40 protein-coding genes and 6 pseudogenes are annotated in these 57,671 nt (G+C 41.7%); 27 read left to right on the plus strand and 19 right to left on the minus strand.

The genetic code is table 11. From position 1 onward, the window contains the following. The 8 genes from EII41_RS02305 to EII41_RS02340 form a co-directional block, all read left to right on the plus strand. A partial coding sequence (locus EII41_RS02305) for a transposase (protein WP_148091735.1) occupies positions 1 to 355 on the plus strand: 355 nt, incomplete at its 5' end. 1,202 nt (positions 356 to 1,557) lie between these two features. Continuing rightward, a complete protein-coding gene (locus EII41_RS02310) occupies positions 1,558 to 2,031 on the plus strand; it encodes a DUF4440 domain-containing protein (protein ID WP_221620692.1) in 474 nt (157 codons plus the stop codon). A gap of 33 nt (positions 2,032 to 2,064) precedes the next feature. Further along, positions 2,065 to 3,126, plus strand: a complete 1,062-nt coding sequence (locus EII41_RS02315; RefSeq protein ID WP_124789270.1) for a carboxymuconolactone decarboxylase family protein — start codon at positions 2,065 to 2,067, stop codon at positions 3,124 to 3,126. A gap of 23 nt (positions 3,127 to 3,149) precedes the next feature. After that, positions 3,150 to 4,235: an alpha/beta hydrolase gene (locus EII41_RS02320; protein WP_260425445.1), complete on the plus strand. Its 1,086-nt coding sequence runs from the start codon at positions 3,150 to 3,152 to the stop codon at positions 4,233 to 4,235. Between the two features lie 35 nt (positions 4,236 to 4,270). Continuing rightward, on the plus strand, positions 4,271 to 5,284 hold the full coding sequence (locus tag EII41_RS02325) for an alpha/beta hydrolase (protein ID WP_124789271.1): 1,014 nt from the start codon (positions 4,271 to 4,273) through the stop codon (positions 5,282 to 5,284). A 32-nt stretch (positions 5,285 to 5,316) separates the two neighbouring features. Beyond that, positions 5,317 to 6,345 (plus strand): alpha/beta hydrolase, encoded by a 1,029-nt coding sequence (locus EII41_RS02330; protein WP_260425446.1) that lies wholly within the window; start codon positions 5,317 to 5,319, stop codon positions 6,343 to 6,345. A 22-nt stretch (positions 6,346 to 6,367) separates the two neighbouring features. Continuing rightward, positions 6,368 to 6,907 (plus strand): flavodoxin, encoded by a 540-nt coding sequence (locus EII41_RS02335; protein WP_124789273.1) that lies wholly within the window; start codon positions 6,368 to 6,370, stop codon positions 6,905 to 6,907. A 17-nt stretch (positions 6,908 to 6,924) separates the two neighbouring features. Beyond that, the gene (locus EII41_RS02340; RefSeq protein WP_124789274.1) at positions 6,925 to 8,538 is read left to right on the plus strand and encodes a carboxylesterase/lipase family protein; all 1,614 of its coding nucleotides are present in this window, start codon (positions 6,925 to 6,927) and stop codon (positions 8,536 to 8,538) included. A 241-nt stretch (positions 8,539 to 8,779) separates the two neighbouring features. Here EII41_RS02340 and EII41_RS02345 read toward each other — a convergent pair whose 3' ends face one another. Further along, the gene (locus tag EII41_RS02345) at positions 8,780 to 9,679 is read right to left on the minus strand and encodes a helix-turn-helix domain-containing protein (protein ID WP_097559661.1); all 900 of its coding nucleotides are present in this window, start codon (positions 9,677 to 9,679) and stop codon (positions 8,780 to 8,782) included. A gap of 458 nt (positions 9,680 to 10,137) precedes the next feature. On the opposite strand from EII41_RS02345, the pseudogene EII41_RS02350 reads away from it, so the two are divergent. From EII41_RS02350 to EII41_RS02365, 5 genes and pseudogenes are all read left to right on the plus strand, one after another. Then, a pseudogene (locus EII41_RS02350) lies at positions 10,138 to 10,827 on the plus strand (RteC domain-containing protein). A 182-nt stretch (positions 10,828 to 11,009) separates the two neighbouring features. Then, positions 11,010 to 11,369 carry a helix-turn-helix domain-containing protein gene (locus EII41_RS02355; protein WP_021680126.1) on the plus strand — a complete coding sequence of 120 codons (360 nt, stop codon included), beginning with the start codon at positions 11,010 to 11,012 and terminating at the stop codon, positions 11,367 to 11,369. After that, a pseudogene (locus tag EII41_RS14720) lies at positions 11,332 to 11,632 on the plus strand (bifunctional DNA primase/helicase); the annotation flags it as partial. The gene EII41_RS02355 and the pseudogene EII41_RS14720, both read left to right, overlap by 38 nt. Before the next feature lie 86 nt (positions 11,633 to 11,718). Next, a pseudogene (locus tag EII41_RS02360) lies at positions 11,719 to 13,380 on the plus strand (AAA family ATPase); the annotation flags it as partial. A gap of 14 nt (positions 13,381 to 13,394) precedes the next feature. Beyond that, entirely contained in the window at positions 13,395 to 13,706 is a 312-nt protein-coding gene (locus EII41_RS02365) for a helix-turn-helix domain-containing protein (protein WP_068340903.1), read from the plus strand. Between the two features lie 176 nt (positions 13,707 to 13,882). Here EII41_RS02365 and EII41_RS02375 read toward each other — a convergent pair. Next, a pseudogene (locus EII41_RS02375) lies at positions 13,883 to 15,676 on the minus strand (helicase-related protein); the annotation flags it as partial. A gap of 256 nt (positions 15,677 to 15,932) precedes the next feature. Here EII41_RS02375 and EII41_RS02380 point away from each other — a divergent pair. The 3 genes from EII41_RS02380 (at position 15,933) to EII41_RS02390 (ending at position 24,217) form a co-directional block, all read left to right on the plus strand. Continuing rightward, positions 15,933 to 16,262 carry a DUF1016 N-terminal domain-containing protein gene (locus tag EII41_RS02380; RefSeq protein ID WP_124789276.1) on the plus strand — a complete coding sequence of 110 codons (330 nt, stop codon included), beginning with the start codon at positions 15,933 to 15,935 and terminating at the stop codon, positions 16,260 to 16,262. 77 nt (positions 16,263 to 16,339) lie between these two features. Further along, positions 16,340 to 21,922 (plus strand): S1 RNA-binding domain-containing protein, encoded by a 5,583-nt coding sequence (locus tag EII41_RS02385; RefSeq protein ID WP_124789277.1) that lies wholly within the window; start codon positions 16,340 to 16,342, stop codon positions 21,920 to 21,922. Positions 21,923 to 21,928: 6 nt separating this feature from the next. Next, a complete protein-coding gene (locus EII41_RS02390) occupies positions 21,929 to 24,217 on the plus strand; it encodes a PIN domain-containing protein (protein WP_124789278.1) in 2,289 nt (762 codons plus the stop codon). Between the two features lie 26 nt (positions 24,218 to 24,243). Here the strand turns inward: EII41_RS02390 and EII41_RS02395 are convergent, their stop codons facing one another. The 10 genes and pseudogenes from EII41_RS02395 to EII41_RS14475 all read right to left on the minus strand — a co-directional run bounded on the left by EII41_RS02395 (position 24,244) and on the right by EII41_RS14475 (position 37,070). Next, positions 24,244 to 24,666: a hypothetical protein gene (locus EII41_RS02395; RefSeq protein WP_124789279.1), complete on the minus strand. Its 423-nt coding sequence runs from the start codon at positions 24,664 to 24,666 to the stop codon at positions 24,244 to 24,246. Positions 24,667 to 25,019: 353 nt separating this feature from the next. After that, positions 25,020 to 25,328 (minus strand): helix-turn-helix domain-containing protein, encoded by a 309-nt coding sequence (locus tag EII41_RS02400; protein ID WP_124789280.1) that lies wholly within the window; start codon positions 25,326 to 25,328, stop codon positions 25,020 to 25,022. Between the two features lie 7 nt (positions 25,329 to 25,335). Then, positions 25,336 to 25,605 carry a helix-turn-helix domain-containing protein gene (locus tag EII41_RS02405; RefSeq protein WP_124789281.1) on the minus strand — a complete coding sequence of 90 codons (270 nt, stop codon included), beginning with the start codon at positions 25,603 to 25,605 and terminating at the stop codon, positions 25,336 to 25,338. 498 nt (positions 25,606 to 26,103) lie between these two features. Further along, positions 26,104 to 27,393: a site-specific integrase gene (locus EII41_RS02410; protein WP_124789282.1), complete on the minus strand. Its 1,290-nt coding sequence runs from the start codon at positions 27,391 to 27,393 to the stop codon at positions 26,104 to 26,106. Between the two features lie 10 nt (positions 27,394 to 27,403). Continuing rightward, entirely contained in the window at positions 27,404 to 28,657 is a 1,254-nt protein-coding gene (locus tag EII41_RS02415) for a site-specific integrase (protein WP_124789283.1), read from the minus strand. A 265-nt stretch (positions 28,658 to 28,922) separates the two neighbouring features. Then, positions 28,923 to 32,834 (minus strand): N-6 DNA methylase, encoded by a 3,912-nt coding sequence (locus EII41_RS02420; protein WP_260425447.1) that lies wholly within the window; start codon positions 32,832 to 32,834, stop codon positions 28,923 to 28,925. Next, positions 32,821 to 33,267: a DUF1896 family protein gene (locus EII41_RS02425; RefSeq protein ID WP_124789284.1), complete on the minus strand. Its 447-nt coding sequence runs from the start codon at positions 33,265 to 33,267 to the stop codon at positions 32,821 to 32,823. The genes EII41_RS02420 and EII41_RS02425 overlap by 14 nt, the downstream gene beginning before the upstream one ends. A 164-nt stretch (positions 33,268 to 33,431) precedes the next feature. Beyond that, the gene (topB, locus tag EII41_RS02430) at positions 33,432 to 35,534 is read right to left on the minus strand and encodes a type IA DNA topoisomerase (RefSeq protein WP_124789285.1); all 2,103 of its coding nucleotides are present in this window, start codon (positions 35,532 to 35,534) and stop codon (positions 33,432 to 33,434) included. 29 nt (positions 35,535 to 35,563) lie between these two features. After that, positions 35,564 to 36,661: pseudogene (locus EII41_RS02435) on the minus strand (DUF3945 domain-containing protein); the annotation flags it as partial. A gap of 64 nt (positions 36,662 to 36,725) precedes the next feature. Then, positions 36,726 to 37,070: a hypothetical protein gene (locus EII41_RS14475; RefSeq protein WP_260425448.1), complete on the minus strand. Its 345-nt coding sequence runs from the start codon at positions 37,068 to 37,070 to the stop codon at positions 36,726 to 36,728. A 302-nt stretch (positions 37,071 to 37,372) separates the two neighbouring features. Between EII41_RS14475 and EII41_RS02440 the strand changes: the two genes are divergently transcribed. The 7 genes from EII41_RS02440 to EII41_RS02470 are packed head-to-tail and all read left to right on the plus strand — an operon-like array spanning position 37,373 to position 46,678. Then, positions 37,373 to 38,248: a DUF4007 family protein gene (locus EII41_RS02440; protein ID WP_124789286.1), complete on the plus strand. Its 876-nt coding sequence runs from the start codon at positions 37,373 to 37,375 to the stop codon at positions 38,246 to 38,248. Further along, the gene (locus EII41_RS02445; RefSeq protein WP_124789287.1) at positions 38,235 to 39,446 is read left to right on the plus strand and encodes a hypothetical protein; all 1,212 of its coding nucleotides are present in this window, start codon (positions 38,235 to 38,237) and stop codon (positions 39,444 to 39,446) included. Before EII41_RS02440 ends, EII41_RS02445 begins: the two co-directional genes overlap by 14 nt. Next, a complete protein-coding gene (locus EII41_RS02450) occupies positions 39,397 to 41,454 on the plus strand; it encodes a hypothetical protein (protein ID WP_124789288.1) in 2,058 nt (685 codons plus the stop codon). Before EII41_RS02445 ends, EII41_RS02450 begins: the two co-directional genes overlap by 50 nt. After that, entirely contained in the window at positions 41,444 to 42,562 is a 1,119-nt protein-coding gene (locus EII41_RS02455; RefSeq protein WP_036830503.1) for a phosphoadenosine phosphosulfate reductase family protein, read from the plus strand. Before EII41_RS02450 ends, EII41_RS02455 begins: the two co-directional genes overlap by 11 nt. A 16-nt stretch (positions 42,563 to 42,578) precedes the next feature. Beyond that, the gene (locus EII41_RS02460) at positions 42,579 to 44,831 is read left to right on the plus strand and encodes a sensor histidine kinase (RefSeq protein WP_036830501.1); all 2,253 of its coding nucleotides are present in this window, start codon (positions 42,579 to 42,581) and stop codon (positions 44,829 to 44,831) included. Positions 44,832 to 44,836: 5 nt separating this feature from the next. Then, positions 44,837 to 45,967 carry a hypothetical protein gene (locus tag EII41_RS02465; RefSeq protein WP_124789289.1) on the plus strand — a complete coding sequence of 377 codons (1,131 nt, stop codon included), beginning with the start codon at positions 44,837 to 44,839 and terminating at the stop codon, positions 45,965 to 45,967. Between the two features lie 3 nt (positions 45,968 to 45,970). Then, entirely contained in the window at positions 45,971 to 46,678 is a 708-nt protein-coding gene (locus tag EII41_RS02470; protein ID WP_124789290.1) for a hypothetical protein, read from the plus strand. 45 nt (positions 46,679 to 46,723) lie between these two features. Here the strand turns inward: EII41_RS02470 and mobC are convergent, their stop codons facing one another. The 5 genes from mobC to EII41_RS02495 form a co-directional block, all read right to left on the minus strand. Next, the gene (gene mobC, locus EII41_RS02475) at positions 46,724 to 48,736 is read right to left on the minus strand and encodes a conjugal transfer protein MobC (protein ID WP_124789291.1); all 2,013 of its coding nucleotides are present in this window, start codon (positions 48,734 to 48,736) and stop codon (positions 46,724 to 46,726) included. A 42-nt stretch (positions 48,737 to 48,778) separates the two neighbouring features. Next, the gene (gene mobB / locus EII41_RS02480) at positions 48,779 to 50,002 is read right to left on the minus strand and encodes a conjugal transfer protein MobB (protein ID WP_124789292.1); all 1,224 of its coding nucleotides are present in this window, start codon (positions 50,000 to 50,002) and stop codon (positions 48,779 to 48,781) included. Continuing rightward, a complete protein-coding gene (gene mobA / locus EII41_RS02485; protein ID WP_021680144.1) occupies positions 49,987 to 50,424 on the minus strand; it encodes a conjugal transfer protein MobA in 438 nt (145 codons plus the stop codon). The genes mobB and mobA overlap by 16 nt, the downstream gene beginning before the upstream one ends. Positions 50,425 to 50,879: 455 nt before the next feature. Further along, complete coding sequence (locus tag EII41_RS02490) at positions 50,880 to 51,218, minus strand: hypothetical protein (RefSeq protein ID WP_124789293.1); 339 nt, start codon at positions 51,216 to 51,218, stop codon at positions 50,880 to 50,882. After that, on the minus strand, positions 51,205 to 51,885 hold the full coding sequence (locus EII41_RS02495; RefSeq protein WP_124789294.1) for a hypothetical protein: 681 nt from the start codon (positions 51,883 to 51,885) through the stop codon (positions 51,205 to 51,207). Before EII41_RS02495 ends, EII41_RS02490 begins: the two co-directional genes overlap by 14 nt. A gap of 540 nt (positions 51,886 to 52,425) precedes the next feature. Between EII41_RS02495 and EII41_RS02500 the strand changes: the two genes are divergently transcribed. The 4 genes from EII41_RS02500 to EII41_RS02515 all read left to right on the plus strand — a co-directional run bounded on the left by EII41_RS02500 (position 52,426) and on the right by EII41_RS02515 (position 55,723). Then, positions 52,426 to 53,109: a hypothetical protein gene (locus EII41_RS02500; protein ID WP_124789295.1), complete on the plus strand. Its 684-nt coding sequence runs from the start codon at positions 52,426 to 52,428 to the stop codon at positions 53,107 to 53,109. A gap of 557 nt (positions 53,110 to 53,666) precedes the next feature. Beyond that, complete coding sequence (traN, locus tag EII41_RS02505; protein ID WP_124789296.1) at positions 53,667 to 54,599, plus strand: conjugative transposon protein TraN; 933 nt, start codon at positions 53,667 to 53,669, stop codon at positions 54,597 to 54,599. Between the two features lie 4 nt (positions 54,600 to 54,603). Then, entirely contained in the window at positions 54,604 to 55,188 is a 585-nt protein-coding gene (locus tag EII41_RS02510) for a conjugal transfer protein TraO (RefSeq protein ID WP_124789297.1), read from the plus strand. Between the two features lie 19 nt (positions 55,189 to 55,207). Beyond that, positions 55,208 to 55,723 carry a DUF3872 domain-containing protein gene (locus EII41_RS02515; RefSeq protein WP_124789298.1) on the plus strand — a complete coding sequence of 172 codons (516 nt, stop codon included), beginning with the start codon at positions 55,208 to 55,210 and terminating at the stop codon, positions 55,721 to 55,723. A 109-nt stretch (positions 55,724 to 55,832) separates the two neighbouring features. On the opposite strand, the gene EII41_RS02520 is transcribed toward EII41_RS02515, so the two are convergent. Together EII41_RS02520 and EII41_RS14480 are read right to left on the minus strand one after the other, a co-directional pair. Further along, a complete protein-coding gene (locus EII41_RS02520) occupies positions 55,833 to 57,053 on the minus strand; it encodes a Fic family protein (RefSeq protein WP_124789299.1) in 1,221 nt (406 codons plus the stop codon). Positions 57,054 to 57,075: 22 nt separating this feature from the next. After that, positions 57,076 to 57,201, minus strand: a pseudogene (locus tag EII41_RS14480) (fusion protein); the annotation flags it as partial. Positions 57,202 to 57,671: the final 470 nt, after the last annotated feature.

The raw sequence follows: 57,671 nt of genomic DNA on the forward strand, positions 1-57,671 counted from the left end.
GAAGAAAGAAACGATCAATAAGGCGGTTAAGGAATTAGCCGCAGATGTACAGGAAGTTGACACGGATCACTCTACTTCTTATGTGGAATTGAAAGACTTTGTACCTAGACACAACTCTCAGGTTATCCCCAAAGAGAAAGTAGGCGAGGTCTTGCCCTGGGTTCATATCGCCATCAGCAATGCCAAGAGACAGTTGATAAATACGTTCCATGACATCAAGCCCGAATTCCTGCAAAATTATCTCGATGAATTTTGTTATAAGTTTAATCGAAGATATGGGGGAGAAGCCCTCTTTGGAAGATTGCTCGTAGCTTGCGTAACCTATAGAAATGAGTTTAGGTATAAATACGGATAATCATATAAAGGATTAATGGGTATGGATGAACCCTGACAATTTGTCGGAAAGATAAGAAATTCTATACTCTGCTTCACCGAAGTTTGAACGAAGACGTAACGAAGACGTAACGAAGACGTAACGAAGAGCAATCGAACTGACAAAATGACATTATGGCTTTCATCTCGTTATAAGCTACAACAGGCTTCACGACAATGTCCGAGATTTGTTCTTGTGTAAAGTTTATTTAGTTTACTCTGTATCGTCAAAAATCAAGTAAAATAAAAGCTACTTTACACACTTTTTTAGGACAGTATCCCACCGGAGATATATGTATGATATATACTCCTATTCCGTTTCTTCCAAAAGAAAAGTTTGCTCAAAAAGAAAAACGTCTTAATCTTTTTTGATTAAGACGTCTAACCTGTTTTACTGTTTTTCTTCAGGCGTCCTTTAGACTATCCGAGAAACTTTCCGGCGGAAAGCGAGGCTTATGAACCTTGCTGTGCTATATCCTGCAAATCAAAAAGATGAGCTTTGTCAAAGAAAGAGGGGTTACGAATTAGCCAAACATAACAAAAGGACTTTGATATAACTTGACTTATGTATGTCCTCCTATATCTCGGGTTCAAAAGTACTACATTTTTCAGAGACTGCAAATATTCTTAATATAAAATCATTTGGCTTTAGTGCAAGGTGCAAGTCTATCTATATATAGATGCTTGCACCTTGCACTAAAAATAGTCAACCTGTATTATTCCGATTTTAGTTGACTGCTGTTATTACAATCGCTGTTTAAAGTTGACTTCGGTTAATTGCTATTTCTCATTTAAGTTTACTTTATTTGTTTTATCCCTGTCTGTAGTTGCCTGAACACCCACAAACAAGAGCAAAGATATATTTCTTTAGGGATTATCTCCCTGTATTATCCTGAAAACACTTGATGATAGGCTGTTCCTCCCGCTCTGACATGTGTATCGATTCGTTCGACAGAGGAAAAGAAAAATAGTCTTTCATCTTTTGTCATAGAGCTGTTCTGTATAACAAATCCGGAAGGAAACAGAGTCCCCGGCCCTGCATCCGAAAAACTTCGCCGGTATCGTTTTTCCCTGCAACTTCCGTAAAAATGGTATAAGAATCCGTAATTTGTCTATTTACATGACGAATGATTCGGGTTATATTTGTATCGTGAAATTATATAATTTAAAAAAGGAGATAAAAAGATGAAAACACAGACGAGGCCAAATGCAAAAATGTTTATGATCTTTATTTGGGGAATCATGATGGGTCTGCAAACTCTTTACGCTCAGCAGAAACCGGAAGAATCCAAACTGGAAGAATCACTTATCGCTCTTTCGAAGATGAAATGGAAATGGATGGCAGAAAAAAATGTCGCATCGCTGGATGATTTGTTTCATGCCAATGCGGTATTTGTACACATGGGAGGAACAATGAATAAAGAGCAGGAGATCGGTGTAATAAAATCCGGAAGGATAGAGTATAAACACGCCGAAATACAGGAAACGACTGTTCGTTTTGTGGATCAGACGGGCATTATATTGGATAAAATTAGACTTACCGCGATCGTCGGGGGAAAAGAAGTCGTCAATCCGTTTATGGTTACCGAAGTGTATGTATTCACAGATAACCGATGGAAATTAGCCTCTTTGTCGTTTACCAGATTGCTGGGAGATTAAAAAAGTAAAAGTAAGATATAAAACAGGAATAAGATGATAAGGAAAATTATTATGGGAACGGCGTGGATGATGGTAAGCCTTGGCCTCTATGCTCAGAACAATGAAATGCTTACCGATAAAGACAAAATTATTGTGACCATTTCGGCATACGCCGCGCGTGGCGAACTTGCCGAACTGAAAGATGCCCTCAATCGTGGCCTTGATGTCGGACTTACCGTTAGCGAAGCACGTGAGATTCTTGTACATCTTTACGCTTACATCGGCTTTCCTCGCAGTCTCAATGGGCTGATGACCCTGATGAACGTACTCGAAGAACGGAAGACACAAGGGAAGAAAGATGTAGAAGGACGTGAAGCAAGTCCCATTGTCGATACTGGCGACACTTACGAACGTGGGCGAAAAACACTCGAAAAATTGTCGGGTGTACCTCAGCCCAAACCGGCTAAAGGGTATGGTGAGTTTGCTCCGCGTATCGATCGGTTTTTAAAAGAGCATCTTTTTGCCGATGTGTTCGACAGCGACGTGCTTGACTACAAGACCCGCGAACTGGTAACCCTATCTGCGCTGGCAGCTCTCAACGGAACGGAAGCTCAGCTAAAGGGACATTTGAAGTTAGGCAAAAATACCGGTTGGACAGACCGCCAACTTACTGAGATCATCGAGATGGCGTCCGCAATAAAAGGAATTGATCCGATTCACCCTAAAGGTGAACAAAAGTTGCCTGATACGCGGTTTACGGGCGATGCCTATCTCACACCGTTGCTGGCACGCGATACAACCAACAATTTTGCCATGGGAAGCGTCTATTTCGAGCGAAATGCCCGAACGCATTGGCATACTCATCCTCGTGGACAGGTGCTTATCGTAACCGCCGGAGAAGGATTATATCAAGAAGAAGGCAAGCCCGCACAACGTATCCGTAAAGGAGAAATCGTGAATATTCCTGCTCGCGTAAGACATTGGCACGGGGCGTCGGCACACAGCCCGATGACGCATATCGGCATCACCAATTATGTCGGCGAGAAAGGTGTGGACTGGTACGAAGCCGTAACAGATGAGCAGTTCGACAAAGCCAATTCCGAAGTAAAAAGGTAATCATCCTTATAATACAAAATAACATGAAATCGAAAATCATCATGACAATATTCGCCGGAGCGACGCTTATAAGCTGTACGAACAAGCATACAATCTCCGATGAGCATCATTTAGTAATTGAAAGGCAGGGGAGTTTTACCGTCGGCGGACAGCAGATCAAGCGCGAAGGTATTTACGACGGAAAGACTTTTACCGGATTTTTTACACCGAACGAAGCCGGGCAAACCATGCACGTCGATCATGCTTACGTTGATTATCAAATACCGTCAAACGCTCGACGCCATTCTATTATTTATGTACACGGTTACGGAGGATCGGGAATGACTTGGACATCTACACCGGATGGACGCGAGGGATTTGCCACCCTCATGCTGCGCAAAGGATATCCGTCGTATGTGATGGATTTGCCGGGGCGTGGACGAGCCGGAAAAACTTCGGCCGAAACGACCGTTAAGCCTCAAGCCAATGAGCAGTTCTGGTTCGATATCTGGCGCATCGGCGAATGGCCGAATTATAATGAAGGGGTACAGTTTTCGATGGATTCTGCAGCTTTCTCTCAGTTCTTTCGTGCCATGACACCCAATATCGGTACCGGAAATCCGGTAAACGATGTGACGACTATCGACCTGCTGGCCGAACGCATCGGGGCAAATATCCTTGTTACTCATTCTGCCGGTGGCCTTCCGGGCTGGTTGGCTGCGGTAAATAGCGATCAAATAAAAGCTGTTGTGGCATACGAACCCGGCGCATATCTGTTTCTGGAAGGTGAGGTTCCTGAACCAATCGAAGGGCTTACAGGTGGAACGAGAGGCGTTCCTGTTTCTGTAGACGACTTCAAAAAACTGGTAAAAAAGCCTATCGTTATCTACTTTGGCGACTATATTCCCGAAGAAGTAACCCATCAATTGGGAGGTGAGAATTGGCGAGTACGCTTGCAAATGGGACGCAAATTCGTGGAAGCTGTCAATCGCCACGGCGGAAAGGCAACCTTGGTAGAATTGCCCAAAATAGGGATCAAAGGCAACACCCATTTCTTGATGAGCGACCTCAATAACAACGATCTTGTAGACCTGCTTGTCCGATGGTTCGAAGAAAATGGATTGAATTGAAAGGAAATGCATTGTAAACTAAAAAAATGAAATATATGAGACGATTAAAATGGATGATGTTAACGTTGATTCTTGTTTTGCCTCTAATGCTTATGGCATACAACAGAAAGGTCGAAAAAAAGGCGTCGGATTCAGGTGAGCGAAAGATGACAGCTTCTTTTACTTCTCGTTCGACGATTGGCGAGATTATCAACCATCCCGCGTTCAAGGGGTTTGGCCGGTTTCTGTTTCCGCTTCAGGGCGAGACTTACGACCGTGATATGCCGCTTTCGCAAGTCGGAAAGCTTTTGCCTTATCACGAAAATATTGTTCCCGATAGTGCTGCAACGCTTCTTAACCGGATGCTGCTGCGAGTCGAAGCGGGAGAACATTTGTTTTACGATATTTACACCGATACTCAGAAGCAAGCCGACTGTACAAAGAAGGAGACCGGAATATTCTTCTTTCGAGGGAAACCTGATGCTCCTTTTGCGGTAGTTTGTCCGGGAGGAGGTTTTTCCTACGTAGGCTCTATTCACGAAAGCTTGCCTCATGCCGACTATTTGAGCGGAAAAGGCTACAATGTTTTTGCCATTCAGTATCGTACCGGAGGAGCGCAAGTAGCCTGTGAAGATCTTGCCGCGGCTCTTTCGTTTATTTTTCGCCATGCACAAACATTAAAAATAAGTACGGATGGTTATTCTCTTTGGGGAGGATCAGCCGGAGCAAGAATGGCTGCTTATCTCGGCTCCTATGGGGCGGCAACTTACGGGGGCGACGATCTGCCTAGTCCGTCGGTAGTGGTGATGCAATACACAGGACATTCGGATTATACCCGCAATGATCCGCCAACTTTTGCCGTAATAGGAGAGAACGATGCTATAGCGAGTCCTGCCGTGATGAGAGAGCGTATGGATACCCTCAAAAACTTGGGTATTGATACCGAATTTCATCTTTATCCCGATCTCGGACATGGATTCGGAATGGGCTACGGCACCACCGCTCAAGGCTGGATAGACTTTGCATTAAGATTCTGGGAAAAACATTTACAACATCGATCAAATAAATAACTATGAAAATCAATAAAATAATTCAAGTCATTATGATGATAACTACGGGTGCAACATTGTTCGCACAAAACGCTTCTGTAAATCCCTATGGATTGGTGTATCAAGGGGCAATTACTAAAAACGAAGAAGGAAGGGTGCATATTCATCCGGTCAGTTATAAGAACAAGCATGGGATAGATATATCGGCTAATCTCTATACCCCGGCTGGTTATGACGGAAATAAGCGATATCCTGCCATTGTGGTAGCTCATCCCAACGGAGGAGTAAAAGAGCAGGTTGCGGGACTTTATGCGCAACGATTAGCCGAACAGGGATTTCTTACCATTACTGCCGATGCGGCCTATCAGGGAGCAAGTGGAGGAACACCCCGCAATACGGACATACCGGCTAACCGGATAGAGGATATTTACGGCATGGCGGATTTTATTACTTCTTATCCCGGTGTTGATGTCGACCGCATCGGAATACTCGGTATTTGCGGAGGTGGAGGATATACGATTAAAGCCGTGCAGACCGACAAACGTTTCCGGGCCGTGGCAACCATCAGCATGTTTAATTCGGGGCTGGTTCGGCGGAACGGATTTCAGGATTCGCAACTTGCTACGATCAACCGGCGATTGCAACAAGCCTCCGATGCCAGAGCCAAACGAATCGCCACGGGACAAATAGAGTACACGGGAAGCAAGGCAACCAAGCTCACGAGCGAAGAATTGGCTAAAATCTCGACCGATTTATACCGTCAAGGGATGGAATACTATGGCGATACGCATGCTCATCCCAATTCCACTTTTCAATATACGACAGAAAGTCTGCTTTATCTGATAAATTTCGATGCCAATACGCAGGTAGAGCTTATTACCCAGCCGTTGTTGATGATTTCGGGCGAAAAATCCGATACGCATTATATGACCGAAGCCGTCTTCAGGAATGCTACCGGTACGCAACAAAAAGAACTGTTTATCGTAAAAGGAGCAACGCATATCGAAACGTATTGGAAGCCGGAGTATGTGGCGCAGATTGTAGAAAAATTATCGGATTTTTATGGAAAACATTTTAAGTAGAACATTTTAACGCAAACGAAACATGAAACGAATCATTTGGGCTGCTTTGAGTATCGTTTTATTCGGCAGCAATGCTTACACGCAAGAGACACGTAAACAAGAAGCTTTGTTTAATAAGGCTTTGGTGGTTTATTTCTCCGCAACGGGAACTACGGCGGGAGTCGCTAAGAAGATCGCGCAAGTGTCCGGAGGAGAACTCTACGAGATCGTTCCTCAAACGCCTTATACGAGCGACGACCTAGATTGGCGAAACAAACAGTCGCGCAGCTCGCTCGAAATGGGAAATCCGAAGTCTCGCCCGGCCATCAAAGGAAAAAAAGAGCATCTTTCGGATTATGACGTGATTTTTATCGGCTATCCGATCTGGTGGAATGTGGCGCCAACGATTGTCCGCACATTTATCGAAAGTCATCCTCTGAAAGGGAAAACGGTGATACCTTTTGCTACGTCGGGAAGTAGCGGCATAGAAAACAGTGTGGCTCAACTGAAAAAAGATTATCCCGAAATTCAGTGGCGGGACGGCCGATTGTTAAACGGTGCAACGGAACAGACGATAAAATGATATAATGATAGCAATCGATGAAAAAAATTCTGATCACTTTCATTACTCTGATTAGTTTCGGGGTGCAAGCTCAGCAAACGTCGCCAATCGTTCGTACAGCTTCAGGCTTTGTGCGTGGAGCATCGGAAGACGGTATCGACTGCTACAAAGGCATTCCATACGCAGCGCCGCCGATTGGCGAATTTCGTTGGCGCCCGCCTCAGCCCGTAAAATCGTGGGATGGCATACGTGATGCAACCCAATATGGCCCAAGTTGTGCGCAAGCGGGATGGCCGCGAGGCTCGAGTGGTATTGCCGATGGTTCGTCTGAAGATTGTCTTTATTTAAACTTGTGGCTACCCTCGGGTACTAAACCGGGAGCAAGATTGCCTGTCATGGTCTGGATACACGGAGGAGGCTTCGTGGGAGGCAGTGGGGCAGGTTCTTTAGGCAGTCAATTCGCCAAGCAGGGGATTATTCTCATAACAATCAACTATCGACTGGGACGACTCGGGCATTTTGCTTTTCCCGCATTAAGTGAAGAGTATCCTGATGAGCCAAAAGGAAGTTATGCCTTTATGGATCAAATCGCGGCACTTGAATGGATACAGAAAAACATTGTGGCATTTGGAGGAAATCCCGATAACGTGACGATCTTCGGTCAATCTGCCGGTGGTGTGTCCGTTCATGCTCTTATGACTATTCCGGCAGCCAGAGGCCTTTTCCATAAAGCGATCAGTCAGTCGGGCGGGGGGCGCGACGGAGTACTTACCGGGCGCCCCATTCGTCAAGAAAAGGCAGATTCGATGTATCCTGTTTCGGCAGAAACAATAGGGATAAATTTTGCGCGTAAGTATGGAATTCAAGGTCTTGATGCTGCCGCTCTTGCCCGGCTGCGCGCGTTGAGTGTTGAGGAGATTGTGGATGGAGGACAGGAAATAGACGAACAGCAAGGTGTACGTACCTATTCCGGCCCTATTCTGGATGGAAAACTGGTTGTCGAAACAGCTGAAAGTGCATACAAGGCCCGGCGGTTTGAAAAGATACCGTTGATAATTGGATCAAACAGTGCGGAGATAGGAGGGGAATTTGTCAATTCCAGCAGTTCTAAAAACGAGCTGTTTGCGCTTTTCGGAGAATTACAAAATGAAGCAATCGAAGCTTACGATCCCAAAGACGAAAGAGAATTTTCCGAAATAATAGCATTGTTTAATACTGATTGGGTGTGGGCTGAGCCTGCCCGATTTACCGCAAGGAATTTTATAGAAAGTGGAACGCCGGTTTATCTCTATCACTTTGGCTATGTATCTCCGGCTATGAAGGAGCGTATGAAATTTGGAGCTGGACATGGTGCGGAAATCGGTTATGTATTTTGCAGACCGATGAACAGAGAGGGTTCTCCTGTAGACTTAAAGAGTGAAGAAGTTGCCACGATTATGAATACGTATTGGGTTAACTTTGCTAAAACAGGAAATCCTAATGGAAACGGCCTTCCTCAATGGCCTGTTTACGATATTGAGAATGACACCATGCTCGACATACAGTTAGATGGGCGTTTTGTTAAAAAAACCGATCCAAGAAAAGCCAGATTGGATGTCATCGAGAAAGCTTTCAATCATAGGGAACGGTTACAAACCCGCGGTGGCATTTAGAAGTGAATCTTCTGTGCGAAAAAGTACAGTGATGATGACTTGATGTCGGCAATAAACATTCTAAAACGCCTTTACATGCAAAAGAGGGTGTGTCTAAACGCGATGTTGGGGCACACCTCCTTTTTTTCTACCTGCTTTATCTTTCAGAAACAACAAACACTCTTGATATAAAAACATCGGGTTTTAGTACAAGACTATCTGTATGATGGAGGCTTACAATTTGCACTAAAAGAGGTCAAAGTCAATTCGCAATTCTGTAATCTGTTGGAGAAACGCCGACCATCTTCTTAAACATACGGCTGAAATGATGAGGATATTTAAATCCTAACTCGTATGCGATTTCATTGATCGATTTATAAGGACTGTATAGCATTTCTTTTGCCTTATCTATAATCTTCAATTGGACATATTCCTGTGCGGTTTTTCCTGTTTCTTTCTTGATCAAATCACCGAAGTAATTAGCAGACAAATGTACTTGATCTGCAAAATATTGAACAGAAGGTAATCCTATTGTTTGGGGCTTTCCCGACTCGAAATAAAGGTTGAGTTCTTTCTCGAAGCGCAATAATATATCTTTGTTTACATTTTCACGGGTAATAAACTGGCGGTCGTAAAACCGGAGGCAGTGATTGAGAAAAACTTCAAGATTTGCAACAATAATCGATTTACTATGTTTGTCGATTGAGCGCTCTACTTCTTCCTTTATTTCCTGAAAACAATGAATAATCGTTTGCTTCTCTCGCTCAGACATGTGTAAAGATTCATTCGACTCATAAGAAAAGAATGAATAGTCTTTTATCTTTTGTCCAAGAGCAGTTCCTCGTAGCAAATCCGGATGAAAACAAAGCCCCCATCCCTGCATCCGAAACACTTCTCCGGTGTCATCTTTTCCTGCCACCTGACCGGGGCCAATAAAGACAAGTGTTCCCTCTTGATAGTCATACTGATGGCGTCCGTAGATCAAATCCCCACAATGGACTTGTTTCAGAAAAACAAAATAAAAACCATATCTTTTGCGTACATGTTTGAATTCTTGGTTGATTTCCGAAAAATTAATCGAACTGATTAACGGATGAAACGTTTCGATGCCCAAAAATGTATTATACTCATGGATTGTATCAAAGTTCAGAATTCTACTCATATTACTTCTTGTTAGATTAAATCAACACAAAGATAGCGATTTCGAATTAGATTTCGGAGAAAGAAGTCTTTTATCAGTAATTATGGTATAAAAAACAGTAATATGTGAATCCCGTTAGAAATCTCCGTCTTATCATTCCGTAAAAATGGTATGAAAATCAGTAATCTGTCTATCTCCAAAAAGAATTATTGAATGTATGTTTGCATTGCAAAATTGTTTGAAGAGGCAAAATTTGTTTGATTGACGCTAATATTATAGTTTTTTTCCAATCCATTTGTTTGAATAATTCTCCTATAATGAAAGAATACCTGTCCAAAAAACTAAAAGAAGTTCACCAAGAATTGGAGGCCATCGACATGGAAAGCTGCGATAGCTCCGTAAAAGCTTTGGTTTCGATTATTGAATACTTGGAAGGATGCTTGCAAGAGATAAGAACCCGCTTTGTTTCCTTTGAATCTATGAGAGAGGAAGATGAAATTGTCTTTTTCAAAGAAATCAAGCCGGAGATTCTCGGATTTCTTCTTTACTTCAACAAAATACATACGATCGAGTTGAAATGCCCTAATGGGAGCAACGACACATTGGCGGCGTATTACCAGAGAGAGTTGGATGGGCTGACCTATTTCTTTCAGCAAAACCTTGACTTCTATCAGTATTACCGCTCTAAGTCCAGCCATTTGGATAAGCATTACTTCATCAGACACAAGCGTTGCCATCAGCTGGGACTCGAAAGTGTGCATTATATCATGGACAATGAATTTGCAACAGGTTATGATTATAAGGTTGCAAAAATCATCTGCAATGAGATGTTACGTATCTTCCTTAATAGGAAAATGCATGCACTGGAAAAACAGACGGTTATTAATAAAAACAGGGCAACCTATCCTGTCAATGATTTGAAATGGACTGGGCCCAAGGTCGCTCTGGTCGAGTTGGGATATGCTTAGGATGCGAGCAAATACCTTAATCGGGGTAATGCCGATATCAAAGAGATTATGATGGGTTTGGAAACGGTCTTTAATATTGATCTGGGCGAATATTACAGAACCTACGTATCCATTCGGGAGCGAAAAATTGACCGGACAAAATACCTGAATCTCATCACTGAAAGTCTTGTCAGACGAATGGATGAAGATGATGAAAGATAGTTGAAGATCAACTTATTATTTTTCCTGAGAACTACCAAGTTGGTAGTTCTTTTTTGTTCGTTTCAGACCTGACAGAAGCCCTCTGAAATCGTTGTTTTTTGACTCAAAAAAACTTTTACCAACTTGGCAGAGTATCGTTTTCAGGCTTCCGAACTTTGCACCGAATCAAGAAAATTACAGCAATGGAAGTCATCACTATAGACAGTCAAGCTTACAAAGAACTGGTTGCTAAAATAAACGCCATAGCCAAGTTTGTCATCGACCATCAGGACGGCGACAAGATGAACCCCGACGAAATGTGGGTGGACAGTTATGATGTTTGCACTTTTCTTAAAATCAGCGAACGCACTTTGCAACGTTTACGCAGTAAACGGCAGATTTCTTATTCCATTATCTCCGGTAAATCGTATTATACCATTGCCGAGATCAAACGGATGCTTGCCGAAAAGAGAATCCGCAGTACCGATGAATGTATGAACGACCTTGTCAATAATCATAAGCTGCATGCTCAGCAAAGACGAAATATTAAGGCGGACAAATAACGGACTGGACGTGTTCAGGCACTATATCCCGGTACAGTGGAGAACGGGGCGTAACTTTCTGAATCCGCTTTACGAAGACCGTAAAGCATCGTGCAACGTCTATTTTGACCGGCACAACGGCACTTACCGCATCAAAGACTTCGGCAACGACGAATACAGCGGAGATTGTTTCTTTTTTGTCGGAAAACTCAAAGGTCTGGACTGTAACAACGGAACGGATTTCGTAGAAATTCTAAAAACCATCAATCGGGACATGTCTTTGCATCTGGAGGCTGCCGGCTGCATGTCTTATAGACCATCAGCCATTCCTTTACCACAAAAGAATACGCCATTGCATAGCGAGCCTCCTAAGAGCAAGCCTTATCACATCATCCAACAAAAGTTTTCACAGAAAGAACTGGATTTTTGGTTTCAGTCGGGCATCACTCCCGAAATACTGAAACAGTATAAAGTCATTTCACTAAAAGAGTTCCGAAGCGAAAACCGGGAAAGCAGACCGTTTGGTTACCTTTCGTCAGATAGTGAGCCGATATTTGGCTATATGGGCAAGCGATATATCAAAATCTATCGTCCTTTTTCGGAAGTCCGTTTCTTGTATGGAGGAATGATCGGCGAGGGCTATTGTTTCGGATTGGAGCAACTTCCATCGAAAGGAGATACACTGTTCATCACAGGAGGAGAAAAAGATGTGATGACACTCGCAGCACATGGTTTTCACGCCATCTGTTTCAATAGTGAAACCTCTACTATCTCGCCGGAAATCATTTATAAACTCACGTTTCGCTTCAAACATATCGTATTGCTCTATGATGTAGATAAAACCGGTAGAGAGGCAGCCTTGAGACATGAAAAGGCATTGGCGGAGTATGACGTCAAACGATTGATATTACCGCTCTCCGGAGATAAAAAAGACAAAGATGTTACGGACTATTTTCACAAAGGGAACGGTCACAAAGAATTCCAAAAACTATTCATTGATCTTCTCGATAACCTGTATAATGAAACCATGACCATGCTCAAGTCATGTGAAATCGATTTCAACAATCCTCCCGCTAAAGCAGAGGAGGTAATTTCTGCCGGAGATGTACCACTCAGGACACAAGGCAACATTCTTTGTATCACGGGAGGTGAAGGTACCGGGAAAAGCAACTATATTGCCTCTTTGATTGCCGGTTCCATTATCAAAGACGATCGTGTCATCGACACGCTTGGTGTCAATATCCGAAACAATGCCGACAGCAAAGCCGTCCTACTATACGATACGGAGCAATCCGAGGTACAACTCTTCAAAAACGTATCCAACTTATTGAAGCGAGCCAAACTGAAAGAAAAACCAGAAGAATTACGTGCTTTCTCACTTACGGGAATGTCGCGTAAAGAACGTTTGCAAGCCATTGTTCAGAGCATGGACAAATACTATTACGAATACGAGGGTATCCGTTTGGTCGTTATCGACGGCATCGCCGACTTGGTACTGTCTGCCAACGATGAAGCGGAAAGCATTCGTATAGTAGATGAGTTATATCGATTGGCCGGGATTTACCGTACGTGTATCGTATGTGTTCTGCATTATGTACCTAACGGCCTGAAACTTCGGGGACATCTCGGTTCGGAGTTACAACGTAAAGCAGCAGCAATTTTGAGTATTGAACTTGATACCGATCCGTCGGTATCGGTTGTCAAGGCTTTGAAAGTAAGGGACGGAAGCCCGCTCGATGTTCCCTTGATGCAGTTTTCATGGAATAAGGAAATAGGCATGCACACCTATCTGGGAGAAAAGCCGAGAGAGGAGAAAGAGAAACGGAAAGAAAAGGAACTGGCGAATGTTGCCCGTGAGATATTCGGTATGCAAAAGCATCTGACTTATATTGATCTTTGCGACCGCATCCAGCAGACGATGGATGTCAAGGAGCGTACCGCTAAAAGTTACATCAAATATATGAGGGAAAAAGAAATTATTATCAAAGATCCCTCGAACCAAAACTACTTTATCATAGGTCACATCATCTAAAAAAACATAAGGTTATGTATATCGACAAGGAACATTTTGAAGCATGGATGGAACGCATTATGGCTCGCTTCAGCAGATTGGATAAGACCCTCGATAAAATGGGTAAACATCGAAATATGTTGGATGGAGAGTTGTTATTTGACAATCAGGACTTGTGCCAATTGCTTCACGTGAGTAAACGTACCTTGCAGCGTTATCGAAGTTCGGGGGAGTTGCCTTTTCATACACTTTATCAAAAGACTTTCTATAAGGAGAGCGACGTGCATGCGTTTATTCGTGAGAATTTTAATAAGAAACGGAATGGGAGAAGTGCCGAAACGTTGTGATGAACCCAAGGAATTTGCATTCAGAATATTGTCAGAAGATTGTGTCTACTGATGATATTTGGGTTTTTCCGATAAAAACCTTTGGAGAATGAAACAGTTTTATGAAACGTACAGGGATTATCCAAAACTCTCACCACTGGTGAGAGAAATTCATACTTCTCCAAAATAACAGAATTTTAGAGTTTTATGCCTTTAGCAACCTCCTTCTTTTCCATTTTGGGCATACTGCCTCCCACCGATGAGATAACAAGCTTATCTCCCATGATTTCTTTCACACCCGCCAAAGTACTAGGTAACGAAACATCGGGTACTATGGATGTTTCGCGTTTTACTTGTAATTGATTAAGAGGCTTTAAAGAGACAGCCTTGTCGGCAGTTACCTCTTCTCCTTCCTGTTCTTCTATCGGTTTTAGTGAGAGCTGGATTTCACGGTCTAACCGCACCAGCTCCTCTTTCAGGGTTTTCAACTCAGGCTCTTTCCGCCATGAACCTTCCACCACCTCTTTGAGTACCGGAATATCTTTCTGCAACTTTTCGTTTTCCGCCTGATACCTGTCCCTCAGTTTGGGCATAGAGTCAAGGGCATTCAGGAAGTTCAACGATGCCGTCTTTGGATCGGAGGCTATAATCCCATGATTGTAGTTGTAGAGAATATCGCCTGCGCCTTTGATAAAGAAGCGGTTTTGAATCAGGTCGAAACCGTCTTTGACCGTTGTCTCGGATTTGACCAGCAGATCGAAACCGTAAAGCGTTCCGATTCTCTCATGTGCTCCGTGTGTGCGGGCGTTATCGGCAATTTCATTCAATTTTAAGCGGACTTCCTTCGGATTGCTCCCTTGCAGACCGTCCAGCAGTACCGGATTCAAACGGGTAATACCGTCCGGTTGATACTGTACACGAGCGCTAAAGGCTTTCATATCTTGGGATATGCGGCTGATAAAACGGTTGTTCTTCTCCACATTCGTAAGAGCATCCTCCAATTTATAGCGTGAAGAGGATTTACCTCGCATAAATGCTTGCCTCTCCGATTCGAGGGAGGCAATCTTCTTTTCCAAGCGGGCTTTCTCTAACAGTTCCGTATTCCCCGAAAGTATGGCCACATATTCACTGAAATTCATCCCGTTTTTTTCATCCATGCTTCCTTCGTCGATTGTACGGCTACCCAATGAATTGTTCTTCAGCTGACGGATAAAAAGCTGTTTGTTATGCAATAACCCAAATTTGTACGCATCCAATGATTTCTCCACAGCATAAATGATCACATCAACCTTATTGCCGGCATATTGCTTGGCGATTTCATTGCCTTTGCGGATACCCCGGCCATCCCTTTGCTCCAAATCCGACGGTCGCCACGGAGCATCCAAATGGTGAATGGCAACGCAGCGTTTCTGTGCATTCACACCCGTACCGAGCATTTCAGTAGAACCAAACAACACACGAATTTTCCCCTCGTTCATTTCCTTAATCATGGTCTTACGGGCTTTGTCCGTTTTGGCTTCCTGAATAAAACATATTTCGTGCGATGGGATGCCATAATCTTCCATCAGTTTCCGTTTAATCTCCGAGCAGGGATTCCATTCGCCGGGCTTGTATGTTCCCAAGTCCGAAAAGATAAACTGTGTTCCTTTATGAGCCTCGAACTTTTTGTAGTATTCCGATACCATTTTAGCCACATGAGAAGCCTTATTATCTATATGGTCGCCGTAACTGTCAGGGTCAATCATTCGCATATCGAGACTCATCTTCCGGGCGTAGTCGGTTGCGATCAACATTTTGGCCTTCTCCTCCTTTTCCGACAAAGGCTCACGTCCCAGTATCTCCCCATTTCCCGTCTTGGCAAATTCCACTAACTTTCTGATAAACTCCTGTTGGTCGGGAGTGGGCGGTATATGATGCAGGATTTCATTCTTTGCCGGGCGGTCGATACCGATATCCTCGGCAGAGCGATAATCCGTTATCTCCGCATAAAATCCGATTTTAGAGAGTTAATGGATTGATATAGAGTAGATAGTAATGTGTCTACTCGGCTAAGGGGAACGGATAAGAAACGAGCGAGGTGCTTCTTACTTCTTGATTTTGCAACTTTACAAATATCCCTTACTTCTTGCTCGCAAAGGTACTGATTATCCTATGAAAAACGACTGAAAACAAAGAAAATCATTGCTCTCGTCAAATAATCTCCTAAATATTTCGCTATTAAGCACTTGGTATTGTATTTTTGTACATATGAGCTTAGAACGAAGAACAAACACAGAGGAATTGTTCCTCAAAATTGCACGACTCATAGAAGAAAGTCGGGCACGAATCGCCACGTCAATCAACCTCACAGAGGTATATACCAAGTATCGTATTGGGCAATACACCTTTGAAGAGGAGTTGTGGGGCGAAGAAAGAGCTCAATACGGTAAGCAAGTACTACAATCCCTTTCTGCTAAATTAACTAAACATTTTGGCATAGGGTGGAGCTATTCAAACTTGCGACAAATCAGACAATTTTATTTAGCCTATAGCAATTTGACAGCTACTGGTTGTCAAATTGAAGATACTACACATTAGTGTCCTAAAGCTTTTTCTTTGGGTATATGGCTGTATTAAGGAAGAAACGTATTTTTGTAATCTAACTTTTGTGACGAATGAAAGATTATCGAGAAATAGTTGTTGGTGATATAATTCAAGTAAAAATCACATCAATAAACGAAGGATTGGGTGTCTTCGCTAGAATGCCTAACGGGCATGATGGGCTAATTCGACTTGCGGATTTCGCTTGGTCTAATCAAATAAATATAATTAAGAGCTACTCTGTAGGGGATATCCTCGATGTAAAAGTTATCAAGGAGTTACCCGATGGAAAGTTAAATCTTAGCCGTAAAGAATTACTTCCTAACCCCAAAACTCTAACACCCGACACTATATTGCAGGGGGTTGTTAAGAAAGTGGAAAAGTTTGGATTGATAGTCAAGATTGGGGATTTCTCTGTACTTGTTTTAAGGAAAGAATTACCATCCCCCCTTTATTATTCAGAAGGGGATCCTCTTTTTGTTGTCATAAAAGAGTGTACATATAATCAGGAAAAACACAGATATGATATCCTCGCCAGCGTGTTGGCGTTGCATGAGTATTTTGCACAAGACTTCAAGAATGGGGCTATCATTAAATGCAATTTTATTGAGCGAAAGAAAACGGAAGACTACAACATCTATGCTATAATCTCCATTAATGATAGGATGTTGATAAATGTTCCTTATCAATGTTTCATAGAACCATACCAATCAGAGCTGTTAAACAATGAACTACCCATGGGTTGTGAGTTAGAATTCATGTTAAACTACAAAGAGAAGACTCGAACAATATCTCTTGATATGCGTCCAATCAAAAAAGCTCGCATTATAGAAAATGAAGCATGGCTATGGTCCCAGTTGCATGTTGGAGATATTGTCGAGGCGGAGGTTATTGACTTAAATGATAGGGAGGCACGTGTTGTTATTACAAATACAGAAGTCGAGTACATTTTGCCTCGCGAAGAACTTTCTCCCAATAAGGTCGTTAGAGCAGGTGATGAGGTTTTTATAGGAGAACACATTCATATAGCCTACTTGGGTAACGAAGATGGTAGATTGCATTTTAGTCGACGCTTTGTTGTGAAGGACAAGTATGATGAATCATTATACGACTTGCAGTTATCACAGTTGCTCCAAACAATGGGGCTGACCACGAACAAGTTTGCTGGTAAGTTGATAAAGATTAAGTCAGATTATTTTCTAAAAAATTTAATTACAACAGGGGAGCCAGATGAAAAAAACAACGGTAAATTACTGATTGATCCTGTAAATGGGAAAAATCTAATCGCAATAATAGATAATAAACTAAGGAATTTCTTTTCAGAAAGTTGTTATTATGAAGTTGAACTAAATCTAGCTTCTAAAGAATACAGATTCAAGCAAGGTACTCCTTATATGTTTTGTGTAACCTCCAACAATATAAAAGAAGTTACAGACCCCTACAAAGAATCTGTATCGCTTTCGTTTAAGCAGCATACAAGTCCAAACACAAACACTAGTGTGGCCAATTTATTGGAAGAAGTAGGCAAAAGTCTGTATTCGAGCAAGAAACGAATGTTTTTTGAACTTTTACAAAATGCTGATGATGCAGCTTCAACAAATGGTGTGAAAGTCAAGGTGCAAATAGCCGGGAAATACCTTGTCCTCACTCATGACGGATATTCCTTCAATAAGGATGACTTTGAATCAATAACATCAGCAGCAAAAAGTACAAAGAGGGCAAATGATAAAAAAACAGGCTATAAGGGTATTGGCTTCAAGTCTGTTTTCACAAACTCTCACTCTGTGCTTATTAAAAGTTCTGGATATACATTCGCTTTTGACAAGGAATGTCCTATTTACGATAGTTTTGAGGGTTTCTATCACCTTGTAAATGATATAATTGACGATAAGGCAAAGCAGGAGGAATTTAATCATAAATATGCCAAATTCAAACGGGAGTTTAATGGAGTTAAGGATATACCTTGGCAACTCCTTCCTGTTTGGAAAGAGGGAGCTAAGCTAGAAATTGTTGATTCGATTTTTAACAAAAATGAAAATGTCGCTATTGCCCTTAAAATGGATGATGACACATTGGTAGACTATGGTAATGCGGTGAAAGAGGTATTTGAAGAACCCCGTTTCATGCTCTTCCTGCGTAAAACTAATCGTGTACAGCTAATACAGGGTAAAGAATGTCTTACTATTCAAAAGAACAGATCTGAAGATGGAAAATTCATTTCACTTGTAAATTCATTCGACAAGAAAAACAGAGTCGAGGATTATAGTATCTTTAGGCTCGATAGCATACCTGTTAATGACCAAGAGTTTAAGAATGCGGGGATTGCCATACGTCGTGATGAGCGAATTAACAACCGAGGCGAATCGGAAAGCTATTTTGTGCGCACGGATTCAGAGGGGAATATAGTGGGAGAAGTAACAGGTATACCCGACCGTATTGCATCTACTATTGATACTACTCTTTCTTTTGCGATTAAACGGGATGAATACGGACACATTCAGCCCTTGGGGAGTGACACTTTATCTCTTTATGCTTATTTGCCGATGAATGAACATCGGTTTAAGTTTCCGTTTTTTATCAATGCAGACTTTATCCCCAAGTCTGATCGTGAAGGAATACAAAGTGATAACCCATGGAATCATTTTGTATTCTATACAATAGGAAATGCCATTGTTAGAATGGTTGCTTCCTATGCATCTTTTGATGAACCTGAATACTTGAATTTGTTGCCAACAAAATTTTTCCAATCTAGTAGTCATGACACTGCAGCATTAGTTGATGCATTCAATCGAGGATATGACACAGCTCTGAAGACTGAACGCTTTATCGTCAACGATGTAAATGACATCGTATCTGCCTCTGAGATCATCTATGATGATTCTGGCCTATCTGAGATAATTGGAAATCCAGCATTCTATACTTTACTCAATACAAATAAGCATCTGCCACACAGGTTATTAAAGTCTAATTGCCTTGCAAGAGCTTTGTTTCAGATTGACAAGTTTGATGTAGATTCTATATGTAAAATCTTGAGCTCTGATGTAGATTCATTGTCCCAATGGCTGATTACTTGTACAGACGATATAAGAAATGGCTTTTACCAATGGTTGGCATCTAATGAAGCAGCTCATTCATTGGTTTATCGAATCCCCACTTTCCTTTTTGGCACAAATTGGAGGTCAATAAGCCAAATAAGTTTAGATAATAAGGAAATCATTTTGACAGACAAAATACTTCCAATGGTGGATGTATTATGTAAGTTAGGATTCTGCATATCTGAAAATCAGTTGAACGAACATCCGTTGAGCTCATTCTTAAATACCCAAGATGAAAAAGATATATTCAAAAAAATACAAGAATGTTCTATTTCAAACCTCTCATACAACGATAGACTTACTCTTTTTGAGAATTGTTTAGAGTTTGATGGTGTCGGGAAAGAGATGCTGAAGAAATGGGCAATCTTTAAAAATCAAAATGGAGATTACACTCCACTAGGACAGATGTCTGTAAACAATGAGAATTGTCCAATATGGCTCTATCCTTTTACATTGAATAAGAGTGAATACAATCAAATGCTGTCTGCATATTTGATTCCTTCCTCTGATGTGTATTCCTCTGTAGTTGAATTAAATATTGAAACTATCACCGAAAGTGTAGATTTGCTTGAGGTCTACATCCACTTTAGAGGAGAATGGAATAATTCATTTACCGAGACCCTTTTCCGTAAATCAAACATTTCTAAGCAAAGTCTTTTAACAATTGTTGAACAATCAGACAATCGTACAAAAGCAAATTATGTGCATACCATTAAGGATATATCGCTTATTAGTAGTGAACAGTATCCTGAGACTTCTTTTACATACAGATTGATAAAACTGGCGGCACAAGATGATTCAACGATTACTTATGTTCGATCAATCATTACTATTGATGAAAAAAAATTATCTGACTATACTCTTAAAGATGAGTTCACTTTAGAGATTAATGACAAAAGAGTTGGATTTTCTTTGTCCCAACTTCTCCCATCACTTTCGTCCACATCTGCTTTAAGTAGTATAGTCTCAAATTTCACGTCAATTCATCGTTGTGATGAGATTTTTGCTCAGACAGAAGTGTCCCCAAAATATGTTTATGATCAATTGAACAAATTATTAAAGGAGTCAAGTTCCTTAATTTCAGAAGATCAGTTCTGCTTTCTGATGGTATATCATAAGAGCTTGGGGTATTCGATTTTTGCCAATAGCCTTAGACCTCATATCCGTGTTAATGACGAGTCGCTATTCGTTAGAATCCTTGATAATTGTTTCCGGCGAGGGCTAGGAGAAATTTTAGGCTCATTTGTCAGAGATGGAGGAGTACTTTATCCTTTCCCGAATTTAATTGGTTCCTACTTTGATAGTGAAGAATATACATTAAATTCAGAACGTACACCGAATAAGATCCTAACCTGGGCTAATTCGAACGAAAAAAAGCAATTTCTAATTCAAATCGGGCTTCATGACAATCAAAGCAAGGAAATTATTCGTAGAAAATCCTTTAAGGATAAGAAATTCGAAAGTATATGGGGAATTACAAATCCTAGTATAATCAACTCTTTTATGAATTGGGTAGCGGCTTCCTTCTATCTTCCTATTCAAGATGAAAACCAAGTTAAGGTTTTGTATACATTGTTCAAGTCCCTCAATATTGCAAGACAATACAATGAGATCGATTTCTTAGAAGCTAAGGAGTGGACGAATAGTTTATATTTGGATTGGAAGAAAGGAACTGATCTTAAAATATCCATTATTGAAGGAGCACTTCCGTATAGGGGTGTGTATAACAATACTTATCTGTTTAAGGATTATTTTGGCGAATATATATATATAGCCACATCAAAGACAATTTATATCTCCTCAAATAGGGAACCCGCTGTTATTCTTGCAGATCTGTATTCTAATTCATCCCGATTGAATTGCCCTTTTACTAAGAATGATTGGGACAAAATTTTCTTGGTTTCTGCAGATGTTGTAATGCAAAAAGATATGCGTATAGCAGAGTTGGAACGCGAGCTTGAACAAGCAAGGAATGTTTCATCACGAGAATATCTAGGAGATGAAGAGTGTTATGGCAATGTTTTGGAAAGAGGCAGTGTTGATAAGGAGAGGCGTATAGAACTTAACGTCGAAGCTCGTATAGCAGCTAAGGAATTTCTTGACGCATTGTCAGATTTTGACTGTTCTCAATGGGATCCATCTGAAGGAAATGGTCTAATAAAAGATGCTATAAAATATAAGAATGAGTTTATTACTGTTGTTGTCACCAGTTCTATAGGGAGGAAGCTATACCTCCATCCAAGATTGTTTGCTGAACTCATGACAAACAAAAACAATCGTCTTCTAAATTATGGATACGATCGAAAGATCCATCCCATCAATTTCGATGAAACCTTCAAAGACAACAAAGATGTTAATCTAATCTTTGATGCTGACATTGTCACACCCGAGGAATTTGCACACCTTGCAAATAGATATATGCATTCAAAGAGAACATGTTTTGTAATCGAAAACATTAGGTACTCTGCTTCTGAGCAAATAAAAGGTTTTGGATTGGATGAAAAGAAAGAAGACGCCGAGGTCTATAACAATCTGAGCTTTGATGATATATTTGATTTTTAGTCTATTATGTACTACTCAAGAGATCAGCATAAGCGGTTCTTAGATAAAGAACTTGCTGCGATAAGTGAAACATATCTTGATTTGCTAAACTCAAAGGCTATTGCCTTATTAGCTAGCAATGAAGTGTATGTCGCACAGTTCGTTAAACTTGATTTCAAAAAGGATGAAAGCATAGATCCTGAGCGAAATATCTTGGGGGCTGCACAATTGATGCTTCGCTTTAAGAAAGATAAAGGTATTCCTCGCAAAAACGAGTATTTTACAGCCGTCATTTTAGAGACAGATATGTGTTTGCCCAAAAATTGGGGGGAAATTACTTGGGGAAAACTGAGGTCACATCAAGTAGAATTTTCCGAGGTTCATTGTGTCTGGCAGGGTAAATCCGATGAAAATGGCTACTTGCTTTGTGGATTTTCTGGAATATCACATGAAATGTCTCAATATCTTCTTGAGAACAACCTTGAAGGCTGCGTAGTAGTCTTAGGACCTCAAGAACCTCCCATGGAGTATTATCAAAACCTTATTAGTATTGTCACAAATAATTTCCCAATATTACCTGCTGCAGAAATATTGGATTTTGAAAGACAACAGTTTATATGGAATCCTGAAGAGATAAACTCTAATAAGGAACAAGTAGAAAGAATTTTAAGCTCCTTATCCACACACGATGAATTGGTATTTCAAGGACCTCCTGGAACAGGGAAAACCCATTTGATGGCAGAACTTATTGCTCATTTAATAGCAAATAATAAAAGTGTGTTGGTTACAGCTATGACCAACCGTGCCTTAATTGAACTTGCAGAAAAGGAAAGTCTGAAGGATTTTCTTGCTCAGAAAAGAATTAAGAAAACCAATGTTTCTGCCGATGAAATGATTTCCTGTAAGAATCTATGCCCCGTTGAAAGCAAGCGAATCACATGCATGCCTGGCAATGTTACGTTATCAACCTTCTACAATTCTAGTGGATGGGCAAAACAATGTTACGAAGAACGTCCATTCGATTATGTTATAATGGATGAAGCTAGTCAGGCATTATTCGGTATGATTGCAGCATGTAAAAATTTAGGGAAGAAAATCATCTGGATAGGCGACCAAAATCAAATGCAGCCAATAGCCTTACTTAGTGAGGAAACGATTACAAGAAACGACTATGGGATGCTTGTAAATGGATTTCAAACTTTGTGTGATAACTTTAAGTTGAAGTCATATATCCTTACAGAGACCCATCGACTCTTACCCAATGCAGCGGCATTGACTAGTTTGTTTTATCATACAGAAATAAAGTCTGTTGCTAAATTTGAATATCTATTCGGAGATAGCGATCTAAAATTTGCACCAGAGAATGGCGGTTGCTCCCTGCTCTTTAAAAACATGCCTGTCGGCGAAAAAGCAGACCAAGACTGCTGTCAGTATGTCGTAGATGTAATATTCGATATTCTAAAAAGAAATAATCGGCTTAAAATTGCTGTCCTCTCCAAATTCAGGGCAACGGTACGTATGCTCCAAAATTGTTTTATCAGCAAACTGGGGGCTTTGGAAAATATTTTAGTAGATACTGTAGAGAGAGTTCAAGGTATGACTTGTGATGTGTGCCTATATTACATACCGAATACAATGATGGGCATGTCTCTAGCAAGACCATTATTTAATGTAGCAACAAGTCGAGCAAAACAACTCACAATAATAGTGTCAGATCCGTCTATAATGACTTGTGTCTGTGATAAAACAGTGCATGCCTATTTAGAGAAGGTTGTAAAGAAAGATTTTAAATCACTCATAGAACCTGAAAGGTTTGGGCTATCAGAATCGAAGGCGATAAGAAATGTGGGTATAAATCTTGTTCCTAAAGGGAAGATAGACATTTCAAAATTTGAACGACCTAAAAAAGAGATATCAAAAACTAGAAAAAATTATTACGTTATAGACACGAATGTCTTTATTAATTATCCAGACATATTGGATAAGATTGATAAAAAGTATTCGATAATTCTCTCTGCAAAAGTAACTGACGAACTTGATAAAATGAAGATCCGTCTGGACGATCAAGGCAAGAAAAATGCAGAAAAGGCATTACGCCTTCTAAATAATGCTCGTGATATAATCTATGAATTTGCAGACACTTCGTTATTGCCAGAAGATTTTGACAAACGATCTCCAGATAATATGATTATCTCAGTGGCATTGAAGTATAAATCGGAAAACCCAATAATGCTTACTTCTGACAATGGATTGCAACTAAAATCTAAGATCTTGGGAATATCAACAATAAGTCTAAGAGATTTCTTAAAAAGGTGATATCATAGACCTTATTCTTCTGCCTTCTATTTTTTCCTCCTACGCTCAAATTCCATTGTCAGCTGTATCGCTTGTACTTGTAATCTGATGATAGCTGCGGAGTATCTTTCGAGCTGGTGTATCATTCTTTGGGCTGTTTTAACCGAGTGGTAGCTATTGAGCGTCTTGACGGCTTCGTTGTAACTCACCCCGATGACTCTCAATTTAGTGAGGATGTTGCTCAGCTCTCTTAGGTACGGCTCTGAGGACTTATCCTCTGTGATGACCTTAAAGGATTCGTTCAATAGCCGTCCTCTGACATAGTCGCTCTTGGTCTTTGCTCCCGACTTTCGGTATAGCTCGATGAGCTTTTGCTGGTCTTCGGGCTTGGGTATTCTGATGTGCCATCTGTCCCATCGTGGGCAGGTGGCACATCTGCCGTCTGGCTGGTCTGTTTTCTTTCTTTTCATTGGTTTCATTGTTTCTTAATCACGACTTTGGAGTGATTGATACCCCTTTTAGGGCAAGGGTCTTTGTGCGACAAATGGCAATTTGTGGTACAAAGACACACCTTGCTATGCACAAAAAAAGGATAGGTTCAATGTCTGATGGCTCAGCATTCAGTAGGGCTGTTAATTCTTGAGCTTCGAGCTTGCTCGATAACTCCAAGACTAAGTTCAAAGGTTATTTCAGAGGTCGTTAGATGACTTCAAAGCTAAGGTTAGACCTTGTTCGCTGAGTTCCTCTGGAAGTTGGTCTAAATAGACTAACTGACCAATTGACCAACTGACCTAAGTCTAGGCTGACTTGAGTCGGTCTCAACCTACTTTCTGACTGTTAGAATGGGGTTATAATGCCTTTCGAGCATCGCTTGGATGTCGCTCTGTTTGTAGAGTATCTTACCTCCTATCTTGTAATAGGCTAATGTGCCGTTGCTACGGTACTCTTGGAGCGTTCGTGTGCTGAGTTTGAGTAGCTCGCAGATCTCCTCGCCAGTGAGGAAGACCTCACCGCCTAACATCGGGCGAGCCGAGGCACAATAACGCTCCAACTTGGCTAATATACCCTCCATCATCTGCGTAAATAGCTTCATTTGAGGGTTTTCACTTGTAATGATTTCATTCTCTGCCATAGTGCGTTCATTCAGTTTGTGCGTTCAATACTTCCGTGATGTCACTCTCTTTGTAGTAGCACTTATGTCCGACCATTGAGAAGGGAATTTTGCCCGTATCTCTGAGTGTTTGCAAGGTACGCTTGCTGATGCTGAGCCTACGGCAGACGGCTTCGTTGTCGAGCCACGCTTCTGTTTCGGGGGGATTGCCGATGATCAGCTCCGTGCGGTGGATGAAGTCGGCAAAGGAGGAGCGGAGCTGCTCCCACGCTTTGCCCTCTACGATGATAATTTTCATTGCTTCGGTTGGTTTTAATTTGCGTTTCTGTATGGTGGCAAGTCGGAGCAAATGCGCTCGCTTGCCTTTTCTTTTGGAGGCAAAATTAGGGCTAAGAGTGCAACGCTCAAGGGATTGGTGAGGGACAAGGAAAACGAGGGAAAAGGCAGGCAAAGGAGCAGGCTAAGAAAGGGCTTACTTGCGGTAATGAGATGAGGAGTCGGCTCGTTCCTATGGTCGGAAATGAGGTAATTGAGCCTATTAAGGCTAGCCTTATAAAAGAGCAAACAGATTATGCTCTGTTTTTAAGCCTTGCTTGCGTCCAAAGAGCCTGAGTATGTCGTATTCGTTCGGGCTTTTCTCCGCGAAGGGTGGTCTTGCCGAGCAAGGTGGGAGGGAAGGAATACGACCGCTATGATACAAAAAGTCCTGCGGTGGAGATTCTTCCCTCCTCCGCAGGACTTGACCTTGCTGGGCAAACGGACCGCCCTTGTATCTTTGCCCGAAATGAAGACGACCTTAGGCGGTGGACGGCTCGGCTTCGCTGGCTGTGGCTCGCTTGCGTGGTGGGCAAACCCTCAGAGCCTTGCGAAGCATCTGCGTCTGCTCGCTCCCCATCAGTGGGAGCATCTCCTTGGCGATTTTCTGCTTGCTTACCTTGGCATATAGCTCTGTGGTGCTGATAAAGCGATGTCCTAACATCTTACTCACCGTTTCAATCGGCAAGCCGTTCTCCAAACAGATGGTTGTGGCAAAGGTATGCCGTGCGGTGTGCGAACTCGCCTCTGTATGGGGAGAGCATCCAGCCTTGATGAGTAGTTCACGGATTTTGCGATTGAAGTGGCTGTTTACGGGAAACTCTCGGAAGTATAGCCCCTCTGAGCGTCCTTGCCCTACAAAGGCGAGAATCTCCTCGGCAATGGGTAGCAATGGTACGATACAACAATTCTGCGTCTTGGTGCGGTAGAGCGAGATGTATCTGCGTCCATCGCTGAGGGTATAAACGTCCTCCATCCGCAATTTCTTGAGGTCAGAGAAAGCCAAGCCAGTGAAACAGCCCAAGAGGAATATTAGTCTGATATGATTATCCACAGAGCGATGCGGACGATAAGCCAATAGCTTTTGCAGTTCGTCACCGCTGAGCGAGTTGCGTTCGTAAGCAGGAGTGTCTATGTCGATGAGGTCAAAAGGATCTTCTCTCACGACTCCCTCCATCAAAGCTCTGCGAATTACTTGGTGCAGGTGTCTGAGGCGGTTGGCAACAGAGCTTACCTTATTCCCTAAATCTCGGAGCATATAGAGCCGATAATCCTCTATCAGCCCCTTGTTCACTTCGTAAGGCATACATCCGCTTCGCCCCCTCGAAGCCAAAAAGCGAGCAAAGCTCTTGTAACTATCCCGAAAGGCTTTTATGGTGGCTTTACTGAGAGATTTACCCTCATAAGCCCTCTTAGCCTCGCAGACCGTTTGATATAGCTCTAAGATGGATTGCTGGGGCTTTTCCTTGCGAAGAAATTGCTCCTTGAGGTACTCGGCTGTGATGTATTGCTCCTCTCTAAGAATGCGTTCATAGAGTGCATTCAGTCCTTGCTCTACGGCATTCAGTGCGTTGTTGATGCCTTGAGCCGTGAGGGAGCTTGCTTTTACTCTTGCTCTCTGTGCGTTCCAATCTTCGGGGGCTGTTTGTTGCTTGGTAGAGAACGAAGCAGTCTTGCCATTACAGGAAATGCGACAACGGATAAGACATAGCCCCTGCTCATTCGCCTTGCTACGATCGATAAAGAATAAAACTGAGAATGTACTTTTCATTGTCTTGCTTTTAGTTGGTTAAACGATAGTGAGCAATCTCGGGGAGGATACGCTCTACATCCCGAAACACACGTTCGGGCGAAGTCTCGGCATAGACTTGCGTAGTCTTGATTTGACTATGCCCCAGCATCTTCGACACGCTCTCGATAGATACCCCTTCGGAGAGGGTCATCTGAGAGGCAAAGGTGTGGCGAGCCATATGGAAGGTGAGGCATTTATTGATTTTGCAGAGCTTCGCCATCTTCTTCAGATGAATATTGACCGTATCACAGCCAGGAATGGGCAGAAGATAGCCCTTGGGCGGTTCGTGGCGAAAGGCTCGGGTGTGAATGCCTCGGTACAGCTCAATGATGGCAGCAGCCTCGGGCAAGAGGGGGATGTGGCACACATTGCCAGTCTTGATGCGAGGCTTGCGTATCCAAGTCATACCGCCCTCCTCGATAAGATGTTCAGCCGTAAGGTGGTAAATATCCGTGTACGATAAGCCTGTATAGCAAGCAAAGACAAACATGTCCCTTGACACTAGCTCATAATCTCCCAATTGCGTTTCATCTAAGGCGATAATACGCAAGAGCTCCTCCTTGGTAATGTAGCGTGGCGAACCGACATCCCAGCGGATAGAATAGCCCAAGAAGGGATAAGTGTCGATGATATGCCGTTTGTATAGGTCTTTCAGTAGCGAAGCCAGCATAGAGAGGTAGCCAGCCGTGGTATTGAGTTTGAAAGCTTTCTCTCTGGAGAGATAAACCTCAAAGTCTTCAACCAAAGCTCTACAAACTTTCTGAACAGGCAAGTCGCCTACTCGATAGTGGTGTTTGATAAAAGCCTCGAAATGCTTGCGAAATAGCAAGATGCACTTATACCTGCGTTCACTGCGGTCTATGCCCACACGCTCTCGAAAGCGTGCCAAATAGCCTTCCAAATGATAGAGCAAGCCTTGGCTATCGCTGTTTAAGCCAAAGAGCGTGTTTTTAACCTCCTCAGCTGTTACTATTTCCCCTTTTCTGCTCTGCAAGTGTTCAAAGGCACGATGTACAGCGAGTTGTAAGCGGTCGAGTTCTGCGTTTACGGATACAGCTTCGGCACTCTTGCCCACGAGTCTGCTCTTACGGCTATCCCATAGCTGAGGAGAGCAAGCAATTTTACAACTGAACTGCACCATTGTTCGCCCCACACTGAGGCGAGCCATAATGGGGCTTTTACCTTCCTTACTCTGTGTGCCTCGCTTGAGGTAAAAGAGTAGCTTCAATGTCTTTTCTTTCATTGTCGTTTTTGTTTACAAAGTTAGACCTCTAAGGGATAGTTGTCGCTATGCAAAACATTGAAAACAAGAGAGAAAACACCATTTTAGTTACCACATTTTGCTTACCTCTTCCGAAGCCCCTAAAAGGGAACGATTTGGTAACTGAACTCGCTCTTTCAACCGCTCTTTTTTGCCTTTTTTCGTGGTGCAAGCCAATGCACCAAACCGAAAGAAGCTCTGTTAATCAAGTAGATAGACTTTTCTCGCTTCCCCTTACTCCTAACTCCTATATTTCGGCATAGAATGCCGCCAGCTCAGGGACTTTAATGAAATAGCGGAAGCGTTCTTTCTGTACAATTTCATTCGTTACCGAAAACTCGTAATCAATCGATTTCTTGGCGAAAATAGCCGCCCACGCATCGAATGTGGTAATGCCTTGCCGCTCCAGTTCGTTCGGACGAAGGTATTTGAATAAAAGATACAGTTCCGTAAGACTGTTGGAAATGGTGGTTCCCGAAAGGAATGTCGCACCCAAATCTTTACCTGTCCTGTCCTGAATCGTCCGCAGAGCAAAAAGCATATTGAGGGCGCGCTGTGAACCTTCGGCATTTCCCAATCCCGCGACACGGTCATGTCTGGTCGTAAAAGTCAGGTTTTTGAAACGATGCGATTCATCAACGTAAAGATGGTCGATACCCATCAGGCGAAAATCGACCGTGTCATCTTTCCGGTTCTCAATCTGAAAAGCAATACGCTCCAACTTGGCTTCGAGGTTTTGTTGTCTTTTAATAAGTCCCTTTTCCATTGCACGAGATATTTCCTTACCTTCCCTCCGAAGGAGTTCCAGATTCTCTTCCACACTATCGAGTTCCGCTTGCAGTATCTGCCGCTGTATCTCGGGCGATTGAGGGATCATGCCGAACTGTTCGTGTGTTAGGATAATGGCATCCCAATTATTATTTTTCATCTCATGGAAGATTTTTATCCGCTTGGCCGGAGTAAAATCTTCTTTGCCGGGATACAGCACTTTGGCATTGGGATAAGCCGTACAGTAGGTTTGAGCAATCTCGTGAACATTGGCTTTCAAGGCAATAATAACAGGCTTATTGACTAGTCCTAACCGTTTTTTCTCGTATGAGCTTACGCACATGATTAGCGTTTTTCCTCCGCCAACTTCGTGATCGATAATCCCTCCGCCGTTGAGGATATCCATCCATATGGCATCTTTTTGACTCTTATATAGATCGGGAATACCTAATCCCTTCAAGTCCAGATCGGGAAAAGTCTGATGCGAACCGTCATAATCAGGACGTACAAAACAGTTGAATGTGCGGTTATACTTCTCTGCCAACCGTTCTTTGAACTCCTCGGATTGTTCATTCAACCAGTCGGTAAAGCCGTTTCGTATTTCATCAATCTTTGAGTTGGCAAGTTGAATAGATTCAGCGTCTCGTATCTTCACCTCTCTCAATTCTCCGTCAATGTATTTATTGACCTTCTTTGTAATGTCCGGCGATGTGTTGTGCAAGGCATGTTTCATCAGGGCAATGCCGTCGAACGTTCGACTTTGGGTCTTTACCGCAAATTGATCCCATATCTTTACGTTTTTACTGTTTGTAGTAAGGGTATATTCGTCCCGGCTTGGGGCATAGTGTATCGAAACGTCCGTGTCGAACAGGTATGAAGCATATTTACTGTAAATTCCTGTCGGAATCCATCGTTCGCCGAAATTAAAATCCAGCTCATCGAAAAGAATTGGCCGGGGAATCGCTTCTCGTAAAGCCGAAAGAGACTCTTTGGCCGCTTTATGGTCAGCATGGTTCTCCAGAAAACGTTCCACCTGTTCGGCTTTGGAAATGACATTGCCACTGATGAATTTATCCTTGATTTCATAAGCCGCGAGCATGGGATTGAAGTAAACCGTGCCTTTTAGTTCATCTAATAGCTCTTCGGATGTCCTTCCCGTGAGTTCCGCCATATACTCAAGGTTCACGGTTGCATATTTGTTGAGAGAAGCAGTCAGGGCTTCTCTGGCATTACGGGCATGAGTTATCTCGTTCGGATTGAATGCGACCGGCTGGCGAAATATATCGGCTTTGATTGCTTTTCCGTCGATATAGCGTTCGAGCGAGAGGATTTCCGTTCCTCCCGCGTCCATCTTGATCAAGCTGAGATTTTTGGGGTCGTTGATGTTTCCAAAACGACAGATAAAATCGTCGTAAAGCCTGTTTAGCATCTCGCGGAGAGCGGGACTAGCCTCTAATCGCGTTGCTTCGTTACTATACAGGTGATGATAAGTGTCCCGTATCTCGATATAAAGTGATGCTTTTGCCTGTTGTGTAGTCGTCAGTTGGAGTGGATGGAACATCGGCTGCAATCCGTTCATATCCCGCAAATAGCCGATACGGTTGTTTTCATCTGTTATTAATGAACCTTCACGGTAATGAGATGGCATTTCTTCAGTTCGGTAATAAGGTATGGGAGTAGCTTGTTTTTTCTGTTCACTCTTTAATACAGTTTTATATGCCATCTCTTCTCTCCAATCCATAAATGGGATTTCGGGTTGTTGGGCTTTTGGTTTAAGTTGTTTGTTTTTTCTTTTAGGCTTTTTGACTTGGCTACGTTCCTCTTGTGAGAAACCGAAGAGGTCGTAAAGCGTAATGACTGGTGTTTGCGAAACAGAGCCAGCTTTCGCCTCCACATTCGGCTCATTGTTTACAGAGAATCCTTTGTCAAAAAGAGAGCGTTGATGTATTTCTCCGGTAGTCTGTTTCGGTACAATTGTCTCCATTTCTTTTGGGGAGTAGTCTTCGGGCAATGGCGGACGTTCCAAAAAAAGTTTTTGGTCCGATTCGTTTATAAATTCACTAAAAGACTCTATATCCTCTTGCGTGGGTTGATAACGTTCACTCGAAGAACGTAATTGCTGTTCGTTTGATAGCCGGATCTCTTCCAACTCCTCGTCGGAAAAAACGTCTTCAAGTCCCAAAGGATTTTCTTCCCAATCCAGCTGTGCGGCACTTTTTATTTCTTCTTGATGAGTATAGATATGATAATGCCGCAAATCCAGATGCCGGGCAAAGTCTTCTTTCAGCATTTGTCCCAAATCCCGGGCAATACCGTCTATCCCTCCTTCGTGCGTAAAGACAATGGCCGGTTTACCGTAAGGATCGGTATCTACTTTTGAATGGGTTTGTACCACCCGTGAAAAGTCGCGAAACAGATTGTTGATCGAAATACCGTTCGACAGTTTCCGGCTTTCGATAAAATCCTGTTCTCTTGGGCTTAGAGATGTATTCTCACTTTTTCGTTGCAGGATAATCAGGTCGCTCCCGACATCCGTCCCGGCATAGTCTGAAAAAAGATTGTTCGGCAGACGGATAGCGGAAACGAGGTTGCAACCGGTCATCAGGTATTCCCGTACCGGCTTGTTCTGTTCCGAATTAAGAATGCCTTGGCTTGTAATAAAAGCGATGATTCCGCCCTCCCTCGCCGTTTGAACGCTCTTGGTAAAAAAGTAATTGTGAATAGCCTGTGTCGATTGCTTGACTGCAGGATGCTTGTGATTCGAGAATTGCGGGTCGAAGACGGCTACATCTCCGAAAGGAATATTGGAAGCGATGACGTCAAAATATCCGGAGTAACGGTTCTCGATTTTTTGATAGCCTTCTATTCTGATATACTCATCGGGATAGAGATGAGATAAGATTTTACCGGTTAGCAAATCTTTTTCAAATGCCATATACCGGGATTCGAGAGTCTCTTCCTTAAAAGCCTCTATAAACGCTCCTGTCCCTGCACTCGGCTCCAAGAAACACATCGGCTCAATCCCGCTTTCTTTCAGTGTTTTTGCCAAGATCTCAACAACAGGCTTAGGCGTATAGAAGGCGGTGAGTACAGAGTTTTTTAACGAACCGATATGTTGTTTATACGCTTCCGGTGCGGAGGAGTGTTCACGAAGTACCTGATGAAGTTCCGCTACTAAAGGGAAAAGCTCAGCCTCGGATTTAGACCAATGCCGGATGTCCTCAGGCTTATCAACAGGATTCAGGATGTCCTTGAGCCCCCCAAAGCCCGAATAGAGGGATAGCACGCTGCGCTCTTCGGGCGTAGCTTCCCGTCGTTCTTTGTCGAGCATCAACGCCAGCCGGATGGCGTCGATATTCTGTCGCAGATGAATACGCTTATTGTAGCCCATCTTCTAACAGCAATTGAATGATGCCGACAAGCTCTGTATAGAGGATTGAATACTCAGGGGTATCGGCGTAATGATCGTTCAGGTGGTATTTGGCAAATACTGCCTGACATTCGGGTAACAATACTCTCGCTTTCTCTTCCGCTTCACCGGGAGAAACTTCGTCGTAAAACTCATTCCAAAGGATTTCAACAAGCATATTGTATGGGGAGAAGTGCAGCCCTTTGAAAAGGATTTCGTTTGCTATTTCAGCAGCCTGAATGTGGTCTAAGCCCGCTTTTATGGCTTGGCTGTACGCTTCGGCGGCCATGTCTCCCCGTGCGGCAATGAAAGATAGGTCATTGGCCTTGTCGGGGTGGGCATCTCGCAAATAAGAAAGGAGGTTCAAACGGAAGTAAGACATTTCCGCCGGATCTAAATGGGGATTGTATTTCATACGGATGATTTTTTAGTGGTAAAATGTTCAAATTGGGATAAGTAAAAGGCACCGGGGTATCCCTCCCCAGTGCCGCCACTAAAAAATTCAACAGTACCCCGACTTAACAATCGCTCATTAAACCTGTGGTGCGTATGAACTTCTTAGTGGCAAAGGTAGCGCTTTTATTTGCGTTTCCTGTTGAAACCTGTTTTTGGCGGAAATTCAAAAATGGTTTTATAGTCCGCGTCAAAGGCTATTATCGCATCAAAAGGCTTATTCTCTTTGTTCTTAAACCCTTTGATAAGTGGGGTCTTCCCTTTGAGCAGCAATTCTTTCAGTTGTCCGTCGGTCAGGTCTTTGCCCGATTTGTTCCGGAATACGGTAAGCCCGCATGCTTCGTTATTGCATTTGGCCACTTTCGGGAACAAAACGACCCGGCCGTTTTTACACTTCGGACAGGGATATGCTTCCCGTGCATGGCCGCTTTCAATCCGACTTTCCAACAGTTCGGAGGTAATTTGTGAGGCATATACCTCAATCCCCTTGTGAAATGTATCGGCATCCATTTCGCCTGCCGCTATTTTATTCAAGGCTCTTTCCCACTCTCCTGTCATGCTGACGTCGGCAATCTTTTTATCCCGTACGGCAAGGTAAACCGTTAATCCTTTGTTTGTCGGAACAAGGGACTTCTTTTCCCGGCGAATGTATTCGCGAGATAAAAGTGTTTCGATAATTCCCGCGCGGGTAGCAGGCGTTCCGATACCCAACTCTTTGAGGGCTTCCCGTTCGGCTTCGTCCGTTAATTCTTTTCCGCAGGTCTCCATGGCCGAAAGAAGGCTGCTTTCCGTGTGTACAGGGCGAGGTCTGGTTTGCTTCTCCAAGAGGTCCCTATCGTTCACAGGAAGTCTTTCACCGGGAGATAAATCCGGAAGTGTTGAAACAGCGTCATCCTCTCTTTTTTCATCCTGTGCATTCAACACGCCTCGCCAACCGGGGATAAGAACAACACTCCCTTTTACCGAAAAAGGCACACCTGCAATCTCCAACGAAACGGCAGTAGTTTCTTGGGTACATTTCCCCGAAAAGGCTTCCAGCACACGGGCGACAATCATATCGTACAACGTTTTCTGCTCGGAAGATAAATCTTGAGGCATATTCTCTGTAATAATCAGAGCGTGGTGATCGGTTACCTTCTTATCATTTACCGAACGCCTGTTGAGCTTCGTACCCGATGATAGCGCTTGGGCATAACTTCCGAATAACGGATCAGCCGATAATTGAGCAATAAGGGTGGGTATATCCGCAAACACATCTTCGGAGATATACCGGCTCCCTGTTCTCGGATAGGAAATGAATTTGGCTTCGTAAAGCGATTGGGCGATTGATAGGGTTTTGTCGGCCGAGAAACCGTGCCGGCTATTCGCTTCTTTTTGCAAGGTAGTCAGGTCGTAAAGCAATGGCGGTTCCTGACTTACTTGCTTCTTTTCAACGTGGGATACGCTGACATATTCTGCGGAGCGAATACGCACTAAGATTTTGTCGGCGTCTTGCCGGCTGTCGTACCGGTCGGTAGAGATTGCCGGGAACGATATCGATTCTTTTGCCGTATGGAGCTTTATCTGAAAATAGGTTTGTGGTTTGAACTCCTTGTTTTCGAGGTAGCGGCTGCATATCATCGCCAAGGTAGGCGTTTGCACCCGTCCCAATGACCAGACGCCGCTTCCGGCACTGATGGAAAGGGCTTGCGAAGCATTGATGCCGACAAGCCAGTCGGCTTGGCTGCGTGCTTTGGCCGAGAGATAGAGGTTATCGTACTGCTTTCCCGGACGCAGGTTGTTCAATCCGTTTCGGATCGCCTGCTCCGTGAGGCTGCTTATCCAAAGACGGTCAAAAGGCTTATCGCTGTCAAGATACGCGTACAGGTATCTAAATATCAATTCACCTTCCCGGCCGGCATCGGTCGCTACCACGATGCGTTCGCACTTGTGGAACAGTTCTCCGATGATTTTAAGTTGTTTCAATACGCCCGGATCGGGTTTGTACTCCTTGCCGTCTTTGATTTGGCGGGGGATCAACTTAAATGTAGCCGGAAGTATCGGCAGGTTCTCCGCCTGAAACCCCGTGATGCCGTAGTCGGCAGGCATGGCCAACCCGACAAGATGTCCGAAAGCCCATGTAACGGCATAGCCGCCTCCCTCCAGATAACCCTCTTTGCGGTTATCTGCACCGACGATAGCCGCTATATCGCGGGCTACGCTCGGTTTTTCTGCTATAATCAATTTCATATACTGTTGGATCTTTTTTAGTGGTTGAATCAAATTCTTTGTCCGGAGGATTTTTTCACAGGCTTTTTAAAGCCTTGTTGCTGTTTTTGACGGGTATCTTGCGCTTCCGTTGGCCGTTGTTGACCTTGCTTCAGAGGTTCTTTGGCATATTTCGTCGCTTCGTTGGTTTTTCCGTGACTATTGACGGCAACCTGCGTTTTGCTCTCTTCGGCAGGCTTCACGTGAGCACCTTGTTTTCTCGCCCTGTCGGGATTCCATTTGAAGAAATCGAGTTTCCCTTTCTCAGGATTAACTTTTACATAGGCGTTAAAAGGTTCGCCTTTTCCATCTTTAACCATACCTTGCACATAGGTTGTTTTCCCTTCCCGGAGCGCATTCTGTTGCTTCTCGTTCAAATCGACGCCTAAAAGGTTTTGGGGGATGCGGACTTTGGTGGGTTCCACGGATGATAGACGTTTTTCCTTGTTGCTTTGTTGATACCTGTTCCGGTTCAACCCGTCGTAAGTAAAATCATACCCGCCTTTGGCCGCGTTGAATTGTACATAAGCATCGAATTTCTTGGGATGATCCGTTCCGATCGTATTTCTGGACGTCATTCCTTCAACCAGCACTTTTTTACCTTCTTTGAGTGCCTGTTGCTGTTCGGGAGTGAGTTCAGTGCCTTTCAGGTTTTGGGAAACAGTTAGTCTGTCTGCCGGAACGGCTTCCAGACGGTTCGTCAGTTTATCGATGGATATCAATGAAGGAACTTTTTCGCCGGGGATGTTCGGCTCTAATTCTACCACTCTACCGCCATTGCCTGTTGTCAACAGGTTTTCTTTGACGTCATCCGGAAGGATAATGCCTTGAAACGGTTTGTCCAAATCGACTTGGTGCTGGTAAGGATGTGGCACGAATTTCAGGCTTCCGTCCGGCTGCTCTTCCAACGACAAACGGGCTTTCATCGGACACTCCACGCCGTCGATATTCGGAGTAATATCCAGCAAATGAGGGGATTTATATCCGTGACTCATCGCATTGAGTTCGTCTTTAATGGCTTCCGGCTTGATGCCGTATTTTTGGTATTCGCTTTCAGGAATACGATTGGTGTCGAATTGCCGGAAATCGGTTTTCGGTTCGTCAGTTTTGGGTGCGTGAGGGGGGCATTTCTTCTGTTTGAGGGCTAATAATTTCGTTTTGCTTGGGTGCCGATTAAGACTCTCCCTTTGTTTGATTCAGGAAGTTCTTCGGATTGATGCGGAATTTCTCCAATTCTTTTTCGGTTAGCGTCAGTACCTTGTCCAACATCTCGACCGTAACGGCATAAAAACCGATATGCGACGGATTCTTGAACTGGTTGAAGAAGTTTCTGAAAAAGTTCTCAATCGGATCGGCGTGCCGGTCAATGATAAGAAAGTCATTGGGCTTTGCCTTCAGGGGGTCAATGGCATCGATCTTTCCTTTTTTGTCGATACCCTTCACTACTTGGAGTTTGTTGCCTTCTCCCTCTTCTCGCATCAGAAGAACGCGGTCTTTCGGATTTAATTTTTCGTCCATAATTACACTCTTTTTTGTTACGCATCACTATTAATGCGTAACGAAAGTAGTGGGTAATAGCAGGATTACAGTCGATTTTTCGGCAGGAGGAAGAGTGTGGCGTTGATTAGGTAGGGAGTGGCGTAAGACTAGGTGTTGTAGCATCATTTCTAATAAGTTTGTTTCTCTGAATGATAAGTGACTACATTTGAAATATCTACAGAATATCTAAGAATGAGGAGAATAATGTTTATAATAAAAATATCAGCTTACTGAGCAAAAAACGCTATCTTTGTAAATTAAATATATCTATATAATAAAACATGAGGTTTTCAGGACATGAAACGTTCATCTGCAAGCAATTCTGGCTCAAAAAGGGCTATGATTTCTTAGTCATTGGTAATAAATTTGGCGATGACAATGCAGTTGTGGAGTTAGGCGTTGGTAAAAATATGGTATCGGCTATTGGCTTTTGGATGAAAGCTTTTGGATTATGTAGTGATAAATGGGAATTATCAGAAATGGCTCATTATATCTTTGGAGGTGAAGGTAAAGATAAATACTTAGAAGATATTGGGACAATTTGGTTGCTTCACTATCTATTAGTGAAAGAAAATTATGCATCTATTTATAGCTTATTTTTTAACGGTTTCAGAAGAGGCCGTATAGAGTTTACATCTGAACAATTGCACAAATACATAGAATCTATTGCAAGAGAAGATAGTTCATATAATGTGAATACTATTACAGCAGATATTATGGTGCTACAACGAATGTACCAGAAAACAGACAAGGCAGAGATTCGTGTAGAATTAGAAGATATGTATTCAAGCATTTTCAACGACTTACAACTGATGTCAAAATTACGAGTTGAAAGGTATGGAGAAAAAGGATTGGTTGATTTGTTTCGAATATCGAATGAAGATAATTATAATTTACCCGCAGAGATAGTTTTATTCTCAATACTTGATAATTATCCTGATATGAAAACGATTAGTTTCAAGGAGCTAGAAGTTGGCAATAATTCACCCGGAATCATTTTTGCTCTGAATAAAGAAGGATTACACTCTATAATAGAGCGAATTACAGAGAAATATAACAACATAGTGTTTTCGAGTAGCGCAGGTGTTCAAGTATTACAATTTAAATCAACCATTGACAAATGGGAGATACTCAATGATTATTATGCCGGAAATTAAATATCACTATTCACCCTCAATAAATATTGTTCGAGATTTAAATAAAAATCTCGAATATATTTCTACACCTAATGCAAAACAGGTTTATTCCCAGATAGCTAATAATTATAAGAGCGGAATACATTCATTCAATATCGTGGGTTCTTATGGTACGGGTAAATCCTCTTTTCTATTGGCTTTAGAGCATCATTTGAATGGGGAGAAAGAGTATTTCTGTCCGTTGAATGGAAGTTTTGAAGGCGTAAAAGGATTTGAGTTTTTACCTATTATAGGAGAGTCAGATTCCTTGTTAAATTATTTTGCGACGGAGTTTGGGTTAAAAAATAAAGACTACAGTACACGTGATATATTGGAAAAGATAGAATCAAGCTATGCTGAAATTAGTAAAACAGGTAAAGGTTGGTTTATTGCTATTGATGAATTTGGGAAATTCCTTGAATATGCTGCAAATAATAATCCTGAGAAAGAGTTGTACTTCATTCAGCAATTGGCAGAATTAGCTAATGATGATTCTAAAAATATCCTTTTTGTAACAACGCTTCATCAGGGATATAACGATTATGCAATAGGACTATCTAAAACTCAACGTAATGAGTGGGATAAGGTTCGAGGACGATTAAAAGAAATAACTTTTAATGAACCTGTTGAGCAACTGTTGTTATTGGCCGCCGAACGGATTTCCTCAAAAGAAGGTAAGGTCAAAAAACTTAAAACATTTGACCGACTTTTTGATAGTATAGAAAAATCAAAGACATTTCCTCTGAATGATTATTTCAATCAGTCAATAGCCGAAAAGCTGCTTCCTTTCGATATTTTGTCAGCCTCTATTTTAACCTTAGCTTTGCAGCGATATGGGCAAAATGAACGCTCTTTGTTTCAGTTTATTGATTCGAATGATTATCTGGGTTTAGAAGATTTCGAGACAAAAGCCAATCCATATTATAACATTAGTTGTGTCTATGATTATTTGATGTACAACTACTATTCGATTCTGACAACAAAGCACAATCAGAATTATAGTCAATGGGCAACTATTCGCAGTTCAATTGAGCGACTTGAAGGAGAATTAGCTGATTATGTAAATGAAGGAACAAAACTGCTAAAGACAATTGGGTTGTTAAATATATTTGCACCTTATAGCAGCGTTATTGATAAAGATTTTTTATCTGATTATTCAAAGACTGAGTCTTGGCTTTGATAATGCAGAAGAAGTCATAGATAAACTTTCTCAATTTAAGATAATCAGTTTCACAAAATACGATAAACGTTATAAATTGCTTGGTGGAACAGATTTAGACATTGATCAGGCTATTGCAGATGCAGAGATTGACGAGATTGTTGATGTCGTGCCGTACTTGAATAAATACTTCGATTTTCCATACACCCAAGCAAAAGAGCATTTTTATAGAACAGGCTGTCCACGTTTCTTTCAGTTCAAGATATCAGAAAAGCCTTATATTGAAATTATTGAGGAAGCCGATGGAATTATAAATCTCGTATTTCCCGAAAACTCAATAGAAAGCGAGTCCATTCAAAAATCGTTGGATTCAAATGAACCTATTTTATATTGTCTATACAACAATATTAGAGATATTCGGAATACATTAGTCGAATTGGAACGCATACAGTATGTGAAACGACAATATCCGAATGACAAGGTCGCTCAACGGGAAATAGATAAAATGATTCTTCGTTACAAAAAGACTCTTAATGAGCTTATATCCGAGGGGCTTTATGACGATTCTAAAACGACTTGGTTATTTAACGGTGCTATTCTTCATATTCAGAGCCATAGACAACTAAATAGACAATTATCTGTCATATGCGATTGGGCTTATCCGGCAACGCCTATATTTCGAAATGAAATGGTTAATAAGGGTAAGCTTTCCGGGGCTATGCAACCTGCGCGTAAAAATTTGATTAAAGCACTTGTGTCCAATTTTGATAAACCCAATTTAGGATTTCCTGATGATAAATTTCCTCCTGAAAAAACAATATACCTGTCCCTGCTAAAAAGTACTGGTATTCATCATAATGGATATGCATTAACAAAACCTACAGATGAAAGTTTTAATGTTTTGTGGGAGGAATGTATCAGGTTCTTAGATGATGCCAAAGCAATAAAGATGAGTGTACGTATTTTAGTCGAACGTCTTCAAAAGAGACCACTAAAATTAAAGCAAGGATTTATAGATTTTTGGTTGCCAGTCTTCCTTTTTATTTGTCGTGATGATTATGCCCTCTTTGATGAAAACGGCTATATACCAAGCATAGATGACGAAACTCTTGTTTTAGTGAGCCGTCAACCCGATTCATTTGAGATAAAGTCATTTGACATCTCAGGTATAAAATTGGATTTATTTAATTCTTATAGGTCTTTTCTTAATATCGAAGAAACGGATATAGTTTCCAATGACAGCCTAATTGAGTTGATAAAACCGTTTCTGGTTTTTTATGCACAACTACCTGAATATGGAAAAAAGACAAAGCGCATATCTAAACAGGCAATTATATTGCGAGATGCTATCGCTTTATCTAAGGAGCCAGAAAAAACATTCTTTGAAGATTTTCCTAAAGCAATGGGGATTTCTCTGGAAAAGATTGCAAAAAATCCAAAGCTTGTAAAAGACTATATAGATAATCTACAAATCTTAGTAAGAGAGATACGAACCGCTTACGAAGAATTGATAAATAGGATTGAAAGTTTTATTCAATTAGAATTTATCGGAAAAGAAGTCCCATTCGTCGAATATAAAGAAGCATTAAAGCAAAGGTTCAAAAAATTAAAGAAACATTTACTTCTGCCTAAACAGAAAGTTTTCTATCAACGTTTAATGTCTGAATTGGATGTTCGTAATGCATGGATTAGTTCAATTTGTCAGGTATTAATAGGTAAATCACTTGATACTATTTCGGATGAAGAAGAAAAAGTTCTATATGAAAACTTCCGATATATGATTAATGAGTTGGATAATCTTTGTAACTTAGCAAAGTCCGATGTAAATCTTGATACCGAAGAAGTTTTCAAATTAGAAATTACATCATTCATTAAGGGTTTGCAGAAGCATACTATACGTTATCCCAAAGGGAAGACAAAAAAAATAAAAGAATTAGAAGCCGACATTAAAAGTAGATTAAGTAATGATAAAAATACTAATATAGCTTTGTTGTTGGATTTATTACAGAACGAAATTGATGGTAAGTAACAATAAAAAAGTCAGACATGTTCTCGGAATATCAGGAGGGAAAGATAGTGCTGCATTGGCAATATATCTTAACAAGAAATATCCAGACCTGAATATTGAGTACTACTTCTGTGATACAGGAAAGGAATTGCGAGAAACGCTTGATTTAGTAAATAGGATAGAGAATTATTTAGGAAAAGAAATAAAACGCTTAAGCGCAACCAATAATCCTCATTTTGAGCCTTTTGATTATTTTCTTAAGTCATTAGGAAATTATCTCCCCTCTGTTCAATCTCGCTGGTGTACCTTAAAGTTGAAATTAGAGCCATTTGAGAAATTTATAGGCGACGATTTGGCGATTTCTTATGTGGGTATTCGCGGTGACGAAGATAGAGAAGGTTATATATCCACTAAGCCGAACATTCAATCTATATTTCCTTTTCGCAAGAATATTTGGAGCATAGAGATATTATCTAACTTCTTCAAAAATGAGAATATTGAACTTCATTTAGATCTATATCAAAGCATTGCAGATAAACAAATTTATGCGAGAGCCAAAGATATATTGGAGATGCCTAGAGACAATAAATTTACATTGTCAAAGAAATTAAATGCTTTATTGGATATCGACCCCAGTATTTTTAACAGAGTGATATTTGCGTTTTTGAAAGATAAAAATTATCCGATTTCATACTTGGATGATTTTACTTTACTTGACCATGAAGATAACTTGAATCGTGAAGATATTTTTAGATTATTACGAAATAGCGGAGTTGGAGTTCCTGCATATTATGAGAAAGTCTCATTTACAGTAGATGGGCAAAAAGGTGAATATGCTCGAAGTCGTTCAGGTTGCTATTTCTGTTTTTTCCAACAGCGTATAGAATGGATTTGGCTATATGAACAACATCCTGATTTATTCAAAAAAGCAATGGAATATGAAAAAGATGGGTATACATGGATTCAAGGTGAATGCCTTGAAGACCTTATTAAACCTGAACGTATCCGTCAAATTAAATTGGATACGATTAAGCGTGGTGAGAAAACTGACACTGCACGAAAATCACCCTATTTGATGGATATATTGATTGATGCGGAAAATATAGTTTGTGCAAATTGTTTCATATAGCATTAAATATAGACATATGGCAGAGGAAGAAAAAAACATAAAAGAAGTTGGTTTTACGGTTGATGCTGGATTGATTCAACGCCTTGGCTACGAGTTAGTAGGCCGAGCCGAAACTGCCGTCTCTGAACTTATTAAAAATGCTTATGATGCCGATGCGACAGTTGTAGATGTTGATTTTATTGATTCATACCAAAAAGGAGGAACCTTAGTTATTTCCGATAATGGTATTGGGATGACCGAAGATCAGTTGATTAATGGTTTTATGAGGATTTCTTCAGCTGATAAGATACATAATCCCATATCCGAAAGATTTAAGCGGACAAAAGCAGGAAGAAAAGGAATTGGACGTTTTGCGACACAACGACTTGGAGAACAATTGACGATTATTACGCAAACTAAAAATGCAGAAAGAGCGCTGAAAATTGTCATTAAGTGGAATGAATATACTATTGACAAAGAACTTGGCTCAATAACCTTTCCCATTGAAGAAGTTGATAAAGAAAAAGAAGAAGGTACAATCTTAATAATGAATGGACTTCGAGATGGATGGACAGTTGCTGCAATAAAGCGTGTGTACAGATATGTACTTGATTTATTCCAGCCGAATTATCTCTCAGATAGAAGTAAAAGACATAATTCTGCAATTCAAAATGAGGCATCATTTAAAGTCAATTTTTCCCAAGAAGTCAATGGACAAAAAGAATTTATCCTAAATGAGCAAATATCTATCTTTGATAAAGCATTAGCTGTTTTTGAGGGTCATATAAATGCACAGCACAAGGGAACTGTACATGTTAAAAGTGAAGGACTTCATATTGATGACATAATAGAAATTGAATATGATAAAAAAAATGAAGATGGAGATAAAGTAATTAACAGATACTATTCTCATTTACAGGATGTTTATTTCAAAATACATTATTTCATTTATCAAAGACCTCAATACTATCGTGGAGGTATAACAAAATTAGATTTAACAAGTATCCAAGAGTTATCTAATACAGCAAGTGGGGTTAGATTATATAGAAATGGATTTAGAGTATTACCATATGGTGAACTTACCGATGACTGGATAGGTGTTGACAGGAGATGGGGGCAACAATCTGGGTTTGTTAACGTTCCCCTTGCAAATAAAAATATGTTTGGTTTTGTTGAGATAACAGATCCTAAAGGTGATATATTCGAAGAAACAGCCAGTCGAGAAGGGCTCATTGAAAATGAAGCATTTAAACAGCTTTCTGATTTTATGTATAAGTCGTTATTTGCAGCAAGATTAAGAATTAGCGAAGGAGTCACTTTGTTTAAGGAACAAGAAGGTGAGGCTGATGATGATTTTACTCAAGAATCAGAAGAAAAAGAACAATCTACTGAGGAAAAATTAAAAGAATTAGATGATTTAGTAGATAGTATAGATGATGATAACCAAGGTGATGAAAATGACTCTGACAATCAATCAACAGAAAGGAAAGAAGAAAGACGAAAGAAAGAAAAGGCGAAACGAAAAAAATTAGTAGCATCTATTCGAAAAGAGATTGAAGAGGCGAGTATGCTTCGCGTATTGGCAGGTATGGGACTTATAATTGGTGAATTCTCACATGAGATAAAGCAATTTCAGCCTTCTATTTACGGGTATATAAGTCAATTAAAAGAGGAAAATTTAACAGAGAATGGCATAGTTCTATTAAATGGAATTACTCATAATTTAAATAATTTGATAGCCTATACAGCCTATTTTAATGCTACGGTTTCTCAAAATATTAATAGAGAAACTGAGCCTATCGATGTGCTGGCTATACTAGACTCATTTCAACAAACAATAGCAAATGATTTATCAAAAAATAAAATTACATTTGATGTTGACATTTGGGATTATGATGTTATTACAGTTCCAATGCATAAATCCGAATGGAGTTCTATATTATTTAACTTATATACAAATGCCAAGAAAGCAATAAACAGGGCTCAACGAGCAAATGGGAAGATATTCGTTGAGGTAGGTATCGAAAATGACAATGCATTTTTGAATTTCTATGATAATGGAGATGGAATTCCTATCGAAAATCGTTCAAGGGTATTTAACGCTTTCTTTACGACATCTACTCCTGCTGGATTTGATGCTCCAAGCAATGACCGATTAGTGGGATCTGGACTTGGGCTGAAAATAGTAAAAGATATAATCACATCTTATAAAGGAAAAATATTAATTGCTGAACCGACAAAAGGTTTTGCAACCTGTATAAAAATAGAAATCCCTATTCTAAAACAATAAATATTATGGCAATAAATTATTTATATATTGATGATGATAGTACCGACAGAGCAAATGGTACTGTTCAGGGCTTAAAAAAAGAGGGACGCATTGAGGTTTTTTTAAGTCAGCCCGAGAGTACTTGGGAGCAGCAAATTCAATTTATCGAAGATAGGCAAAAAGAAGATAAATTAGATGGATTAATCATTGATTTGCGTTTGGATGATTATGCAAATACTAAAGATGGAAAAAAAGCAAACTATAGAGGGACTTCATTAGCTCAAGAGATTAGAACTCGTCAAAAGGAAAAAAGCATAAAAGAATTTCCTATAATTCTTTTTTCGGCGAATGATAAAATAACACAATCTTTAGAAAATTCAGGAAGAAATTTGTTCGATGTTTTTATTGAAAAAGAAAGTATTACAGGTCCTAATATATATATAGAGGAGTATATTCCTAAATTAATTGCCTTGGCAGAAGGCTATCGTAGTATTAACCTATCTGCTGAAAATCTATCAAAGGTATTGAGTATTGATATTAGTGTTGTGGACGAGCGATTTGTTTCAGAATTGAATAATTTAGCAAATAATCCGTCTCACGTTATTGCTAATTTTCTAATTAATGAATTGCTTTTGAAACAAGGCTTATTAATAGACGAGCGGACATTGGCCGCAAGATTAGGCATTGATATTGAACAATCTAGCGAGGATTGGGAACAAGTTTTGTCATCATTAAATGAAGCACTTTATAAAGGTGTATTTTATCAGGGGTGGGAACGTTGGTGGATGCCTATAATTGAAATTTGGTGGAATAAAACTATTCATGCTGAAACTTATCTTCGTGCAACCTCTGCGTCTGATAGGGTTGAGTATATCAAAAAAGAATTGAAATTAACAAAAATTTATCCCTCAGAAAAGATGCCAAAATCAGATAGTGATGAATTTTGGACAGTCTGTAAAGGTAATAATCGCCCATTAGATCCTGTTGATGGTTTAATGATCGATAGGCAAGAGAATTTATATCCATGGCAGGATCCAGATTATGTTTCAGTTGAAGCAGCTTTACATCGAACAAATATAAATATTTGGAAGAAAGTCGCAAAACTGGAAGAAGAGCGTTTGAAAGAATTACAGGCACAATATCGAAGAGAGAGATAAATTATGAGTAAAGGCAGTGTAAGTACTGATTTGAATTTCCTTGCGACTATTTTGCGTCAAGAAAAATTTTGTATAGATACAAGTCCACTTTCAAAGGTCGCAGGTGAATTAAATAAATCTAAGGATTGGTCATATAATTTACAAAAACTTAAATTTAGAATAGATGATATACCTCGAAATACAGTTCCAAGCGAAGTAAAATTATTAGAGGCTATTCTTAGTGTACAAATAGGTGAAATAGATCATACTGAAGAACAAGTACAAAACACAGTATTTGGAGATTATAATTTTTCAATTGAAATTTCAGGGCAAGTTAATGGGAAAAAAGTAATTTCTCATTGGCATTTAGATTTTGATAATAACTCTGTAAATGAATACATTCATCCTGAATTTCATTTAACTTATGGCGGCAATCCGATGAAGAATATTGACCTCGGAGACGTTTTGCTACTGCCATCACCGAGAATATCTCATCCGCCAATGGATGCTGTATTAGGTATAGACTTTATCATAAGGAACTTTTTCAAAAAAGACAAATGTACCAAGTTATTAAGTAATTCCCAGTATCGAACGGCAATTCAAAATTCTCAAAGAAGACTATGGCGTCCTTATATGTTAGCAGTTGCGAGTCATTGGTGCAAATTTAGTTGTTGCAATTATAATGCTGATATGTCATTGAGTAAAAGATATTTTCCCACATTAGATAATTGAACGAACAAAAATAGTTAGAGTCTTAAAATCGCGGCTTTAACTATTTTATCCTTCCTTTTTCGGTAGAAGATGGCAAAGATCCGGATCATTCTTTATCCGTTCTAACTCGTCAGTAACGATTTGTTTCGTTTCCTCCTTGATGCAGTTGTAGTTAAGTTGTATCTGCTCTTTCATGCGGTCTGTCCCGTTCTCATCCGTAAAATCAGTGATGACAGGAATAGGTTGATAAGCCTTTGTTTCGGCTGTGACTTTTGCGTTATCCACTACAATCTCACAGTGGAAAATTTTCTGCTCAATACGCTCATCAAAGTTGTCGGCCACTGCTCCGACAAACATTCCTTGTGTAAGGTTGGATATTTTCGATGCCGGTATCAGGCTGTCCATTTGTGTAGAGATGGAAGTCGTTTTATCGCTTCGGGTAATACTCATGCTCTGCCGTTTTTGAAGCACTTTTCCGAAACGTTCCGATAATGTTTTTGCCGTTTCACTGACCACTTGACCAGAGAAGATATTGCCGACTGTATTTTCAATAACCTTACTCTCTTTATCTCCATAATCGCGTCGCAACTGACTGAAATCCTGAAAGCCCAATATTACGGCCACTTTGTTGCTTCGGGCGGTAGCAATCAGATTATCCAGTCCCTTGAAGAAGATGGTCGGCAACTCATCGATGATGACCGAACTTTTCAATCGCCCCTTTTTATTGATGAGTTTTACAATCCGGCTATTGTACAGGCCCAATGCCGCCGAGTAAATATTCTGACGGTCGGGGTTGTTGCCGACAACTAAAATCTTCGGGTCTTCCGGATTGTTGATGTCAAGGGTAAATTCGTCTCCGCTCATTACCCAATATAACTGGGGCGAAATCATTCGGGAGAGCGGGATTTTTGCACTGGCAATCTGCCCCATCAATTGGTCTGCGGCACCACCTAACCAAGCATCCATAAAAGGGCTCAAGTAGTTCTCCAGCTCAGGGTAAGAAGTAAGAATGGGGAAAATGTCTTCATACCTCTTGTTCAGAAACTCAATGGCATGCGGGAAAGTACAGTACTTGCCATCCTGATAAATGCGCAAAAACCAGATAATAGCCGCAAAAAGGATAATCGGGCTCTCCACGAAGAAATCGCCCTGCTTCTGTACCCAGTTCTTGTTCAGGTTCAGCATAATAGTGAAACTTGATTCGTAAGCATCGCTAATGTCCTCCATAAACGAAGGGTTGATGGGATTGCAACGGTGAGAACGGGCCGGATCATCGAAGTTTATCACATAAAAAGTTGGAACTTTTTTGTATCCTGCCTGATGATTCAGTAAATGATTGTAGGCAATCATGGAAAGATCGGGAAACTTAAAGTCATACACGTACATCGAAAAGCCTCTCTCAATTTGTTGTTTGATGTACTGATTCACTACGGCATACGACTTTCCGCTGCCCGGAGTACCTAACACGATACTTGCCCGAAACGGATTTACCACGTTTATCCAGCCACTCCATTGCTTTTTTCTGTACCAGAACTTGGTCGGCAAGTTTATGGAGTACTCATTTTGCAACAACCGCGTTTCCTGCATAAAACTCTCGTTTTCGGTATTGAAAACATCGTCCATCAGGCTGTTTTTGAGTAGCCGGCTCATCCACAGTCCACCTACCAACAGAAAAAGATAGCCTGATGCCGTTGTCAAGATGTAAAATCCGGCAGTTGTTGCTACCGGCAAAGGTAAATCAAGCATCCACCAGTTCATAAAGAAAAGGATAAATCCGATGGTCATAAATACATAGATTTTCGACCATGTAACTTTTTCCTCCTTCACCCCCTTTGTCCCTAAGCAGGAAAGGGCAAGGAAGACAACGGCAAACAGCTTTGTATAAAGAATGTTGTCGAACAGTCCTGCTGTACGGTTGAAGTTTAGCAAGATTTTATCCACGACGGCGATGCCGATATTCCATTCCTTCAGGGCGTAATAGCAGAACCAATAGATGTTTATCACCACGAACAAAATGCTTATCGCTCGCATAAATTCCATCACTTTGGCAAGTCCTCTCAAATCGTCTTCTTGTTGCATTTTCTTAAAAAATTAAATTGTTAATAAATCAATGAGTGTTTCTCACACCTGCCTCCCATACCTTCGTTTTTTCTTTTTCTTACGGTATGGGAAAGGCTGGTCTTCTTTGTGGTGGTACTCCGGCTCAGGGGAAAGCATGGAAAACAATCCGCCTGCTCCCCATTCGGACGTGTGGTAAATATCCGAAAGCCGGATAGGGCTGACCGTATTCTCCGCTTGTTCCTGCTTACCACCGTATAACTCGTTGAAGACATTGGCGGAATACTCCTTGCCCAATCGGGAGCCATTCAATACGGTACGGGTCGTATGATCAATAAAAGTTGCACCATAGATACGCCCCTCGTCATTCCGTCGAAACAACACATCCATTCCCTGTTGACGTAGTTCCGCTCGAAACTCGCCCTCATTCCGACAACTCCGCTTGACTTCCGATACCGCTTGGAGCGTATGCAACTTCAACCGTTGCTTTTTGATGCGTCCGGCAGATGTTACCATCCGTTTTTCCAATCCGTCATATCCGACAGATTTACCGAATAGGGAAGACTTTATCGGATTGCCAACCTTGTTTCCTTCGCGGTCCAATGCCGAATAGAGCAGTCCCCGGTAAGGCTTTCCTTTTACTTCGCCTTTAAGTTCTTCCAGATGGATGTTGTACAGAGAAAGAAGCGCCTTGTATTCGCCCATCGACTGAAAGTGGTACATGGCGGCCAACGGTTTGATGACCGATGCCATCTGCTTTTTCAGATTCCCCTGCGAAACATCGACCGGTGTTAATTCCCATTGCTCGGAATGCTTTTGTCCTTCCGCCGGATGAAGATGGTATTTGCGCTCCAACTGTTCCGTAATCTGCTTACTTCGCTCATGTTCGCGGTAATCGTTAATCTTCTTTCCGTTACTGTCTACCCGGAGCGAAACGATGTGGATGTGTTCCCGCCCGATATCCTCGTGTTTGAAAATCAGATACGGTTGATTCCCATATCCGAGCCGTTGCATATACTCGTGTCCGATGTCCGTGAGTTGGTCGTCCGACAGACGGTCGTCGGGATGCGGATTGATGGAAACATGAAAGACCGGTTTCTCGGTACGGAAGTGTGCCGGAACAAACCGCATAAAATCGTTCATACATTCCGAAACGCTGAACGCTCCGTCGGCAGGTTCAAAGACCAGACGCGAGCCGAGCACTTTGCCTAATCCCTCGTCCACCTTTTCCTGATTGTAAGCCAGTGCCCCGTACAGGTTGCTGCCGATATTTATTTTTGCGACCATTGCTCCTTACACGCTTCCGATAAGGCCAAGACCTTCCGGCCGATCTCTACCAAATCGACCGTCGCTTTCTCCAATTTATAGAGCAAGGCCAACGCTTTCTTCTCCGAAAAATGGCTGTGCAACTCCTTTACCACTTGGTTGTAATTCACTCCGACGGAGCGAAACTGCGCATAAAAAGAGGAGAGTTTGGTCGCATATTCCATAATGGCACGGTCGTGTTTGATGACCCGGAACTCTTCCCCGAAGACACGCGCGGCTATAAAACGCGCTTTCGATTGCACTCCCGACTCCTCAAACAGTGTGAGGAAACGGGCATGTTCTTCGGCCGTAAAATTGACCGAGTAGCGGAAACGTGCCGGGTCGATCTTGGGATTTCTTCCGCCTTTGCCCCGTTTCGGAGGCTTACTTTTCTCTTCATTCATACATTGGCCTTTTTAGTGGATAGACTGTCGTAAACGCATCCGTAATCCCCGGAAAATCTTCTTTACAAGCAACCGACTTCGGAGGATATGCCTGTCCCCTTTCGGGGCAAGCGTTTTTTGCAGCAGAACTTGTTTCGTGCAGCAAAAAACACAGCTTGCTATTTGCTTCTCCGGCGCAAATAAATCTGTTCTCTGACCGGAACAGAGGTAAAGAAAAGGGGGCGTAAAAACAGTCCCGGATACGTTCGAATCTTTCATGGCGCAAAGTTACGGAGCAAAGCACTCTGCTCTCATATAGCAGGATATGCCTCTTGGTGCCGAATCGGAGCCACTTGCTTCCATCTACGAAAAAAGGGACCATTCAAAGCAAAAGGCCGGTGCGGGAGACAAAACTTCAAGTTTGCGTGTAACCCCTCCTGACGGAAAACCCGTGTTAGGTGTTGGTGTTAAATTATTTATTCGTTTTTTTCTTGTCCATTCCAACGATATATTTTAACTCTGCCATCAGTTGAAACTTCAAAAGTTCTTTTGTCATCACTTAAAACTTTTTTTAGAAGCCATCCCGCATCTTTACCTGCTTGTTCTACGTCTTTTGACTTTTCATAAAGAGCAATCATCGGAGTACCTTGCCAATAATAATTATCTCCACCAAGTAAATCACGGGCTGCAAACCATTCGTCTTTTCTGTTTTTACACCAACTATACACAGCTCCTTGCAAAAAATCTAAAATTCTTTGTTTTTGTCCATCTGTTATTCCGTGAACATCTCTAATTTTCGAATCATCTGTTAGCATATTCTTTTCCTTTAATTTTTAGTAGCATATCTCTAACTATTTGGTCTACACTTTTGAAATAAGGGAAACAATCGTCTTTTGCAATTTCAACTTGAAAAATACCCTGAGCAAAAGGTAAATTTTCTATTGGAATTTCCACGTCTTTACTATTGTCAAAACATAATTTTAGAAAATCTTCAAGACCATTTTCCAAGTCTTTTGTTGAAACTTGTTTCCCTTTTACCGACTTTCCACTAAAAATGGCTTTGTTTGCGTGTGAATACGGATTTCTGTATTTATTTTTAAAATTTCTCAATTCTTGTTTTTGCTGTTTCGAAATCAATCCTTGCGAACAGGCTGCATTTATAGATGCCTCTAATTGTAAATTATCATATTTGTTTATTCCATCAATAAAGGCATCTTTAATTTCCACATCATCTGCTTTATTTTCGATAGAATACTTCACCCCTAAGCAAAATTTAAGGGATTTTTCTAAAAAATAATTTGTCAGTGTTATTGTTGATTGATATAATCCACAAATAAAACATTTGCAAATCTCATCACGAATGGGGTCTAATGCAGGATAACCATATTCAATAGTAAATATTTCTTTAATAATCTCATAATTATTTCCAATTTGAGAATTTAAACTGTCAATGAAACTTTTCAATCTGTTATTGTTATCCATTTTTTGCTTGTTTTTTGCACTTCGTTACACTTGCACCTAACGCCTTATTTACGCAACAAATATACAACATTCGTATATATTACAATATTCGTAATCATTTTTTATTTTTAATGTGAATTTCGATGTAAGAAAAGGGCCAAAAAGTTGGAACATAATGGAAAACCATCCGTAAACCTCTATCAAGAACTTATGGATCGCTCAAAATTGATGCCTGCTTAGGTCGAACTCACCTTAATTTATTTTTTTTATCAGACAAAGCCACCAATAAAAAAGCATGTATAAAATATTATAAATCCAAAGATTTACATAAGCAATAAAAAAACAAAATTGCTCATAGATAAAGATTTAAAAATGAATCAATTTGCTTTTTTATGAATAAAAGCCAATTGTATGCATGAATACAAAGGACTTAAAAATCGAATCATAAAAACAGAGCAAAAAAATAATCACCCGATATCTTGCTTATTTTTGCAATAATTACTAACTTTGCTCTCAAATACATGATAAGCTATTAATTATTTAACATAAAACGTAAAAAATATGACACCTGAAAATCCAACCCCCAAGAAGCGCCGTTCGGCTTACGTTTCCAACGAAAAAGCCCTGCTTAACTACGATGCCATCTTTACCAACGTATCCACGCAACCCGTCATACAAAACGAACTTGCGGAGTACGGATACGATGACGCAAAAATAGCCGAAGGCAAAACCCTTGCCGATGCCGCACGCAAAGCCTACAACGACAACCTGCGTGAAAACGCCGAAGTTACCGTTGCCCGTAAAAACTTCGACCAGCAGGCCGAACAGTTTCTTGCAGCCTATGCCGCACACCGCAAGGCAGCCAAAGTATGTTTCCGGCGCGACCCTGCCGTTATCAAGCAGCTCGGCATCGTAGGGCGTGATCCCGATGCCTTCGCCCCGCGCCTCGAAGAAGCCGAAAACTTCTACCGCATCATCGCCCTCACTCCTGCAATAGCTACCCCTCTTGCACAGTTCAAAATAACGCCCGAAACCATCACCCAAGCCCAACAACAAGCCGCCCTGGTGAGACAAGCCCGAGCCGATTACCTGCGCGAAAAAGGCGAAAGCCAAGACGCCACCAAGCAAAAAGACGCCGCCTTCCGCGCCATCGAAACGTGGCTGTCCGACTTCTTTGCCGTAGCCCGCATCGCTCTCGAAGACAATCCGCAACTACTCGAAGCCCTCACTAAAATTGTCCGCTAATAGCACACCGAATAAATAAAAATAACAAACCTCAACGCTCCAACTGCTAACGCATGCGGAGCGTTCGTATTTACGTCGCAGAGACTTTTCCCTCTCCTGCAAAAAGCATCCTACCCCCTGTCAAAAACACCTCACTCCCTGCAAAAAATCACCCGCCCCCTGCAAAAACACATCCACCCCACACAAAAAACATTTCACTCCCTGCAAAAAATCATTCACCCCTTGTAAGAAACATTCAACCCCATATAAAAAAACACCCGCTCCCTGTTAAAATCATCCGCCCCCTGCAAAAACACATCCACCCCACGCAAAAAACGTTTCACTCCCTGCAAAAAATCATTCACCCCTTGTAAGAAACATCCGACCCCATATAAAAAAAACACCCGCTCCCTGTTAAAATCATCCGCCCCCATACCCAAAGACATTCACTCCCGCAACAAGTACAGTTAGAGAGAGAACATTTATTCGCCCAATCCGTATATCAGGCACGGTAGGATGTCATTTTCCTATCCCTCGCTCTGTCATGCAAGGCATCATTAAAAATCAAATCAATTCGTATGAAATCAATTCTTTGGGTATGCGCTCTTATCGGGTGCATCACAACGGCGCAAGCACAGCAAGCCGACACGCTCTCTTCTCCTTCCAAAGGAGATTATTTTGAAGGGCTGACACGCCCGCTCACCTTTAACCGCATGATACCGCCGTATGCGCTGGAGGTTACGTTCTCCAAAACCGTGCATATCATCTTCCCGGCAGCGATTCGCTACGTAGATTTGGGTTCCGCCGATTTGTTGGCCGCCAAAGCCGACGGAGCGGAAAACGTACTGCGGGTGAAGGCCGCACTTCATTTCTTCCGTGAGAGTAATCTGGCGGTGATTACCGAAGACGGAGCCTATTACACGTTCAACGTGAAGTATGCCGACGAACCGGTCAAGTTAAGCATAGAGATGGCCGACTTTATCCGCGACGGCGAAGCGGTGAACCGCCCGAACAATGCGATGGATATTTACCTGAAGGAGTTAGGGCGCGAGTCGCCCCTGCTCGTCAGGTTGATTATGCAATCCATCCATCAAAACAACAGGCGTGAGATAAAACATATCGGGAGTAAACGCTTCGGCATCCAATTTACGTTGAAAGGAATTTACACGCACAACGGATTGCTCTATTTCCATACGCAACTGAAAAACGCCTCCCACGTACCGTTTGACATGGATTACATCACGTTCAAAATCATCGATAAAAAGATAGCCAAGCGCACTGCTATTCAGGAACAGGTCATTGCCCCGCTCAGAGCGTATAACCATCTGATGTGTGCCGGAGGAAAGAAAACGGAGCGAACCGTTTTTACACTGCCGAAGTTTACCATTCCCGACGATAAGCATCTTGTGGTCGAGTTGCACGAAAAAGACGGTGGACGCCATCAGTCGTTCACCGTAGAGAATGCCGATCTTGTGAGAGCCCGTGTAATCAGTGAACTAAAAGTGAAGTAAATCTATGAAACAGCTGGTATTTATGTTCTCGGTCCTGTGGACGTTGTTTTCCACGAATCAGGCTTACGCCCAACGCTGCCTGCCCGGTATGCAAGGCATACGGATAACGGGAAGCATGGTAGACGGCATGCACCGTCCGGATAGCAGGAATAAGTTGGGATATTCTTTCGGACTGTCGATGACCACATACTCTAAAGGCGGCCATCAGTGGGTCTTTGGCGCAGAGTACCTGAACAAGTATTATCCGTACAGAGCGAATCGAATCCCCGTCAGCCAGTTCACGGGAGAGGGCGGTTACTTCCTGAATTTTCTTTCTACGCCCGGTAAGACATTGCTGTTTTCGCTCGGAGCATCCGCTCTTGCCGGATACGAAACAAGCAATTGGGGCGAAAAGACGCTTTTCGACGGGGCTACTCTTCGAAACAAAGACGGCTTTGTCTATGGCGGAGCACTCACCCTCGAAATGGAGACATATTTGTCCGACCGTATCGTGCTGCTTCTGACTGCCCGCGAACGGGTGCTGTGGAGTACATCCACCGGACGGCTTCATGCGCAATTCGGAGCAGGACTGAAATGGATGATACACTAAAAAGAGAAAGGAGGATACAATGAAACGAAATATATTAAACGCAATTTGGGTGACGGGGCTGCTTGCCTTCGCCGTGTTTTGCCTGTCTGCTTGTAATCACGAGTTGGATATTCAGCAAGCGTACCCGTTCACCGTCGAAACGATGCCGGTGCAGAAGAACATCGTCAAGGGACAGACGGTAGAAATCCGATGCCGCTTAGTAAAAGAGGGCAATTATCAATATACAAAGTACTTTATTCGCTATTTTCAACCCGACGGAAAAGGAGAACTGAGGTTGGGGAACGGCACTTTGCTTTTGCCCAACGAACGCTATCCGCTCACCAAAGAAAAGTTCAGGCTGTATTACACTTCTCGAACTACCGACCAACAGGTCATCGACGTGTACATCGAGGATAGCTTCGGTCAGGTGGTGCAGAAAACATTCGGCTGGAAGAATGACAATGCGGATGAAAAAGAGCACCGCGTGCAGGAAAAGGTAAGGCTTCTGACACGACGTATAGCCAGACCGCTGTATGCAGTATGGTACGGATACTAAAATAAAACGCCTGGGATTCGGGCGTTTTTTTATGTTCAACTTTTTAGGACGCAGTTCACACGACCTTGCGAGAAAGCTTTTTCGCACTGTAAACGATATGCAACCCTACTCAATTAATTTTCCAGTAGCCCGTTTTCTTACTGCCCATGCGGGATACGATACCTCGCTCTTTAAGCCGGCTAATATGATTCTCGATGGTGCGGACAGGCTTTGAGAGTTTTTGAGCCATTTCAAAAACTCTAATATATTGGTTCTCTCTGATTAATGAGACAATCGCTTGCTCAACCTCATTTAATCCACCTTTTATTCCACCTCTTAAACCACCATTGTTTTTCTCTTCGCTTTCAACATATCGAACCATCGCATTTCCGATAATATCAAGCATAAAGTCGATAAATGGACGACAATCGGGCATACCGCTGTTGGATTGCGATTGTTGCAGGGCTTGGTAATACTTTTCTTGGTTGTAGTAAATCATTGTCTCTACGGGAAGCCACTCAAAAAGCTCGTTCCATTTCGAGAGAACAAGCGTTTGCCAAAGCCGTCCTATTCTGCCGTTTCCGTCACGGAACGGATGAATATGCTCTATCATAAAGTGCATGGCCGAACTCTTTATAAGAGCGTGCGTATCGGTTGTTTTTCCCCACTCCAATAGTTCGGCAACCCGTGCAGGCACTTCTTCAAAATTTGCCCCTAAATGCAACACCTTTCCCTTGCTATCGACAACGGCAACGCCAACACTACGGAATTGCCCTGACTCTTGAATGAGATTCTCGGTGATAGCCCTGTGTGCTTTCAGAAGGTCATCAACGCTATATGGATCTAAATCGGGTATTTGCCCGTATGCCGAAAAAGCGTTTTTCACCTCTTGAATATCGTGCAGAGGAGCAAACACGACCTTGTCGTTAATCACATCAAACACCTGCTGAACAGTGAGCCTGTTGCCCTCGATAGCCGTTGTAGAACCGACCGTAAGAATGCGGTTTGTTCTTTTCAGGTGCAATACGTCTTTCGACTGCTCCTCCGAAATCTTTACACGTTCCAACAGAGCATAAATCTTACCGATTTGCTCGTGCCATAAGGGATTATATGTAAAGAAAGTGTCCATTCGGTTTGTAGCCCTCTTGATTTTCGGATTATTTCGTATATATTTTTTTGCTTCGTGCAAAGTTAAAACTTTTTCCGGGAATATGCTTATTTGCTCTATGTAAACATGGGTCTGTAATTGTGATAGCCTTTTCAAATTTAGCGCTTCTCCTAATTGAATTACTGTTGAACAAATAGAATGAATTTCATTTCTTTTCGGCTTTTTGTTACTTTTTCTCCCCATTCATTAGGTAAGTCATGGAAAAAGATACTTCGTAAACAACATATTTGTCGCAACTGTATCCCTCCATTTGGATAATCTGATTTACTTCTACTACCTGCTCGGCTCTGTCAATCTGCTTGTTTGCACCTAATAAAAATACCTTGCTCATGATTTTGAATTTTAGGAAGTTATAGAAATGTCAGTAAGGCGAGAAGAACGAGAATAACGGTGAGCAACCCCACCAGTAAGGAGATAATACCCCGAAGAATGGGAATTAGCAGATACCAAGCAGCCAACACCCAGAGAAAGCCTGTACCCCAAACGAAGTACCCCAAAACCACAAGAGCGATTTTCCCTGCTGATTTTATGCTAATTGGAAGGTAGGCTGTCGTTCGATGTTTCCTGTTTTTTTCGATGCTTCTCCTAACCTCTGACTTTTTTTTTATGCCCTATCGGAGCCGGTAAGGAGTGTCGAGTTTCAGGTGCAATGAGAAAGTAGTGTTCAGCCGTCGTCCGGTTTTTGACGAATAAATACGCTCGCCCGAAGCATAAGGGAAAGAGGAAGATTTTTCGTTCAAACCGTAAGGCTTGAACTTGCGACGGCGTTAAGAACACGAAAATACTTTCGCAACTGAACCC

The sequence above is a fragment of the Tannerella forsythia genome (assembly GCF_003860135.1).
Classification (GTDB): Bacteria; Bacteroidota; Bacteroidia; order Bacteroidales; family Tannerellaceae; genus Tannerella; species Tannerella forsythia_A.

What these genes read in the sequence shown, in the direction of transcription:
- EII41_RS02455 (WP_036830503.1), top strand. Translation starts at nt 41,444, where the DNA reads ATGGTAAGTAACAATAAAAAAGTCAGACATGTTCTCGGAATATCAGGA.
- EII41_RS02445 (WP_124789287.1), top strand. Translation starts at nt 38,235, where the DNA reads ATGCCGGAAATTAAATATCACTATTCACCCTCAATAAATATTGTTCGA.
- EII41_RS02330 (WP_260425446.1), top strand. Translation starts at nt 5,317, where the DNA reads ATGATGATAACTACGGGTGCAACATTGTTCGCACAAAACGCTTCTGTA.
- traN (WP_124789296.1), top strand. Translation starts at nt 53,667, where the DNA reads ATGAAATCAATTCTTTGGGTATGCGCTCTTATCGGGTGCATCACAACG.
- EII41_RS02410 (WP_124789282.1), bottom strand. Translation starts at nt 27,393, where the DNA reads ATGAAAAGTACATTCTCAGTTTTATTCTTTATCGATCGTAGCAAGGCG.
- EII41_RS02310 (WP_221620692.1), top strand. Translation starts at nt 1,558, where the DNA reads ATGAAAACACAGACGAGGCCAAATGCAAAAATGTTTATGATCTTTATT.
- EII41_RS14475 (WP_260425448.1), bottom strand. Translation starts at nt 37,070, where the DNA reads ATGGACGAAAAATTAAATCCGAAAGACCGCGTTCTTCTGATGCGAGAA.
- EII41_RS02400 (WP_124789280.1), bottom strand. Translation starts at nt 25,328, where the DNA reads ATGGCAGAGAATGAAATCATTACAAGTGAAAACCCTCAAATGAAGCTA.
- mobC (WP_124789291.1), bottom strand. Translation starts at nt 48,736, where the DNA reads ATGCAACAAGAAGACGATTTGAGAGGACTTGCCAAAGTGATGGAATTT.
- EII41_RS02460 (WP_036830501.1), top strand. Translation starts at nt 42,579, where the DNA reads ATGGCAGAGGAAGAAAAAAACATAAAAGAAGTTGGTTTTACGGTTGAT.
- EII41_RS02515 (WP_124789298.1), top strand. Translation starts at nt 55,208, where the DNA reads ATGAAACGAAATATATTAAACGCAATTTGGGTGACGGGGCTGCTTGCC.
- EII41_RS02325 (WP_124789271.1), top strand. Translation starts at nt 4,271, where the DNA reads ATGAGACGATTAAAATGGATGATGTTAACGTTGATTCTTGTTTTGCCT.
- EII41_RS02380 (WP_124789276.1), top strand. Translation starts at nt 15,933, where the DNA reads ATGAGCTTAGAACGAAGAACAAACACAGAGGAATTGTTCCTCAAAATT.
- EII41_RS02355 (WP_021680126.1), top strand. Translation starts at nt 11,010, where the DNA reads ATGGAAGTCATCACTATAGACAGTCAAGCTTACAAAGAACTGGTTGCT.
- EII41_RS02415 (WP_124789283.1), bottom strand. Translation starts at nt 28,657, where the DNA reads ATGAAAGAAAAGACATTGAAGCTACTCTTTTACCTCAAGCGAGGCACA.
- EII41_RS02320 (WP_260425445.1), top strand. Translation starts at nt 3,150, where the DNA reads ATGAAATCGAAAATCATCATGACAATATTCGCCGGAGCGACGCTTATA.
- EII41_RS02390 (WP_124789278.1), top strand. Translation starts at nt 21,929, where the DNA reads ATGTACTACTCAAGAGATCAGCATAAGCGGTTCTTAGATAAAGAACTT.
- EII41_RS02335 (WP_124789273.1), top strand. Translation starts at nt 6,368, where the DNA reads ATGAAACGAATCATTTGGGCTGCTTTGAGTATCGTTTTATTCGGCAGC.
- EII41_RS02395 (WP_124789279.1), bottom strand. Translation starts at nt 24,666, where the DNA reads ATGAAAAGAAAGAAAACAGACCAGCCAGACGGCAGATGTGCCACCTGC.
- EII41_RS02345 (WP_097559661.1), bottom strand. Translation starts at nt 9,679, where the DNA reads ATGAGTAGAATTCTGAACTTTGATACAATCCATGAGTATAATACATTT.
- EII41_RS02500 (WP_124789295.1), top strand. Translation starts at nt 52,426, where the DNA reads ATGACACCTGAAAATCCAACCCCCAAGAAGCGCCGTTCGGCTTACGTT.
- EII41_RS02425 (WP_124789284.1), bottom strand. Translation starts at nt 33,267, where the DNA reads ATGAAATACAATCCCCATTTAGATCCGGCGGAAATGTCTTACTTCCGT.
- EII41_RS02520 (WP_124789299.1), bottom strand. Translation starts at nt 57,053, where the DNA reads ATGGGGAGAAAAAGTAACAAAAAGCCGAAAAGAAATGAAATTCATTCT.
- EII41_RS02405 (WP_124789281.1), bottom strand. Translation starts at nt 25,605, where the DNA reads ATGAAAATTATCATCGTAGAGGGCAAAGCGTGGGAGCAGCTCCGCTCC.
- EII41_RS02440 (WP_124789286.1), top strand. Translation starts at nt 37,373, where the DNA reads ATGAGGTTTTCAGGACATGAAACGTTCATCTGCAAGCAATTCTGGCTC.
- EII41_RS02490 (WP_124789293.1), bottom strand. Translation starts at nt 51,218, where the DNA reads ATGCTAACAGATGATTCGAAAATTAGAGATGTTCACGGAATAACAGAT.
- EII41_RS02420 (WP_260425447.1), bottom strand. Translation starts at nt 32,834, where the DNA reads ATGGGCTACAATAAGCGTATTCATCTGCGACAGAATATCGACGCCATC.
- EII41_RS02340 (WP_124789274.1), top strand. Translation starts at nt 6,925, where the DNA reads ATGAAAAAAATTCTGATCACTTTCATTACTCTGATTAGTTTCGGGGTG.
- EII41_RS02315 (WP_124789270.1), top strand. Translation starts at nt 2,065, where the DNA reads ATGATAAGGAAAATTATTATGGGAACGGCGTGGATGATGGTAAGCCTT.
- topB (WP_124789285.1), bottom strand. Translation starts at nt 35,534, where the DNA reads ATGAAATTGATTATAGCAGAAAAACCGAGCGTAGCCCGCGATATAGCG.
- EII41_RS02465 (WP_124789289.1), top strand. Translation starts at nt 44,837, where the DNA reads ATGGCAATAAATTATTTATATATTGATGATGATAGTACCGACAGAGCA.
- mobA (WP_021680144.1), bottom strand. Translation starts at nt 50,424, where the DNA reads ATGAATGAAGAGAAAAGTAAGCCTCCGAAACGGGGCAAAGGCGGAAGA.
- EII41_RS02470 (WP_124789290.1), top strand. Translation starts at nt 45,971, where the DNA reads ATGAGTAAAGGCAGTGTAAGTACTGATTTGAATTTCCTTGCGACTATT.
- EII41_RS02365 (WP_068340903.1), top strand. Translation starts at nt 13,395, where the DNA reads ATGTATATCGACAAGGAACATTTTGAAGCATGGATGGAACGCATTATG.
- mobB (WP_124789292.1), bottom strand. Translation starts at nt 50,002, where the DNA reads ATGGTCGCAAAAATAAATATCGGCAGCAACCTGTACGGGGCACTGGCT.
- EII41_RS02495 (WP_124789294.1), bottom strand. Translation starts at nt 51,885, where the DNA reads ATGGATAACAATAACAGATTGAAAAGTTTCATTGACAGTTTAAATTCT.
- EII41_RS02510 (WP_124789297.1), top strand. Translation starts at nt 54,604, where the DNA reads ATGAAACAGCTGGTATTTATGTTCTCGGTCCTGTGGACGTTGTTTTCC.
- EII41_RS02385 (WP_124789277.1), top strand. Translation starts at nt 16,340, where the DNA reads ATGAAAGATTATCGAGAAATAGTTGTTGGTGATATAATTCAAGTAAAA.